Annotated in this window: 54 protein-coding genes and 1 riboswitch (1 of these 55 running past the window's edge); of the genes, 36 read left to right on the forward strand and 18 right to left on the reverse strand. The window is 73.5% G+C overall.

Annotation, left to right across the window (positions count from 1 at the left end; genetic code table 11):
- From ACFYT9_RS24060 to ACFYT9_RS24075, 4 genes are all read left to right on the forward strand, one after another.
- Nucleotides 1-9: the final stretch of a CaiB/BaiF CoA transferase family protein gene (locus ACFYT9_RS24060; protein WP_389167034.1), read on the forward strand. It extends 1260 nt beyond the left edge of the window; 9 of the gene's 1269 nt are visible here — the last part of the coding sequence; its start codon lies off the left edge, out of view; it ends in the stop codon at nt 7-9.
- Nucleotides 6-1157, forward strand: coding sequence for an acyl-CoA dehydrogenase family protein (locus ACFYT9_RS24065; protein WP_389167036.1), 1152 nt, complete (start codon nt 6-8; stop codon nt 1155-1157). The genes ACFYT9_RS24060 and ACFYT9_RS24065 overlap by 4 nt, the downstream gene beginning before the upstream one ends.
- 83 nt (nt 1158-1240) lie before the next feature.
- A complete protein-coding gene (locus ACFYT9_RS24070; RefSeq protein WP_376601016.1) occupies nt 1241-2455 on the forward strand; it encodes an acetyl-CoA C-acetyltransferase in 1215 nt (404 codons plus the stop codon).
- 39 nt (nt 2456-2494) lie between these two features.
- On the forward strand, nt 2495-4669 hold the full coding sequence (locus ACFYT9_RS24075) for a 3-hydroxyacyl-CoA dehydrogenase NAD-binding domain-containing protein (RefSeq protein WP_389167040.1): 2175 nt from the start codon (nt 2495-2497) through the stop codon (nt 4667-4669).
- On the opposite strand, the gene ACFYT9_RS24080 is transcribed toward ACFYT9_RS24075, so the two are convergent.
- The 3 genes from ACFYT9_RS24080 to ACFYT9_RS24090 are packed head-to-tail and all read right to left on the reverse strand — an operon-like array spanning nt 4656 to nt 6209.
- The gene (locus ACFYT9_RS24080; RefSeq protein ID WP_387277545.1) at nt 4656-5390 is read right to left on the reverse strand and encodes a MerR family transcriptional regulator; all 735 of its coding nucleotides are present in this window, start codon (nt 5388-5390) and stop codon (nt 4656-4658) included. The genes ACFYT9_RS24075 and ACFYT9_RS24080 overlap by 14 nt on opposite strands.
- A 55-nt stretch (nt 5391-5445) precedes the next feature.
- Nucleotides 5446-6000 (reverse strand): Clp protease N-terminal domain-containing protein, encoded by a 555-nt coding sequence (locus tag ACFYT9_RS24085; RefSeq protein WP_389167043.1) that lies wholly within the window; start codon nt 5998-6000, stop codon nt 5446-5448.
- Nucleotides 6000-6209 carry a helix-turn-helix domain-containing protein gene (locus ACFYT9_RS24090; protein WP_030315760.1) on the reverse strand — a complete coding sequence of 70 codons (210 nt, stop codon included), beginning with the start codon at nt 6207-6209 and terminating at the stop codon, nt 6000-6002. The genes ACFYT9_RS24085 and ACFYT9_RS24090 overlap by 1 nt, the downstream gene beginning before the upstream one ends.
- Before the next feature lie 84 nt (nt 6210-6293).
- On the opposite strand from ACFYT9_RS24090, the gene ACFYT9_RS24095 reads away from it, so the two are divergent.
- Nucleotides 6294-6776 carry a macro domain-containing protein gene (locus tag ACFYT9_RS24095; protein ID WP_376601009.1) on the forward strand — a complete coding sequence of 161 codons (483 nt, stop codon included), beginning with the start codon at nt 6294-6296 and terminating at the stop codon, nt 6774-6776.
- 93 nt (nt 6777-6869) lie between these two features.
- Nucleotides 6870-7373, forward strand: a complete 504-nt coding sequence (locus ACFYT9_RS24100; protein ID WP_389167047.1) for a hypothetical protein — start codon at nt 6870-6872, stop codon at nt 7371-7373.
- Between the two features lie 22 nt (nt 7374-7395).
- On the opposite strand, the gene sph is transcribed toward ACFYT9_RS24100, so the two are convergent.
- Entirely contained in the window at nt 7396-8388 is a 993-nt protein-coding gene (gene sph / locus ACFYT9_RS24105; protein ID WP_389167050.1) for a sphingomyelin phosphodiesterase, read from the reverse strand.
- Nucleotides 8389-8560: 172 nt separating this feature from the next.
- Between sph and ACFYT9_RS24110 the strand changes: the two genes are divergently transcribed.
- Entirely contained in the window at nt 8561-9052 is a 492-nt protein-coding gene (locus ACFYT9_RS24110) for a hypothetical protein (protein WP_387277555.1), read from the forward strand.
- A 147-nt stretch (nt 9053-9199) separates the two neighbouring features.
- Complete coding sequence (locus ACFYT9_RS24115; protein ID WP_389167053.1) at nt 9200-10102, forward strand: oxygenase MpaB family protein; 903 nt, start codon at nt 9200-9202, stop codon at nt 10100-10102.
- Nucleotides 10103-10128: 26 nt separating this feature from the next.
- Here ACFYT9_RS24115 and ACFYT9_RS24120 read toward each other — a convergent pair whose 3' ends face one another.
- Entirely contained in the window at nt 10129-11676 is a 1548-nt protein-coding gene (locus ACFYT9_RS24120) for a M1 family metallopeptidase (protein ID WP_389167055.1), read from the reverse strand.
- Between the two features lie 228 nt (nt 11677-11904).
- On the opposite strand from ACFYT9_RS24120, the gene ACFYT9_RS24125 reads away from it, so the two are divergent.
- Entirely contained in the window at nt 11905-13209 is a 1305-nt protein-coding gene (locus ACFYT9_RS24125) for a M14 family metallocarboxypeptidase (protein WP_389167203.1), read from the forward strand.
- 116 nt (nt 13210-13325) lie between these two features.
- Nucleotides 13326-13631, forward strand: coding sequence for a hypothetical protein (locus tag ACFYT9_RS24130; RefSeq protein WP_376604661.1), 306 nt, complete (start codon nt 13326-13328; stop codon nt 13629-13631).
- Nucleotides 13632-13699: 68 nt separating this feature from the next.
- Here ACFYT9_RS24130 and ACFYT9_RS24135 read toward each other — a convergent pair whose 3' ends face one another.
- Nucleotides 13700-14668, reverse strand: coding sequence for an NAD(P)/FAD-dependent oxidoreductase (locus tag ACFYT9_RS24135; protein ID WP_389167058.1), 969 nt, complete (start codon nt 14666-14668; stop codon nt 13700-13702).
- A gap of 53 nt (nt 14669-14721) precedes the next feature.
- On the opposite strand from ACFYT9_RS24135, the gene ACFYT9_RS24140 reads away from it, so the two are divergent.
- From ACFYT9_RS24140 to ACFYT9_RS24150, 3 genes are read left to right on the forward strand one after another with little or no spacing between them, the layout of a single operon-like run.
- Nucleotides 14722-16359, forward strand: a complete 1638-nt coding sequence (locus tag ACFYT9_RS24140; protein WP_389167061.1) for an ABC-F family ATP-binding cassette domain-containing protein — start codon at nt 14722-14724, stop codon at nt 16357-16359.
- Nucleotides 16359-16688 carry a hypothetical protein gene (locus tag ACFYT9_RS24145; protein ID WP_389167064.1) on the forward strand — a complete coding sequence of 110 codons (330 nt, stop codon included), beginning with the start codon at nt 16359-16361 and terminating at the stop codon, nt 16686-16688. Before ACFYT9_RS24140 ends, ACFYT9_RS24145 begins: the two co-directional genes overlap by 1 nt.
- On the forward strand, nt 16685-17089 hold the full coding sequence (locus ACFYT9_RS24150) for a hypothetical protein (RefSeq protein ID WP_387277567.1): 405 nt from the start codon (nt 16685-16687) through the stop codon (nt 17087-17089). The genes ACFYT9_RS24145 and ACFYT9_RS24150 overlap by 4 nt, the downstream gene beginning before the upstream one ends.
- Before the next feature lie 422 nt (nt 17090-17511).
- On the opposite strand, the gene ACFYT9_RS24155 is transcribed toward ACFYT9_RS24150, so the two are convergent.
- Both ACFYT9_RS24155 and ACFYT9_RS24160 read right to left on the reverse strand, forming a co-directional pair.
- Nucleotides 17512-19941, reverse strand: a complete 2430-nt coding sequence (locus ACFYT9_RS24155) for a Tex family protein (protein ID WP_389167067.1) — start codon at nt 19939-19941, stop codon at nt 17512-17514.
- A 117-nt stretch (nt 19942-20058) separates the two neighbouring features.
- Nucleotides 20059-20925, reverse strand: coding sequence for a hypothetical protein (locus ACFYT9_RS24160; protein WP_389167070.1), 867 nt, complete (start codon nt 20923-20925; stop codon nt 20059-20061).
- Between the two features lie 128 nt (nt 20926-21053).
- Between ACFYT9_RS24160 and ACFYT9_RS24165 the strand changes: the two genes are divergently transcribed.
- Nucleotides 21054-22064: a GlxA family transcriptional regulator gene (locus tag ACFYT9_RS24165; RefSeq protein ID WP_389167073.1), complete on the forward strand. Its 1011-nt coding sequence runs from the start codon at nt 21054-21056 to the stop codon at nt 22062-22064.
- 14 nt (nt 22065-22078) lie between these two features.
- Entirely contained in the window at nt 22079-22720 is a 642-nt protein-coding gene (locus ACFYT9_RS24170; RefSeq protein WP_387277575.1) for a DJ-1/PfpI family protein, read from the forward strand.
- Nucleotides 22721-22723: 3 nt separating this feature from the next.
- Here ACFYT9_RS24170 and ACFYT9_RS24175 read toward each other — a convergent pair whose 3' ends face one another.
- A complete protein-coding gene (locus ACFYT9_RS24175; protein ID WP_389167076.1) occupies nt 22724-23476 on the reverse strand; it encodes an enoyl-CoA hydratase/isomerase family protein in 753 nt (250 codons plus the stop codon).
- Nucleotides 23477-23548: 72 nt separating this feature from the next.
- Between ACFYT9_RS24175 and ACFYT9_RS24180 the strand changes: the two genes are divergently transcribed.
- Together ACFYT9_RS24180 and ACFYT9_RS24185 are read left to right on the forward strand one after the other, a co-directional pair.
- Nucleotides 23549-24256, forward strand: a complete 708-nt coding sequence (locus ACFYT9_RS24180) for an HdeD family acid-resistance protein (protein WP_387277579.1) — start codon at nt 23549-23551, stop codon at nt 24254-24256.
- 130 nt (nt 24257-24386) lie between these two features.
- Nucleotides 24387-24902: an ATP-binding protein gene (locus ACFYT9_RS24185; protein ID WP_387277581.1), complete on the forward strand. Its 516-nt coding sequence runs from the start codon at nt 24387-24389 to the stop codon at nt 24900-24902.
- On the opposite strand, the gene idi is transcribed toward ACFYT9_RS24185, so the two are convergent.
- The 3 genes from idi to ACFYT9_RS24200 form a co-directional block, all read right to left on the reverse strand.
- Entirely contained in the window at nt 24868-25500 is a 633-nt protein-coding gene (idi, locus tag ACFYT9_RS24190) for an isopentenyl-diphosphate Delta-isomerase (protein ID WP_376605592.1), read from the reverse strand. The genes ACFYT9_RS24185 and idi overlap by 35 nt on opposite strands.
- A gap of 150 nt (nt 25501-25650) precedes the next feature.
- Nucleotides 25651-26916, reverse strand: coding sequence for a GNAT family N-acetyltransferase (locus ACFYT9_RS24195; RefSeq protein ID WP_389167081.1), 1266 nt, complete (start codon nt 26914-26916; stop codon nt 25651-25653).
- 189 nt (nt 26917-27105) lie between these two features.
- Nucleotides 27106-28047 (reverse strand): cation diffusion facilitator family transporter, encoded by a 942-nt coding sequence (locus ACFYT9_RS24200; protein ID WP_376600480.1) that lies wholly within the window; start codon nt 28045-28047, stop codon nt 27106-27108.
- 411 nt (nt 28048-28458) lie between these two features.
- Between ACFYT9_RS24200 and ACFYT9_RS24205 the strand changes: the two genes are divergently transcribed.
- The 17 genes from ACFYT9_RS24205 to ACFYT9_RS24285 all read left to right on the forward strand — a co-directional run bounded on the left by ACFYT9_RS24205 (nt 28459) and on the right by ACFYT9_RS24285 (nt 46141).
- Nucleotides 28459-30282, forward strand: coding sequence for a DUF5941 domain-containing protein (locus tag ACFYT9_RS24205; RefSeq protein WP_389167205.1), 1824 nt, complete (start codon nt 28459-28461; stop codon nt 30280-30282).
- Complete coding sequence (locus tag ACFYT9_RS24210; protein ID WP_389167084.1) at nt 30279-31016, forward strand: sugar phosphate nucleotidyltransferase; 738 nt, start codon at nt 30279-30281, stop codon at nt 31014-31016. The genes ACFYT9_RS24205 and ACFYT9_RS24210 overlap by 4 nt, the downstream gene beginning before the upstream one ends.
- Nucleotides 31004-32065 (forward strand): iron-containing alcohol dehydrogenase family protein, encoded by a 1062-nt coding sequence (locus ACFYT9_RS24215; protein WP_387277936.1) that lies wholly within the window; start codon nt 31004-31006, stop codon nt 32063-32065. Before ACFYT9_RS24210 ends, ACFYT9_RS24215 begins: the two co-directional genes overlap by 13 nt.
- Entirely contained in the window at nt 32043-32822 is a 780-nt protein-coding gene (locus tag ACFYT9_RS24220) for a CDP-alcohol phosphatidyltransferase family protein (protein ID WP_387277939.1), read from the forward strand. Before ACFYT9_RS24215 ends, ACFYT9_RS24220 begins: the two co-directional genes overlap by 23 nt.
- A gap of 163 nt (nt 32823-32985) precedes the next feature.
- Nucleotides 32986-33918, forward strand: coding sequence for an ABC transporter permease (locus ACFYT9_RS24225; RefSeq protein WP_387277940.1), 933 nt, complete (start codon nt 32986-32988; stop codon nt 33916-33918).
- Nucleotides 33911-34699: an ABC transporter ATP-binding protein gene (locus ACFYT9_RS24230; protein ID WP_387277942.1), complete on the forward strand. Its 789-nt coding sequence runs from the start codon at nt 33911-33913 to the stop codon at nt 34697-34699. The genes ACFYT9_RS24225 and ACFYT9_RS24230 overlap by 8 nt, the downstream gene beginning before the upstream one ends.
- Nucleotides 34700-34820: 121 nt before the next feature.
- The gene (locus tag ACFYT9_RS24235; protein WP_376600473.1) at nt 34821-35456 is read left to right on the forward strand and encodes a TetR/AcrR family transcriptional regulator; all 636 of its coding nucleotides are present in this window, start codon (nt 34821-34823) and stop codon (nt 35454-35456) included.
- A gap of 231 nt (nt 35457-35687) precedes the next feature.
- The gene (gene hpnC, locus ACFYT9_RS24240) at nt 35688-36605 is read left to right on the forward strand and encodes a squalene synthase HpnC (RefSeq protein WP_376600471.1); all 918 of its coding nucleotides are present in this window, start codon (nt 35688-35690) and stop codon (nt 36603-36605) included.
- Nucleotides 36602-37546, forward strand: a complete 945-nt coding sequence (gene hpnD / locus ACFYT9_RS24245) for a presqualene diphosphate synthase HpnD (protein WP_389167089.1) — start codon at nt 36602-36604, stop codon at nt 37544-37546. Before hpnC ends, hpnD begins: the two co-directional genes overlap by 4 nt.
- Complete coding sequence (gene hpnE / locus ACFYT9_RS24250; protein ID WP_389167092.1) at nt 37546-38946, forward strand: hydroxysqualene dehydroxylase HpnE; 1401 nt, start codon at nt 37546-37548, stop codon at nt 38944-38946. Before hpnD ends, hpnE begins: the two co-directional genes overlap by 1 nt.
- A complete protein-coding gene (locus tag ACFYT9_RS24255; RefSeq protein ID WP_376600465.1) occupies nt 38943-40043 on the forward strand; it encodes a polyprenyl synthetase family protein in 1101 nt (366 codons plus the stop codon). The genes hpnE and ACFYT9_RS24255 overlap by 4 nt, the downstream gene beginning before the upstream one ends.
- A gap of 108 nt (nt 40044-40151) precedes the next feature.
- On the forward strand, nt 40152-42173 hold the full coding sequence (gene shc / locus ACFYT9_RS24260) for a squalene--hopene cyclase (protein ID WP_387277949.1): 2022 nt from the start codon (nt 40152-40154) through the stop codon (nt 42171-42173).
- A complete protein-coding gene (locus ACFYT9_RS24265; protein ID WP_389167096.1) occupies nt 42173-42832 on the forward strand; it encodes a 1-hydroxy-2-methyl-2-butenyl 4-diphosphate reductase in 660 nt (219 codons plus the stop codon). Before shc ends, ACFYT9_RS24265 begins: the two co-directional genes overlap by 1 nt.
- A 7-nt stretch (nt 42833-42839) precedes the next feature.
- Nucleotides 42840-43856 (forward strand): adenosyl-hopene transferase HpnH, encoded by a 1017-nt coding sequence (gene hpnH, locus ACFYT9_RS24270; protein ID WP_376604204.1) that lies wholly within the window; start codon nt 42840-42842, stop codon nt 43854-43856.
- 10 nt (nt 43857-43866) lie between these two features.
- A complete protein-coding gene (locus tag ACFYT9_RS24275) occupies nt 43867-45252 on the forward strand; it encodes an aspartate aminotransferase family protein (RefSeq protein WP_387277953.1) in 1386 nt (461 codons plus the stop codon).
- 74 nt (nt 45253-45326) lie between these two features.
- Complete coding sequence (locus ACFYT9_RS24280) at nt 45327-45956, forward strand: helix-turn-helix domain-containing protein (protein ID WP_387277955.1); 630 nt, start codon at nt 45327-45329, stop codon at nt 45954-45956.
- Nucleotides 45957-45976: 20 nt separating this feature from the next.
- Nucleotides 45977-46141 (forward strand): DUF6126 family protein, encoded by a 165-nt coding sequence (locus ACFYT9_RS24285; protein ID WP_376605731.1) that lies wholly within the window; start codon nt 45977-45979, stop codon nt 46139-46141.
- A gap of 24 nt (nt 46142-46165) precedes the next feature.
- On the opposite strand, the gene ACFYT9_RS24290 is transcribed toward ACFYT9_RS24285, so the two are convergent.
- A complete protein-coding gene (locus ACFYT9_RS24290) occupies nt 46166-46987 on the reverse strand; it encodes a tyrosine-protein phosphatase (RefSeq protein WP_376605729.1) in 822 nt (273 codons plus the stop codon).
- A 389-nt stretch (nt 46988-47376) separates the two neighbouring features.
- Nucleotides 47377-47540, forward strand: a riboswitch (cyclic di-AMP (ydaO/yuaA leader).
- Nucleotides 47541-47544: 4 nt separating this feature from the next.
- Between ACFYT9_RS24290 and ACFYT9_RS24295 the strand changes: the two genes are divergently transcribed.
- Entirely contained in the window at nt 47545-48504 is a 960-nt protein-coding gene (locus tag ACFYT9_RS24295) for a peptidoglycan DD-metalloendopeptidase family protein (protein ID WP_389167101.1), read from the forward strand.
- Between the two features lie 161 nt (nt 48505-48665).
- Nucleotides 48666-49469 (forward strand): SGNH/GDSL hydrolase family protein, encoded by an 804-nt coding sequence (locus tag ACFYT9_RS24300; RefSeq protein WP_376595902.1) that lies wholly within the window; start codon nt 48666-48668, stop codon nt 49467-49469.
- On the opposite strand, the gene ACFYT9_RS24305 is transcribed toward ACFYT9_RS24300, so the two are convergent.
- The 5 genes from ACFYT9_RS24305 to ACFYT9_RS24325 form a co-directional block, all read right to left on the reverse strand.
- Nucleotides 49456-50319, reverse strand: a complete 864-nt coding sequence (locus ACFYT9_RS24305; RefSeq protein ID WP_389167104.1) for an STM4011 family radical SAM protein — start codon at nt 50317-50319, stop codon at nt 49456-49458. The genes ACFYT9_RS24300 and ACFYT9_RS24305 overlap by 14 nt on opposite strands.
- Nucleotides 50320-50328: 9 nt before the next feature.
- On the reverse strand, nt 50329-51666 hold the full coding sequence (locus ACFYT9_RS24310) for an STM4012 family radical SAM protein (RefSeq protein WP_389167106.1): 1338 nt from the start codon (nt 51664-51666) through the stop codon (nt 50329-50331).
- Nucleotides 51663-52484 carry an STM4013/SEN3800 family hydrolase gene (locus ACFYT9_RS24315; RefSeq protein ID WP_389167109.1) on the reverse strand — a complete coding sequence of 274 codons (822 nt, stop codon included), beginning with the start codon at nt 52482-52484 and terminating at the stop codon, nt 51663-51665. The genes ACFYT9_RS24310 and ACFYT9_RS24315 overlap by 4 nt, the downstream gene beginning before the upstream one ends.
- Nucleotides 52485-52633: 149 nt before the next feature.
- The gene (locus ACFYT9_RS24320; RefSeq protein WP_389167111.1) at nt 52634-53794 is read right to left on the reverse strand and encodes an STM4014 family protein; all 1161 of its coding nucleotides are present in this window, start codon (nt 53792-53794) and stop codon (nt 52634-52636) included.
- Nucleotides 53791-54750, reverse strand: coding sequence for an STM4015 family protein (locus ACFYT9_RS24325; RefSeq protein ID WP_389167114.1), 960 nt, complete (start codon nt 54748-54750; stop codon nt 53791-53793). The genes ACFYT9_RS24320 and ACFYT9_RS24325 overlap by 4 nt, the downstream gene beginning before the upstream one ends.
- Nucleotides 54751-54885 lie beyond the last annotated feature (135 nt).

Below are 54885 nucleotides of genomic sequence, written 5' to 3' on the forward strand. Positions count from 1 at the left end.
ACCGCATGAAGCGCACCCTCTACACCGAGGACCACGAGGCCTTCCGGGCCACCGTCCGCACCTTCCTGGAGAAGGAGGTGCTGCCCCACTACGAGCAGTGGGAGAAGGACGGCATCGTCTCCCGCGAGGCATGGCTCGCCGCCGGCCGGCAGGGCCTGCTCGGCCTCGCCGTCGAGGAGGAGCACGGCGGCGGAGGCAATCCCGACTTCCGGTACGCCTCCGTCCTCGCCGAGGAGTTCACCAAGGCCGCCGCCCCCGGCCTCGCCCTCGGCCTCCACAACGACATCATCGGACCGTACCTCACCAAGCTCGCCACCGACGAGCAGCGGCGGCGCTGGCTGCCCGGCTTCTGCTCCGGCGAGATCGTCACCGCCATCGCGATGACCGAGCCCGGCGCCGGCTCCGACCTCCAGGGCATCAGCACCACCGCGGAGGACCACGGCGACCACTGGGTCCTCAACGGCTCCAAGACCTTCATCTCCAACGGCATCCTCGCCGATCTGGTGATCGTCGTCGCCCGCACCACCCCCGAGGGCGGCGCCCACGGCCTCTCCCTGCTCGTGGTCGAGCGGGGCATGGAGGGCTTCGAGCGCGGCCGCAACCTCGACAAGATCGGCCAGAAGTCCCAGGACACCGCCGAGCTCTTCTTCAAGGACGTCCGCGTCCCCAAGGAGAACCTGCTGGGCGAGCTCAACGGCGCCTTCGTCCACCTGATGACCAACCTCGCCCAGGAGCGCCTCGCCATCGCGGTCGCCGGGATCGCCGGCGCCGAGCACCTCCTGGAGCTCACCACCCGGTACGTCAAGGAGCGCGAGGCGTTCGGCCGGCCGCTCGCCAAGCTCCAGCACGTGCGGTTCGAGATCGCGGAGATGGCCACCGAGTGCGCCGTGACCCGCGCCTTCGTGGACCGCTGCATCGCCGAGCACGCCGACCCGACCGGGCTCGGTCTCGATCCCGTCAACGCCTCCATGGCGAAGTGGTGGGCGACCGAGCTCCAGAAGAGGGTCGCCGACCGCTGCCTGCAACTGCACGGCGGATACGGCTACATGAGCGAATTCCCGGTCGCCCGCGCCTTCACCGACGGCCGCATCCAGACCATCTACGGCGGCACGACGGAGATCATGAAGGAGATCATCGGCCGCTCCCTCCTCGGCTGATCCCCGACACCCTCGGCCGATCCCCCGACGCCCCGCCCCGACCCCTCCCGCTCGTCGAAAACCCTCACCGTGAAAGGCTTCCCGTGAGCACCGAAGCGTACGTGTACGACGCGATCCGCACCCCGCGCGGACGCGGCAAGGCCAACGGCTCCCTGCACGGAACCAAGCCCATCGACCTGGTCACCGGCCTGATCCGCGAGATCCAGACCCGCAACCCCGGCCTCGACCCGGCCGCCGTCGACGACATCGTCCTCGGCGTCGTCGGCCCGGTCGGCGACCAGGGCTCCGACATCGCCCGGATCGCCGCCATCGCCGCCGGTCTCCCCGACACCGTCGCCGGCGTCCAGGAGAACCGCTTCTGCGCCTCGGGCCTCGAAGCGGTGAACATGGCCGCCATGAAGGTCCGCTCCGGCTGGGAGGACCTCGTCCTCGCCGGCGGCGTCGAGTCCATGTCCCGGGTGCCGATGGCCTCGGACGGCGGCGCCTGGTTCGCCGACCCGATGACCAACCTGGAGACCAACTTCGTCCCGCAGGGCATCGGCGCCGACCTCATCGCCACCATCGAGGGCTTCAGCCGCCGCGACGTGGACGAGTACGCCGCCCTCTCCCAGGAGCGCGCCGCGACCGCCTGGAAGGAGGGACGCTTCGCCCGCTCCGTCGTCCCCGTCGTCGACCGGGCCGGCCTGACCGTCCTCGACCACGACGAGTTCATGCGCCCCGGCACCACCGCCGACTCCCTCGCCCGGCTCAAGCCGTCCTTCGCGGACATCGGCGAGCTCGGCGGCTTCGACGCGGTCGCGCTCCAGAAGTACCACTGGATCGAGGAGATCGACCACGTCCACCACGCCGGCAACTCCTCCGGCATCGTCGACGGCGCCTCCCTCGTCGCCGTCGGCTCGAAGGAGATCGGGGAGCGGTACGGGCTGACGCCCCGCGCCCGGATCGTCGCCGCCGCCGTCTCCGGCTCCGAACCCACCATCATGCTCACCGGTCCCGCCCCGGCCGCCCGCAAGGCGCTCGCCAAGGCCGGTCTCACCATCGACGACATCGACCTGATCGAGATCAACGAGGCCTTCGCCGCGGTCGTCCTCCGCTTCGTCAAGGACATGGGCGTCTCCCTGGACAAGGTCAACGTCAACGGCGGCGCCATCGCGCTCGGCCACCCGCTCGGCGCCACCGGCGCGATCATCCTCGGCACCCTCGTCGACGAGCTGGAGCGCCAGGACAAGCGCTACGGCCTCGCCACCCTCTGCGTCGGCGGCGGCATGGGCATCGCCACCATCGTCGAGCGCGTCTGACCTCCCCGTCCGCACCCCTCTACCGGAGAAGCATCAGTCATGAGCGAGAGCACCACCATCCGCTGGGAGCAGGACGACACGGGGATCGTCACCCTCGTCCTCGACGACCCGAACCAGTCCGCCAACACCATGAACCAGGCGTTCCGCGCGTCGATCACGGCCGTCGCCGACCGCCTGGAGGCCGAGAAGGACTCCATCCGCGGCGTCATCTACACCTCCGCGAAGAAGACCTTCTTCGCCGGCGGCGACCTCAAGGACATGATCCAGGCGGGCCCCGAGCACGCCCCGGCCATCTTCGACGCCGCCATGGACATGAAGCGCGCGCTGCGCCGCATCGAGACCCTCGGCAAGCCCGTCGTCGCCGCCCTCAACGGCGCGGCTCTCGGAGGCGGTTACGAGATCGCGCTCGCCTCCCACCACCGGATCGCCCTCGACGCGTCCGGCTCCAAGATCGGCCTGCCCGAGGTCACCCTCGGCCTGCTGCCCGGCGGTGGCGGCGTCACCCGCACCGTACGCCTCATGGGCATCACCGACGCCCTCCTCAAGGTCCTCCTCCAGGGCACCCAGTACACCCCGAAGCGTGCCCTCGACAGCGGCCTGGTCCACGAACTGGCCTCCACCCCCGAGGAGATGATGGCCAAGGCCATCGCCTTCATCGACACCCACCCGGAGTCCGCGCAGCCCTGGGACGTGCCCGGGTACCGCATCCCCGGCGGCACCCCGTCGAACCCGAAGTTCGCCGCCAACCTGCCCGCCTTCCCGGCCAACCTGCGCAAGACGCTGGCCGGCGCCCCCTACCCGGCCCCGCGCAACATCATGGCCGCGGCCGTCGAGGGCTCCCAGGTCGACTTCGAGTCCGCCCAGGTCATCGAGTCCCGCTACTTCACCGAGCTGGTCACCGGCCAGACCGCGAAGAACATGATCCAGGCGTTCTTCTTCGACCTCCAGGCCGTCAACTCCGGCGCCAGCCGCCCCAAGGGCGTCGAGAAGCGCCAGGTCCGCAGGGTCGCCGTGCTCGGCGCCGGCATGATGGGCGCCGGCATCGCCTACTCCTGCGCCCGCGCCGGCATCGAGGTGGTCCTCAAGGACGTCACCGACGAGGCCGCCGCCAAGGGCAAGGCGTACTCCGAGAAGCTCTGCGCCAAGGCCGTCTCCCGGGGCCGTACGACCCAGGAGAAGGCCGACGCCCTGCTCGCCCGCATCACCCCCACCGCCGACCCGCGGGCGCTGGCCGGCTGCGACGCGGTGATCGAGGCCGTCTTCGAGGACACCGCGCTCAAGCACAAGGTCTTCCAGGAGATCCAGCACGTCGTCGACGCCGACGCGCTGCTCTGCTCCAACACCTCCACCCTGCCGATCACCGTCCTCGCCGAGGGCGTCGAGCGCCAGGACGACTTCATCGGCCTGCACTTCTTCTCGCCGGTCGACAAGATGCCGCTGGTCGAGATCATCAAGGGCGAGCGCACCGGGGACGAGGCCCTGGCCCGTGCCTTCGACCTGGTCCGCCAGATCAACAAGACGCCGATCGTCGTCAACGACTCGCGCGGCTTCTTCACCTCCCGCGTCATCGGCCACTTCCTCAACGAGGGCGTGGCGATGGTCGGCGAGGGCATCGAGCCCGCCTCGATCGAGCAGGCCGCGGCGCAGGCCGGCTACCCGGCCAAGATCCTCTCCCTGATGGACGAGCTGACCCTCACGCTGCCGCGCAAGATCCGCAACGAGACGAAGAAGGCCGTCGAGGAGTCCGGCGGCGTCTGGGCCACCCACCCCGGCGAGGCCGTCATCGACCGCATGGTCGACGAGTTCGGCCGCCCGGGCCGCAGCGGCGGCGCGGGCTTCTACGACTACGGCGAGGCGGGCAAGCGCGGCAAGCTGTGGCCGGGCCTGCGCGAGCACTTCACGAAGCCGGGGTACGAGATCCCCTTCCGCGACATGCAGGAGCGGATGCTCTTCGCGGAGGCCCTGGACACCGTCCGCCTCCTGGAGGAGGGCGTCCTGACCTCGGTCGCCGACGCCAACATCGGCTCCATCATGGGCATCGGCTTCCCGGCCTGGACCGGCGGCATCCTCCAGTACGTCAACGGCTACGAGGGCGGTGTCGCCGGCTTCACGGCGCGCGCCCGCGAGCTGGCGGAGACGTACGGCGAGCGCTTCGCCCCGCCGGCCCTGCTGGTGGCGAAGGCGGAGCGGGGCGAGACCTTCACGGACTCCTGAACGCCGACCGCAACTCCTCGCTCAGGGAGCGCTGGAACGCGGTGACGAGGGCCTGGACCACCATCGGCTGCATGTGCGCCGAGAGCGACTTCATCGCCGTGAGGTGGTCCGGGTCCTCCCCGCTCTCCCGGTACGGGTTCCACACCTCCTCCTGGAACAGCCGCGCCAGCTCCTGGGCGGCGGACCGGGCGTGGGCGAGGAGCACCGTCCGGGAGGCGAGGATGGTCTCGTGCTCGATGGGCACGTCGAGGAGTTCGACGCCGAGCCGCAGCAGGGACCCGTCGAGCCGGAACACCCCGTCCTCGGCGGTCGGCGCCAACACCCCCATGGCGGCGAGCCGTTCGAGGTCCCGGTCGGCCAACTCCCGTCCGGCGCGCCGCTCCAGCTCCCGCCGGGTGATCGTCTCGGCGGACTCCGGCGCCCACGACGCCACCAGCGCCCGGTGCACGGCGAGGTCCTGCGCGCTGAGCTCGGGCGGCAGCTGCTCCAGGTACCGCTCGATCGCGGCGAGCGTCATGCCCTGCCGCTGGAGCTCCTCGATGAGCGCGAGCCGGGCCAGGTGCCCGGGGCCGTACCGCCCGACCCGGCGGGGGCCGATCACCGGCGGCGGCAGCAGCCCCCGCGTCCCGTAGAACCGCACGGTCCGCACCGTGACCCCGGCCCGCGCGGCCAGCTCGTCGACGGTGTATCCGGGCAGTCCCTCGTCGCTCGCGTCCTCCATGGTGGAACAGTATTGCTGTCTCACCAGTGCTGTGAAAGACCCCGGGTCCTCCGGGTCACAGCTGCGCGGGCGCGGCGAGGGCCGCGTCGACGGCCGTGTACGTCACGCCGTGGTCGGCCAGGGCCTCGGCGACCACCCCGCCGGTCGTGGTGAGGGCGAGGAGCAGGTGCTCGTCGCCGATCTCCCGGTCCTTGCGGGCGAGCGCCACGCGCAGCGACTTCTCCAGCACGGTCTTCGCCTCGCGGGAGAAGGTCCGGCGCCCGGACCACCACCCCGCGTCCTTGCGGTCGCCCGCGAGCGCCCCGGTCCCGTGGGTCTCCTCGACGCGGGCGACGACCGCGCCGACGTCGATGCCGAGGTCCGCCAGGGCCTCCGCGTCCGCCCGGGACAGCCCGGCCCGGCGCCGGGCGTCGGCGAGGGCGGCGAGCAGGGACGGGCGGCGGTCCCGCGGGCAGAGCCGACCGAGCGCCGCCGCCGCGCGGGTGTCCTCCCGGTCGAGCAGGGCCAGCAGCAGGTGCTCCGGGGTGACGGTCGCCGCGCCGCCGCGTTCGGCGTGCTCGGCGGCGCCCCTCACCACGGCGCGCGCGGCCTTCGTGAACCGTTCGAACATCACTGCCTCCCGTACTTCTTGTGGACGGCCTGCCGGCTGACACCCAGCTCGGTCGCGATCTCCTGCCAGGACCAGCCCTGGTTGCGCGCGCTGCGCACCTGGACGGCCTCCAGCTGTTCCAGTAGTCGCCGCAGCGCGGACACGGCCCGCAGCCCGACCCGGGGGTCGCGGTCGCCGGCCCGTGCGGCGAGATCGGTCGCATCGGTCATGCTGTCAATGTAGGTTGACACTCGACCTCATGTCAACCTCGGTTGACGGGTCTCGTTGTCGGACCCTCCCCCTACGGTCGACCCATGACCGAGATCGAATACGTGTGCGGCGACGCCACCGCGCCGCGGGGGAGCGGCGTCCGGATCGTCGCCCACGTCTGCAACGACCTGGGCGGCTGGGGCAGGGGCTTCGTGCTCGCCGTCTCCCGGCGCTGGCCGGAGCCCGAGGCCGCCTACCGCCGCTGGTACCGGGAGCGGGCGACGAGCGGCTTCGGGCTCGGCGCGGCCCAGTTCGTCCAGGTCGCGCCGGACCTCTGGGTGGCGAACCTGGTGGGCCAGCGGGGCATCCGCACCGGCCGGAGCGGCGCTGTGCCCGTGCGGTACGAGGCGATCGACGCGGCCCTCGGGCTGCTCGCGGACAAGGCCGCCGAGCTGGGGGCCTCGGTCCACATGCCCCGGATCGGCTGCGGCCTCGCCGGCGGGACCTGGGACCGGGTGGAGCCGCTGGTCCGGGAGCGGCTGTCGGCGCGGGGGACGGCGGTCACCGTGTACGACGTCGGCGGGTGAGGGACGGTGTGCGGGGGCGGCGCCCGGTGGGGGTCCGGTGGGGGTTAGAGTCGGCGGCCGGTCCGCGTCGGCGGGCGGGAACAGGGGAGTGGGATGTACGCGCAACTGAGGGAGACCGCTTCGGAATTGGCCGGAGTCCTCTGGCGGGAGCACACCGTGTACCGGGAGCGGGGCGGTGGCGTGGTGATCCGGGGGGAGCACGTGGAGCGGTGGATCAGCCTGGCGCCGACCGGCGGCAAGGACCGGGCGCTGCTGCGGGCCGGACGACTGCTCGACGGCGGGACGACGGCCCCGGCTCGTACCGAGGTCGTGGTGGACCTCACGGCGCCGGTCTCCGAGCTGGCCGCCGTCTGCCGGCGGATGCTCGCCGAGGTCGCCGCGGCGGCGGAGCCGCCGGCCGCCGGGCCCTCGCGGGCCGGGCGGCCGGGGAAGGTACGGAAGGGGAAGGGCGGGGGCTCCGGGCCCTCGCGGGCCGGGCGGCCGGAGAAGGCGCGGAAGAGCCGGCACACGGGTGCCGGCTCCTGGGTGGTGCTGGTGCTGGTCGGCATAGCCGTGGCCGCCTGGGCGTACACCGTCTTCGGCGGCCCCGGCTACTGACCCGCGGGCCCGGGGGGCCGGCTCAGAAGGCGGTCACCGGGTAGTGGTCCGACAGATTGGTGTACGTGTACTTGGTGCCCCAGCTGGAGACCGTCCACGGCGCGGCCGACTCCAGGATCACGTGGTTGGTCCAGTTCGCCGGGCGGGCGTTCCCCGCCCGGTGGAGGACGTAGTCCAGGTCCTCGCGCGGGTCGTCCGGATAGCGCTCGGCCGCGATCGAGTTCAGCTCGGTGTCGAAGGAGTACGGGTGGCCGGTGCGGGCGTCCGCGCCGGCCAGGCCCGCGTCGGCCAGCATCGACGCGTACTCGGGCGAGTGGGAGTCGACGTTCATGTCACCCGCGACGATCACCTGCTCGCCGGCCGGGATGTTCTTGGCGTCGAGGAAGGCGTCCATCGCCTTGAACTGGCGGCTGCGCATCTGCGCCGCCTCGCCCGCCGCGCAGCCCGGGTCGGTGGACTGGGCGTGGGTGCCGACGACGTGGACGCGGCTGCCGTTCACGTCGAGGACCGCGTAGGCGAAGCCCTTGTTCGAGAACCAGTCGGCGCCGCAGGCGTCCTTGTAGACGTACTGCTCCTTGCGGACGATCGGCCACTTGCTGAGGATCGTCACCCCGCCGTCCTCGGGCGTCGCCGCCGCATAGGACCCGCCGGTCGCGTCCCAGCCGCTCTTGGAGCGGCCCACGACGGGCGTCTGGTGCGGGTACGCGGCTGCGGCGTTCGCCTTGAGCGCGTCGGAGGAGGAGTTGTCGAACGCCTCCTGGATCACCACGACGTCCTGGCCCTGGAAGAACGGCGCCGCGGGTATCGCCTTGGCCCGGTGGTCCTGCCCCCAGTTCGGGTAGAGGGTCTTGCTGAAGAGGAAGGCGTTGTAGGTGAGCACCTTCAGGCGGGGCACCCCGTCCGCGGGGGACGCGGGGGCGGCTGAGGCGGCGGGGGCGGTCGCCGCCAGGGTGGCGGCGGCGAGCGCCAGCGACACGGCGGCACCGGGGATGCGGCGGAACGTGCTGAGGGACACGTGAACTCCCGACGAGTGGTGGGGGGTTGTACTCGGCGCGCGCCATACAACCAGTCGTAGTTACCTTCCGGTAGCCTCTGGGTGCCGGGAATCTTGCGTGCGTCGTACGAGCGCGCCAACGATCGCCGGGGTGTACGATTCGCCGCCTGCGGGACCAGGTAGAATGCGCGCCATGACGACCCTCGCCTCCAACTCCACGATCTTCAACATGGACCTCGGTCCGCTCAACCCGGTGTGGGCTGAGCTCATCCTCGGCTTCGCCGTCTTCTTCCTCACCTTCTTCTTCCTGGCCAAGGTGATCCTTCCGAAGATCAAGCGCACGATCGAGGAGCGCGAGGACGCCACCGAGGGCGCCACCGGCCGCGCCGACGACCTGCGCGCCGAGGCCGCCGAGATCCGCGCCCAGTACGAGGCCGAGCTCGCCGAGGCCCGCCACGACGCCGCCCGGATCCGCTCCAAGGCCGTCGAGGAGGGCTCCACCGCCATCGCCGCCGCCCGCGCCGAGGGCCAGGCCGAGCGCGACGCCATCCTCGTCGCCGGCACCGCGAAGATCACCGCCGAGCGCGAGGCCGCCGAGCGCGAGCTCAACGCCGACGTCGACGCCTGGGCCCGCGCCCTCGCCGGCCGCATCGTCGGCGAGCCGGTCGGCGCCGACCGCGCCTGACCGCGAACGGACCGCGACCACCACGCCGGGGCCGTTCCCGGGGCCGAGAGCCCACGGGAACGGCCCCGTCGTCGTACGCCCCCACGACGCTCCGGAGGCGCACCCTGGAGGGGCGGCCACCGAGGCGAGAGGCAGGAGGACCCCCGTATGAGCACCAGGTCCGGAACGGGGCCCCGGGCGCAGGCCCCCGGCGACCGGCGGCACCCCGACCCCGCCCCGCCGCCCGTCGGCGGCGTGCTGTGGAGCGTCGCCGGGGACGTCCGGGCCCTGCTCATGCTGCCCGCCGCGCTCACCATGCAGGTCGCGCACCCCGCGATCGGCGCCGGCGTCGACGAGCACTCCGTCTTCCGCACCGACCCCTGGGGGCGCGGCGAGCGCTCGCTCCGCTCCGTCCAGCTCTGGGTGTACGGAGGCGAAGAGGCGGCGGCCGAGGGGCGCCGGCTGCGCGCGCTGCACCGCGACATCCAGGGCACCGACGCGCACGGGCGCCGCTACCACGCCCTCACCCCCGCCTACTACGCCTGGGTCCACGCCACCGGCTACCCCGTCTACCGGCACGGCCTCGCCCTGCTCCACCGCCCCCTCACCGAGGCCCAGGACCGCGCGCTGTACGCCGAGTGGCTCCAGGTCGGCCGGATCCTCGGCATCCACGACCGGGACATGCCACAGACCGTCGAGGAGTTCTGGCCCTCCTACCGCAAGGTCCTCGCGGAGGAGCTGGAGGCCACCGCCGTCGTCCGCGAGCTCATCGACCCGGACGCCCCCGTCCCCGCCCCCGACCGGGGCCCGTTCCTCCTCCGGCTCGCGCTCCGCCCCCTCTGGCCGCTGCTCCGCCGCCCCTTCCAGCGGATCCGCGCCTTCCTCACCGTCGGCATGATGCCGCCGGACGCCCGCGCGGCCATCGGCCTGGAGTGGACGCCCGGGCAGGAGCGCCGGCTGCGCCGCCTCGCCCGGATCGTCCGTCTCGTCGTACCGCTCCTGCCCGAACGGCTGCGCTATCTGCCGCTCGCCCGGCGAGCCCGCGAGGCCGCCCGCCGCGCCGAGCGCTGACGGACGGCCCCCAGGACCTGGTGGACCTAGTGGTCCTCGTGGTCCTGGTGCTCCTCGTGGTCGTGGATCGTGTTCGTCGCCGCGATCTTCTTCCACGACCTCGGCTGCGCGGGCTTCGCCCGGAGGGACTCCGGCGCGGCAGACCGCGCCGCGGGGGCCGCGGGTGCGGCGGCCGGAGACGGTCCCGCTGCCGGCTTGGAGGGCTCGTACAGCCAGGTGTCGAAGAGCGCCGCCAGCGGCTTGCCGGAGACCTGCTCCGCGTACCGGACGAAGTCCGCGACCCGCGCGTTGCCGTGCGCGAACCGCTGCGGCCACCCCTTCAGGATCGCGAAGAAGTCCTCGTCGCCGATCTCGTTCCGCAGCGCCTGGAGCGCCAGCGCGCCCCGGTCGTACACCGCGATGTGGAACAGGGCCTCCGCCCCCGGGTCGCCCGGCTTCACCGTCCAGAACGGGTCGTCGGCCGTCCGCAGGGCGTAGACGTAGTCCGCCAGCTCCTGGGCCGTGCCCTCGCCCTCCTTCTCCGACCACAGCCACTGGCTGTAGCGGGCGAAGCCCTCGTTGATCCAGATGTCCTTCCAGTCGCGCACCGAGACGCTGTCGCCGTACCACTGGTGGGCCAGCTCGTGCACGACCACCGAGGTGTTCGCGCCGTTCGCGAACTGGCGCGGGCTGTAGAACGGCCGGGTCTGGGTCTCCAGGGCGTAGCCGCTGGTCACGTTCGGCACATAGCCGCCGAGCGCGTTGAAGGGGTACGGGCCGAAGACCCCCTCCAGCCACTCCGCGACCTCGGCGGTCCGCTCGACCGAGGCGCGGGCCGCGCCGGCGTTGTCGCCGAGGTCCTTGCTGTACGCGTTGAGGACGGGCAGACCGTTCGCGGTCCGGTCCGTCGTGATGTCGAACCTGCCGACCGCGAGGGTGGCCAGATACGTCGCCTGCGGCTTCGTGGAGCGCCAGTTGAAGCGGGTCCAGCCGAGCCGGGAGGACTGCGACTGGAGCACGCCGTTGCTGATCGCCTGGGTGCCGTCCGGCACCGACACCGACACGTCGAAGGTGGCCTTGTCGCGCGGGTGGTCGTTGGACGGGAACCACCATGCGGCCGAGTCCGGCTCCTGCGCGGCGACCCCGCCGTCCGGGGTGCGGTGCCAGGCGGACCAGCCGTCGACCTTGTACTCGGAGGGCTTGCCCGCGTAGCGGACCACCACCGTGACCTGCTTGTTCCTCGGCAGCGGCGCCGCGGGGACGATCTCCAGCTCGTGCTCGCCGGTCGCGGTGAACTTCGCGAGCCGCCCGTCGACCCGGACCTCCGTGGCCTTCAGCCCCAGGTCCAGGTTGAAGCGCGAGAGGTTCTGGGTGGTCGTCGCCAGGATCGTCGCCGTGCCCTCCAGGAGGTCGGTCGACGGCTGGTACTTCAGGCGCAGGTCGTAGTGGGAGACGTCGTACCCGCCGTTGCCGGCGGCGGGGTAGTAGGAGTCGCCGATGCCCGGGGCGCCCGGGACGTAGTCGGCCGCCGATGCCGGGATCGCCAGCAGCAGCGAGGCCGCGAGGGCGCTCGGAACGATGATTCTGCGGTGCACGGATGTTCTCCAAGTCGTGAGCGACAGAGCGACGTAAGACGCGTGGGTGGGCGTCGGTCCTTAGTTCGTACGCTTTCGGACTCTAGGAACCACGCGACGCAGGGTCACGTAAAGACCGCGTCCCGTCACACGATCGCCATTCGGCCGACACGAATCCCCGGTTCACCCGTTTCCCGTACGCGGTCTTCCGTCCCGGCCCGGGCGCCGAGTACGTTCCCGCCCATGCCGATGCGATTCCGCGCCGCCCGCCGCGTCCTGGCCCTCGTCGCCGGGACCGCCGTGCTCGGACTGCCCCTCGTCACGGTCCCCGCGAAGGCGGCGGGCCACGCCGAGCGGCCGGCCCCGCCCCGGACCGGCTTCGAGACGAGCGGCGGCGCCCGCTGGACGACCGGCGCGGAGGAGCGGGACTTCCTCGCCGCCGTCGACCGGGGCAGCGACCGGGTCTCCGTCACCACGCTCGGCACCACCGAGCAGGGCCGGCCGCTCCGGCTCGCCGCGCTCGGCCCCGCGCACGGCGCCACCACCGTCCTGCTCGTCTGCGGCCAGCACGGCGACGAACCCGCCGGCCGGGAGGCCTGCCTCAGCACCGTCCGGGACCTCGCCCACGCCTCCGACCCCGCCACCCGGCGCCTCCTCGCCCGCACCACCGTCCTCGTCCTGCCCAACGTCAACCCCGACGGGCGCGAGGCGGACACCCGCGGCAACGCCGCCGGAATCGACGTCAACCGCGACCACCTCGCCCTGCGCACCGCGGAGGCCCGCGCCCTCGCCGCCCTCGTCCGCGACCGGCGCCCGGACCTCGTCCACGACCTCCACGAGTACCACTCCACCCCCGGCTTCTACGACAAGGACCTGCTCGCCCTCTGGCCGCGCAGCCTCGACACCCACGCCCGCGTCCACGCCGAGTCCCGCACCCTCTCCGAGGAGTACGTCCGCCCCGGCGCGGCCCGCGCCGGGTACACCCACGGCGTCTACGGCCTCTGGACCGACCCGCTCACCGGGCGCCCGGTGAAGCAGGTCGCCGGCGACGGCCAGGAGCGGATCCTGCGCAACACGGCCGGGATCAAGCACATGACCGCCCTCCTCGCCGAGACCCGCGAGGAACCGCTCGGCGCGGCCGAGGAGCGCGACCCCGCGCTCAACCAGCGGCGCAGGGTCGCCACCCACCTCACGGCGCTGGAGGACGTCTTCGCGTACGTCTCCGAGCGCCGCGGCCCGCTCGCCGCCGCCTCCGCCGCCTCCCGTCTCTCCGGCCTGGCCGACCGGGGTCCCGTCCACCTCGGCGGCGCCGACAACGACCCGCCCGAGCCGGACGAGATCCTCGCCGACCCGCCCTGCGGCTACCGCCTCGACGCCGTCCAGTACGCCGAGGCGGGCGACGAACTCGCCCTGCACGGCGTGACGGTGAGCCGCCGGACCGACGGCGGGGCCTTCGTGCCGATGCGCCAGCCGCAGCGGATGCTCGTCCCGCTGCTGCTCGACGGCCGCGCCGCCTATCACCTCGTCAGTGGGCTTCCTGTGGAGGAGTGTTGACGATCGGGTGGATACGGGGGGTCGTGTCCGATCGGCCCCTTCGCTCCAGGTAAAGTTACCGATCGGTACTGACCATGCCTCATCCGGGCCGCCACGGCCCCGACTTGGAGAAACACATGCACCACGCGACGCGCGCGCGCCGCATCCTGCCCGCCCTGTTCACCACGACGCTGCTGGCCGGGGGCCTGCTGCTCGGACAGGCCGTCACCGCCCCGACGGCCGAGGCGGCGCCGCACCGCACCTGCAACGTCAAGGAGCTGAGGAACCAGGCGCAGGACGAGCGCAACCGGGGCGCCCAGCTCAAGCGCCTCGGCGCCCACGAGGAGTCCCGCCGCGCCTACGCCCGCGCCGCGGCCCTGGACACCCGCGCCAGGCAGTGCGAGCGCGCCGACGAGATCGTCGCGCCGCCCATCTGGAAGTGACCGGCGGCGGGACCTCCCGCCCCGCACCGAAGGCCCCCGCCCCCTCCAGGGCGGGGGCCTTCGGCCGTTCAGCCCGTCACGAGGTCCGCCGCGCGCCGCGCGCAGCCCCACGCCACCGTGACCCCCGCGCCCCCGTGCCCGTAGTGGTGCACGAGCAGCCCGCCCCCCGGCAGCCGCTCCGCCTCGACGCGCACCCCGCCGGAACGGGCCGGGCGCAGTCCCACCCGGTGGCCCAGCACCCGGGCGCCGGCGATCTCCGGCCGGATCCGCGCGCACCGCGCCACGATCCCCGCGGCCGTCACCGGATCGGCCTCCGTCCCCTCCGCCCCCTCCTGCGCCGTCCCGCCGAGGACCAGCCGCCCCGGCTGCGGGAAGAAGTACGTCGTCTCCGCCGCCCCGGCGTCCGCCGCCGTGAACCACTCCTCGATCCCCGGGTTCTCCACCAGCACCAGCTGCCCCCGCACCGGCCGCACTCCGCCGTCCGGAACCAGCTCCCGCGCGGCGAGCCCCGTGCAGTTCACCACCACCGGCGCCGCCGCGGCCGCCTCCTCCCAGCCCGTCACCGCCCGCCGCTCGACCACCCCGCCCGCCGCCTCCAGGCGGGCCCGCAGCCACGCCAGGTGGACCGGCATGTCGATCAGCGGCAGCCGCGCCGCGAGCCCGGTGGCGTACGGCCCCGGCACCTCGGCCGCCGGCAGCTGCCGCAGCCCCTCCACCCGCGCCGCCCACGCGCCGAGACCGTCCAGGACCGTGTCGGCGTGGACCCCCGGCACCCACCGCACCCCGGTCTCCTCCGGCGCGCCGGCCAGCTCCCCGTAGACCCGCAGCGACTCCAGCGCCCACTCCCCGGCCCGCGCCGCCGGCTCTATCCGGTACGGCCACCACAGGGCGCCCGCCACCGCCGAGGTCGTCGCCTCCGCCGGGTCCCGGGACCAGACCCGTACCCGCGCTCCCCGCTCCGCCAGCGTCACCGCCGTCGTCAGCCCGACGACCCCGCCGCCCACCACGATCACTTCGCCGATCACGCCGCTCTCCATGCCCGGGACCGTACCCGGACGACGTCCGGCACCCACGTAGGATGCGTGGTCTGATGACTGCCACTCTCGTCGCCAAGGACCTCGCCGCCGGCCACGGCGAACGCACCCTCTTCGCCGGGCTCGACCTCGTCGTCGCCCCCGGCGACGTCATCGGCCTCGTCGGCGTCAACGGCGCCGGCAAGTCCAGCCTGCTGCGGCTGCTCGCCGGGCTCGACGCCCCCGAGGAGGGCGAGGTCAGGCTCTCGCCGCCCACCGCGACCGTCGGCCACCTGCCGCAGGAGCCCGAGCGCCGCGAGGGCGAGACCGTCCGCGCGTTCCTGGCCCGCCGCACCGGCGTCGCCGCCGCCCAGGCCGCGATGGACGAGGCCACCCAGGGCCTCGTCGACGGCACCCCCGGCGCCGACGACGCGTACGCCACCACCCTGGAGCGCTGGCTGGACCTCGGCGGCGCCGACCTCGACGAGCGCGCCGAGGAGGTCACCGCCTCCCTCGGCCTCACCGTCGGCCTCGACCAGCCGATGACCGGCCTCTCCGGCGGCCAGGCCGCCCGCGCCGGCCTCGCCTCCCTCCTCCTCTCCCGCTACGACGTCTTCCTCCTCGACGAGCCGACCAACGACCTCGACCTGGACGGCCTGGAGCGCCTGGAGTCCTTCGTGAAGGGCCTGCGGGCCGGCACCGTCGTCGTCAGCCACGACCGCGAGTTCCTCACCCGCACCGTCACCAAGGTCCTCGAACTCGACCTCGCCCAGCAGCAGATCACCCTCTACGGCGGCGGCTACGACGCCTACCTGGAGGAGCGGGCCACCGCCCGCCGGCACGCCCGCGAGGAGTACGAGGAGTACGCCGACAAGAAGTCCGCCCTGGAGAGCCGCGCGCTCATGCAGCGCAACTGGATGGACAAGGGCGTCCGCAACGCCCGCCGCAAGGCGGGCGACAACGACAAGATCGGGCGCAAGCTGCGCGGCGAGTCCAGCGAGAAGCAGGCCGCCAAGGCCCGCCAGACCCAGCGCATGATCGAGCGCCTGGACGTCGTCGACGAGCCCCGCAAGGAGTGGGAGCTGCGCATGGAGATCGCCTCCGCGCCCCGCTCCGGAGCCGTCGTCGCCACCCTCCGCGACGCCGGGGTCCGTCGCGGCGACTTCTCCTTCGGACCGGTCTCCCTCCAGATCGACTGGGCCGACCGGGTCGCCGTCACCGGAGCCAACGGCGCCGGGAAGTCCACCCTGCTCGCCGCCCTCCTCGGCCGCCTCCCGCTCGACTCCGGCCACGCCGTCCTCGGCTCCGGCGTCGTCGTCGGCGAGGTCGACCAGGCCCGCAAGCTCTTCCACGGCACCGAGACCCTCCTCGACGCCTTCTGCGCCGCCGTCCCGGAGACCGAACCGGCCGAGGTCCGCACCCTGCTCGCCAAGTTCGGCCTCAAGGCCGACCACGTGCTGCGCCCCGCCACCACGCTCTCCCCGGGCGAGCGGACCCGCGCCGCGCTCGCCCTCCTCCAGGGCAGGGGCGTCAACCTCCTCGTCCTCGACGAGCCCACGAACCACCTGGACCTGCCCGCCATCGAGCAGCTGGAGTCCGCCCTCGACTCCTACGACGGCACCCTGCTCCTGGTGACCCACGACCGCCGGATGCTCGACGCGGTGCGCGTGAACCGGCGCGTCGAGGTCGCCGCGGGCAAGGTCACCGAGCTCTGATGGACCTGCCCTCCGGCCGGGGTGCCCTCGCGGTGCGCCCCCTCGCCGTGATCACCTCCGGCGAGCGGTGGCCGGACGGCCCGCTCCGCCCCGCCCCGGAGGACGACCTCGGGGCCGGAGCGGTCCCCGACGCCCCGCGCGCCCCGGCGCCGGGGCTCTCCCCGACTCCGGCGGCGACCGACGACCCGGCCGCCGCCTTGCACGGCTGCGGCACGGGCCGTGAACTGTACGAGTACGGCTGTCCCGAGGACGTCGCCGTGGCCGCCGGGATCGACGGCTCCACGACCGTGCCGGTCCTCGCGGGCGGCGCATTTACGGAGGCACCATGACCGACGACAGCGTGACCCGGCTCCTCGCGATGCTGGACGACCTCGACGCGGACGTCGACGCCACGATCGACCTCGCCGACGAGATCGCGGCCGCCGGCGACCGGGCGCTGCTGCCGCGCCTGGAGTCCGAGCTGGACCGGGCCGTCGCCGAGCGCAACGGCTACGCCCGCGAACTCCTCGGCGGCGTCCTCGCCGCCCTCGGCGGCCCGACCACCCTCCCGGTCCTCGTCCGGGCCTCGGCCGCCGACCTCGGCGACGACCAGGACGGCCTGGCCACCGAGATCGTCGACCTGGTCCAGGCCGACCCGAAGACCGCCGAGCGCGTCCTGCGCCCCCTGGCCGAGGACGACGACCTCACGGTCGCCAACCGCGCCGACTGGGCACTCCGCTTCCTGCCGTAGCCGCCGGACCGCCGGGGCGTTGGGCTGCCGGGCGTTGGGCTGCCGGGCTGCCGTGCTGCCGTGCTGCCGGGCGAGCAGCCGGTTGGCCGCCGAGCAGGCGAGCCGCCGTGCTGCCGGGCCGCCGTGCTGCCGGGCCGCCGTGCTGCCGGGCTGCCGGGCCGCCGAGCCGCTGGACCGCCGGTTCGCCGGGCCGCCGGGCGAGCGAGCCGGTCGGCCGCCGAGCAGGCGGGCTGCCGGGCGCCAGGGCGCCGGACCGCCGGTTCGCAAGGCTCCCCGGCTCCCGGGCTCCCCGGGCCGTCGTCCCGAGCGCATCGGGTCGGCTGCCGTGGGCGCCCGGTGCTGCCGCTCCCCGTCCCTGGGCCCTACGCGCGACGCCCCCGGTCCCGCCGCGAAGGCGGGGCCGGGGGCGTCCGGGCGAGACGTCAGCGGCGCTTGCCGCCGCCCTCTCCGAGCAGGCCCGCCTTGCGGAGGGCGTCGGCCATCGCGCTGTTCGCGGGCGCGGCGGCCTGGCCGCGGCCCTGGTTCTGGCCCTGACCCTGGGCCCGACCCTGACCCTGCCCCTGGGCCCGACCCTGGCCCCTGTCCCGGTCCCGGCCCTGGCCGCCCTGGCGCTGCTGGGGCGGGCGGCCGCCCCGGTCGCGGCGCTGCCCGGCCGGGGCGGGGGACGCCCCGTCGTCCGCCGTCGCCTCGTCGTCGAGGCGCAGCGTCAGCGAGATGCGCTTGCGCGGGATGTCGACGTCGAGGACCTTCACCTTCACCACGTCACCCGGCTTCACCACGTCACGGGGGTCCTTGACGAAGGTCTTCGACATGGCGGAGACGTGCACCAGGCCGTCCTGGTGCACACCGACGTCCACGAACGCGCCGAACGCGGCCACGTTCGTCACCACGCCCTCCAGGACCATCCCCGACAGCAGGTCGCCGATCTTCTCGACGCCGTCCTTGAAGGTCGCCGTCTTGAAGGCGGGTCGCGGGTCGCGGCCCGGCTTCTCCAGCTCGCGCAGGATGTCGGTGACGGTCGGCAGGCCGAAGGAGTCGTCGACGAAGTCGGCCGGCCGCAGCGACCGCAGCGTACCGGTGTCGCCGATCAGCGCGGCGACCTCGCCGCCGGTGGTCTTCGCCATCCGCCGCACCACCGGGTACGCCTCCGGGTGCACCGAGGAGGCGTCCAGCGGGTCGTCCCCGCCCCGGATGCGCAGGAAGCCCGCGCACTGCTCGTACGCCTTCGGGCCGAGCCTGGCCACGTCCTTGAGCGCCTTGCGGGAGCGGAAGGGGCCGTTGGCGTCGCGGTGCGCCACGATGTTCTCCGCGAGGCCGCCGCTGATGCCGGAGACCCGTGAGAGCAGCGGCGCGGAGGCGGTGTTGACGTCCACGCCGACACCGTTCACACAGTCCTCGACGACCGCGTCGAGCGAGCGCGAGAGCTTCGTCTCGGCGAGGTCGTGCTGGTACTGGCCGACGCCGATCGACTTCGGGTCGATCTTCACCAGCTCGGCCAGCGGGTCCTGGAGGCGCCGGGCGATCGACACCGCGCCGCGCAACGACACGTCCAGTTCAGGAAGCTCCTGGGAGGCGAAGGCGGAAGCCGAGTAGACGGAGGCGCCGGCCTCCGAGACCATCACCTTGGTCAGCTGCAACTCGGGGTGCTTCGCGAGGAGTTCACCGGCGAGCTTGTCGGTCTCGCGGGAGGCGGTGCCGTTGCCGATGGCGACCAGCTCGACCGCGTGCTCCTTCGCGAGCCGCGCCAGCTTCGCCAGCGACTCGTCCCACCTGTTGGCCGGGACGTGCGGGTAGATCGTGTCGGTGGCCACGACCTTGCCGGTCGCGTCGACCACCGCCACCTTCACGCCGGTACGGAAGCCGGGGTCGAGGCCCAGCGTCGCCCGGGTGCCGGCCGGCGCGGCCAGCAGCAGATCGCGCAGGTTCGCCGCGAAGACCCGGACGGCCTCGTCCTCGGCGGCCGTCCGCAGCCGCAGCCGCAGGTCGATCCCGAGGTGCACCAGGATCCGGGTGCGCCAGGCCCAGCGGACCGTGTCCTGGAGCCACTTGTCGCCCGGACGCCCCCGGTCGGCGATGCCGAAGCGGCCCGCCACGATCGGCTCGTACGACGAAGGCCCGTCCGTGGCCTCCTCCGGCTCCAGGTCCAGGCTGAGCACGTCCTCCTTCTCGCCGCGCAGCATCGCCAGCACCCGGTGGGAGGGCAGCGCCGTGAACGGCTCGGCGAAGTCGAAGTAGTCGGCGAACTTCGCGCCGTCCTGCTCCTTGCCCTCGCGGACCTTCGCCGCGAGCCGGCCCCGGCCCCACATCCGCTCGCGCAGCTCGCCGATGAGGTCGGCGTCCTCCGAGAACTTCTCGGTGAGGATCGCCCGCGCGCCCTCCAGGGCCGCCGCGGGATCCGCCACGCCCTTGTCCGCGTCCACGAAGGCGGCCGCGGCGGCGGCCGGCTCGACCGACGGGTCGGCCAGCAGCCCCTCCGCGAGCGGCGCGAGACCGGCCTCCCGGGCGATCTGCGCCTTGGTCCGCCGCTTCGGCTTGAACGGCAGGTAGATGTCCTCCAGGCGCGCCTTGGTGTCGGCGGCCAGGATCCTGGCCTCCAGCTCCTCGGTGAGCTTGCCCTGCTCGCGCACGGAGTCGAGCACGGCGGTCCGCCGGTCCTCCAGCTCCCGCAGGTAGCGCAGCCGCTCCTCCAGGGTGCGCAGCTGCGCGTCGTCGAGCATCTCGGTCGCTTCCTTGCGGTAGCGCGCGATGAACGGCACGGTGGAGCCGCCGTCGAGCAGCTCGACGGCCGCCCTCACCTGTCGCTCGCGTACGCCGAGCTCCTCGGCGATCCTTGCTTCGATGGACGTCGTCACGGTGTCCCGACTCGCCTTCTCGTGCCTACTGCTTGCACCAGGCATTCTGCCGGGTCGGTCACCCGAACGCGGCAACCGACCCGCTTCCCCCGCGCGCCGGGGGCCGCCGGCTCCGGCTCAGCCCTTGCCGACGAGGTCGCCGGGGAAGGCACCCGCGCCGGCCGCGGCGATCAGGAAGCCGCGCCCCAGCTCGGTGAGCCGCTCCACGCCCGCCGCGCCGAGGTGCTGGTAGGGGGCGGCGTCCAGGCGGTCCGTCGTCTCCTCCAGCTCCTCGCGCAGCCGGCCGCCGGCCTCCGTCAGCTCGCCGTCGGCGTCGAGGAGCCCGCGCTCGCGCAGCCGGTCCCGGGCGGCCTCCCAGTCGGCGCGGCGCCAGCCCCGGGTGCCGAGGACCCAGCGCGGTGCCATGCCCTTGCCGGTGGCGGTGTGGGAGGCCAGCGCCTCGACCGGGTCGAGGCCGGCCGAGAGCAGGGCGGCCAGGTGGCCGTCGCCCCGGTGCTCGCGGAGCAGGGTCGCCGCGTGCCAGTAGGCGAGGTGCGGCTCCTCGGGCACCGGCAGGTCGGCGTTGGCGGAGTACAGCGGGCGGGCGTGCCGGGTGCACGCCTCGGCGGCCCGCAGGGCGAGTCCGGCCGCCTCGGCCATCTCGGGGGAGGCGACGGCCTCCTCGCCGAGCAGCCGGCGCAGGGTGGCGTCGGCGGTCCGCAGCCTCGCGTCGAGGACGGCGGCGGGGGAGGCGGTCTCCCAGACACCGGGCAGGTGCTGGGCGAGCAGCTCCGCCTTGTAGTTGTAGAAGGTCGCGGCGACCGTGCCGGCGCCGACGGCGCCGAGCGGGGCGCTGCGGGCGGCGAGCCGCATGGCGGCGGGGTCGGTGAGGCCGAGCGCGCCGAACTCCCGGTCCAGGTCGGGGGAGAAGTACAGCGTCGAGTGGAGCGGGTTCAGGGCGTTGTGGCAGCGGCGCCCGGCCCGCGGCGGCAGCGAAGTCGTCATGACACCAGAACCTAACCGACTGCTTGGTACGGAGGGAACGCCCCCCTGCCCCCGCACCGCGCGGGATGGCAGGAAAGGTGGGGTGAGCGTCCTTGCGGCCACACCCCGAGGGCCCGAAGGATGGAGCCATGACCCAGCGCCCCGTCCTCGTCGTCCTCTTCGACGACGTGCAGAGCCTCGACGTCACCGGCCCGGTGGAGGTCTTCCACGCCGCCGGCTGGGCCGCGGGCGCCGAGGAGGACCCGTACCCGATCCGGACCGCCTCCCTCGACGGCGGACCGGTGCGCACCAGCAGCGGCCTGCGGATCCTTCCCGACAGCAGCCTCGCGGAGGCCGTCGCCGACGGGCCCCCGCACACCCTCGTCGTCCCCGGCGGCGAGGGCACCCGGGGCACCGCCCCGGCTCTCGTCGACTGGCTCCGCGTCCACGGCCCCCGCGCCGGGCGGCTGGTCTCGGTCTGCACCGGGGCGCTCCGGCTCGCCGAGGCGGGGCTCCTCGACGGGCACCGGGCCACCACCCACTGGATGGCCTGCGAGCACCTGGCCCGCCGCCACCCGGAGGTCGACGTCGACCCTGAGCCGATCTTCGTCCGGGACGGCCGGATCGCCACCTCCGCCGGGGTCACCGCCGGCATCGACCTGGCCCTCGCCCTCGTCGAGGAGGACCTGGGCCGGGAGGCGGCGCTCACCATCGCCAGGCTCCTCGTGGTCTTCCTCCGCCGGCCCGGCAACCAGGCCCAGTTCAGCGCCCAGCTCGCCGCGCAGACCGCGCGCCGCGAACCGCTGCGCGACGTCCAGGCGTGGATCGCCGAGCACCCGGACGGGGACCTCTCGGTCGACCGGCTCGCCGCCCGCGCCCGGCTCTCGCCCCGCCACTTCGCCCGCGCCTTCCACGCCGAGACCGGGGTCACCCCGGGCCGCTACGTCGACCGGATCCGCCTCGAACACGCCCGCAGGCTCCTGGAGGAGACCACCGGCGGGGTCGAGGAGGTCTCCCGCGCCGCCGGCTACGGCACCCCCGAGGCGATGCGCCGCGCCTTCGTGAAGGCGCTCGGCACCTCCCCGGCCGACTACCGCCGCCGTTTCCACGCACCTCTCGTCGCACCCGGCACCACACCCGCCACCGGACCCGTCAGCTGAAAGGGATCACACCCATGCAGATCGCCGTCCTGCTCTTCGAGGGCTTCACCTCGCTCGACGCCGTCGGACCGTACGAGATCCTCGCCCACCTGCCCGGGGCGGAGACCGTCTTCGTCGCCAAGGAGACCGGCCCGGTCCGCAACGACCAGGGCAGCCTCGCCCTCTCCGCCGACAAGACCCTCGCCGACGTCCCGCACCCGGACATCGTCCTCGTCCCCGGCGGCCCGGAGACCCGGCAGGCCGCTCACGACCCGGAGATCCAGCGGTGGCTCCGCACGGCCGACGCCACCAGCACCTGGACCACCTCGGTCTGCACCGGTTCGCTGCTCCTCGCCGCCGCCGGACTCCTGGACGGCCGCCGGGCCACCACCCACTGGCTGGCCTACGAGGAGCTGCGCGCGCTGGGCGTCGAGCCCACCGGCGAGCGGGTCGTCTTCGACGGCAAGTACGTGACCGCCGCCGGCGTCTCCTCCGGCATCGACATGGCCCTGCACCTGTTCGGCCGGATCGCCGGCGACGAGGCGGCCATGACGGTCCAGCTGCTCACCGAGTACGACCCGCAGCCCCCGTACGACGCCGGCTCCCCGCTCAAGGCCCCCGCCGAGCTGGTGGCGCGCTGGCGCGGCGTGGCGACCGAGGAACTGCCCCAGGGCTGAGCCTCAGAGCCCGTAGGTGAAGCGGGGCGCACGGCGCTCCAGGAAGGCGGCGACACCCTCCGCGGTGTCGCCGCTGCCGTGCGCCTGCGCGGTCCAGTGGGCGTCCCGGTCGAGGCGCCCGTCGGCGAACTCCTTCGCCGCCGCCTGGGTCAGCAGCGAACGGGAGACGAGGATCCGGCAGAACTCCTCGACCCGCTTCGCCAGCCCCTCCGCCGGGTGCGCCTCGTCGACGAAACCGGTCCGCAGCGCCCGCTCGGTGTCGATCAGCTCGCCGGAGAACAACAGGTACTTGGCGGTGGCCGGGCCCACCAGGGCGGTGAGCCGGCGGGTGGAGGAGGACGGGTAGACGATGCCCAGCTTGGCCGGGGTGATCCCGAAGAGCGCACCATCCGCCGCGAACCGCAGGTCGCAGGCGCCGGCCAGCTGACTGCCGCCGCCGACGCAGTAGCCGCGGACGGCGGCCAGGGTCGGCTTGGGGAAGGCGGCGAGCGCCTCCTCGGCGCGGACCGCGAGCGCCTGCTGCTCGTCGCCCGGCTCGCGGAGCGTCGAGATGTCGGCGCCGGCGCAGAAGGTGTCGCCCGCGCCGGTCAGCACCAGCACCCGGACGGCGGGGTCGGCGGCGAGCCGGTCGAGGATGCCGGGCAGCGAGCGCCACATCGCGGCCGTCATCGCGTTGCGCTTGGCCGGGTTGGTGATGACGAGGGTCGCGACCCCGTCCGTGACGGTGTCGACGAGCCGGGGCTCCACGGTCTCCATGGGCCGGATGCTATCCACCGGTGCCGAACGTACGATCAGGAAGGGGTCGTCAGACAGCCGCGAGGAGTCACGATGGCCAGGAAGACCCGGGACGACGACCGCGATCCCGTGCGGGAGATGGCCCGTGAGGGGAAGCGGCTCGGGCGGAGCTTCGGCTGGCTCGCCGCGCTCGGCGTGATCCTCGTGATCTGCGGCGTCGTCGGTCTGGTCTACACCGGGTTCGCCACCCTGACGTCCATGTGGCTCTTCGGGTGGCTGCTGCTCGTCGGCGGCCTGGTGGGGCTCCTCCAGGCGTACCAGTCGAGGGGCACCAGCTCCTTCTGGCTGGTGGTGGTCGTGGCGGCGGTGAACCTCGCGGCCGGCTGCGTGGTGCTCCGTCACCCGGAGGGCACGGCCGAGGCGCTGACCATGTTCGCGGCCCTGCTCTTCCTCACCGGCGGTGTTTTCCGGCTGGTGGGCAGTCTCGTGGTGCGCGGTCCGCAGTTCGGCTGGACGCTGTTCCAGGGCGCCTTCGGGCTGCTGCTCGGTCTGCTGGTGCTCTTCGACTGGCCGGACAGCAGCCGGTACGTGATCGGTCTCTTCTTCTCGCTGGCGCTGCTCTTCGACGGCCTCGGGCTGGTCGCGATCGGGGTGGGCGGGCGGCGGATCGTCGGGTTGGTCACCCCGCAGCCCGAGCCGGAGCGGGAGCCGGAGCCCGGCCCCGGGGCGAAGCCGGAACCGGCCACGGAGCGGCCCCCGGTGCCCCCCACGGAAAACGCGCAGGATCAGTCGAACAACTGACGTCGGCATACGCCACCGATCAGAAGGTGGCCGATAGGTGTCGACTTCTGGTCAGTAGGTCGGGATACCCCTCGGAATTGCCAAGACTCCCAGTGTGGCGAGAATCGAGCACGAGGGTGGGAACCGGACCATGGATGCCCGCGGAGGTGTCCCCGCCCGGCCCCCGTCCTACGAAGGAGTCTGGCGCTTCACCGCTCCCGCGGTCGACGTCTCCGTCCCCCAGGCCCGGCACGCGGTACGCGACCTGCTGGCCCGCCAGGGAGTCCCGGTCCACGAGGACATCCGGCACGGGCTGCTGCTGATCGTCTCCGAGCTGGTGACCAACGCCGTGCGGCACGCGGCGCTGCTCTCCCCGGAGATAGCGGTCGAGGTTGCCATCGGGCCGGAGTGGGTGCGGGTGTCCGTCGAGGACAACCACCCCTACCGGCCCAAGGCCCTGGAGGCGGACTACGGCCAGACCGGCGGCCGGGGGCTGCTCCTGGTGAAGGAGATCGCCCTGGAGTCCGGCGGCGCCTGCGACGTCGAGCACACCGCGGGCGGCGGCAAGATCATCTGGGCGGCGCTGCCCCTGGCCCCGATGGCACCGGGGCCGGGGACGACCGACGGCCGGGTCACCAGCCCCCGGCAGGACCCGTCAGCTCCCTGATCGCCGGACGGGCCGCGTCGAGCACCGTCATGAACCAGGCGGAGAACGGCGCGGCCGCGTGCCGCTCGGCCAGCTCGGCCGGGGTGACGAAGGCGTACTCGCCGATCTCCTCCGGGTCCGGCTCCGGCGTGGCCTGCACCAGACCGACGAAGAGGTGGTTGTACTCCTGCTCCACCAGGCCCGAGGCCGGGTCCGGGTGGTTGTAGCGGACGGTGCCGGCCTCGCCCATCAGGGTGGGGGAGACGCCCAGCTCCTCGAAGGTGCGCCGGGCGGCCGCCGCGAAGGGGGCCTCGCCCGGGTAGGGGTGGCCGCAGCAGGTGTTCGACCAGACGCCGGGGGAGTGGTACTTGCCGAGGGCCCGGCGCTGGAGCAGCAGCCTGCCCTCCTCGTCGAAGAGGAAGACCGAGAAGGCGCGGTGCAGCTGCCCGGGGGCCTGGTGGGCGGCGAGCTTCTCCGCCGTACCGATGGTGTTCCCGGCCTCGTCGACCAGTTCCAGCATGATCGGCTCCGGGGTGGCGGACGGCTCCGTGCCGTTCGACGAGAGCTTCGACGCAAGCCCCGGCGCGATCGCGGCCGCGGTGCCCTGTGTGGTCGGCATACCCATCCTTCGCTTCGGTCCTCGGCCCGTAGGGGCCACCCCAGTCTGCCGCACAAAACCGGCTTGTCGGCACTTCGGCGGCCGGAGCCCGCCGCTCCCACCGCACCGGAGTACACCGGCGCGGGGGAGCGGCGGGCCCGTCGGACCAGGTCAGACCCCGAAAGCCGCCGGATAGGCGATCGTGCCCGACGGGACCGGAGCGGAACCGTCCAGGACGAGCGCCATCATCGCTTCGTCCGGAACCTCGAAACCTGGCTTGATTTCATACTCGGACGCCCGTACGAAACCGAACCGGGGGTAGTACTCCGGATGGCCCAGGACCAGCACCACCCGCTCGCCCGCGAGCCGCGCCGCGTCGAGCACCGCCCGGGTGACGGCCTGCCCGGCGCCGGTGCGCTGGTGCTCCGGCGCCACCGAGACCGGGGCGAGCGCCGCCGCCGGCGCCCCGCCCACCCGGCAGCGGGTGATCAGCGCGTGCGCGGCGACCGAACCGTCCGGGGCCTCGGCGACCACCGAGAGGCCCGGCAGCCAGGCGCCCGGGTCGGCGCGCAGGGCGTCGACCAGCTCCGCCTCGGCGGGCGACCCGAAGGCCGCCTCGGTCAGCTTCCGTACGGCCGCGTGGTCGGCCTCCCGCTCGGGGCGGGTGGGCCAGCGGGGATCGGCCGGACGGAGCACGAACCCCGCGTAGCCGTAGTCGCCGCCGTGCTCGCGGCGCATGGCGATCTCGGCGCGGGCGCCCGCCACCGCCCCGGCCATGCCGGGCACGGAGGTGTCGGCGGCGTCGGCGTGCGCCCCGAGCGGGACGTAGTACTCGTCCCAGTCGCCGTCGGGCTGGGTGAAGGCGGAGAGGACGTGGTAGCCGGCCCCGACCGCGACGGCGGCGAGCTCCGCCGTCGTGCGGAGCGGATAGTGCTCGTCCCAGAAGGCGCGGGCCTCCGGGGCGGGGGTGCCGGTCGTCCACACGCACTCGGTGAGGACCAGCGTCCCTCCCGGCGCGAGCAGCCGGCGCCACTCGGCGAGCGCCCGGTCGAAGCCGATCACGAAGACCGAGCTCTCGGCCCAGACGAGGTCGAAGGAGCCGTCGGGGAAGGGCAGCGCGCCCATGTCCCCCAGGACCGGCCGGACCGCGTCGGTGAGACCGCGCTCGGCGGCGGCCGCGCGCAGCTCGTCGAGGAACGGCTCGTGGGTGTCGACGGCGGTCACCTCGGCGCCGGCCTCGGCGGCCAGGAGCAGCGCGGAGGGGCCGGGGCCGCAGCCCAGGTCGAGGACGCGCGGACGCTCCGGCAGCCTCCCCGCGAGCGCGAGGAGACGACGGGTGGTGGCGTCGGAGCCCGGACCCTGCCGCGGAAGACCGTGGTGCAGGGCGAAGAAGGCGTCGCGGGACGCGGAAGTGTTCTGGATGTCGTTGTCGGACAACGTGGAAACCCTCGGTGTGAAAGGGTCCCGGCCGACGACGTGACGGACCGGTGGAAGAACCGGGATCAGGTCAGCCGGAGACCCGGGAGCTGAAGCTGGACCGGGTGCGGCCGCGGACAGCGGCCTCCATCGCGACGGTCATCAACCTCAGCTCCTCTCACGCACGTGTTCGTACGACGAGCCTAGCAGTCACAGGCAGAGCTTGGCCTCGTGCTCGGCGTGCCCGGCCGGCTCCAGCTGGAAGGTGCAGTGCTCCACGTCGAAGTGGTCGCCCAGGCAGCCCTGGAGCTGGTGGAGCATCTTCTCGTGGCCCCCCGCGTCCAGCACCGCCGCGTCCACCACCACGTGCGCGGAGAGGACGGGCATCCCGGAGGTGATGGTCCAGGCGTGCAGGTCGTGCACGTCCTCGACGCCCGGCAGGGCCAGGATGTGCGCCCGCACCTCCGCCATGTCGACGCCCTTGGGGGCGGCCTCCAGGAGTACGTCCAGCGTCTCCCGCAGCAGCTTCACCGTGCGCGGCACGATCATCAGGCCGATGACGAGGGAGGCGATCGGGTCGGCGTACTGCCAGCCGGTCGCCAGGATGATCGCGGCGGAGACGATCACCGTCACCGAGCCGAGCGCGTCGGCGAGCACCTCCAGATAGGCGCCCCGGACGTTCAGGCTCTCCTTCTGGCCCCGCATGAGCAGCGACAGCGAGATGACGTTGGCCACCAGACCGACCGTGGCGAAGGCGATGGCGAGCCCGCCCTTGGTCTCGGCCGGCTCCATGAACCGCTGGACCGCCTCGAAGAGCACGTACCCGCCGACGCCGAGCAGCAGCAGGCAGTTGGCGAGCGCGGCGAGGATCTCCGCCCGCGCGAAGCCGAAGGTGCGGTTCCCGGACGGCGGCCGGTTGGCGAAGTGGATCGCGAGCAGTGCCATCGCGAGACCGATCGCGTCGGTCGCCATGTGCGCCGCGTCGGCGATCAGCGCGAGCGAGTCGGCGACGAGGCCGCCGATGATCTCGACCACCATCACGGAGAGCGTGATCCCGAGCGCGATCCGCAACCGGTTGCGGTACGCGGCGCCCGCGGTGCCGGTCGGCGGCGTCCCCCCGTGGCTGTGTCCGTGGTCGTGTCCAGCCCCCATGACATGGCCTCCCAAGTCCTGTTCCGTCGGTGCCCCAAGTCGCCAGTGAACTACGGGTGGGGGGTATGTGCAACACGGTACTGAACACCGTTGTCATTGCTCTGACCTGCGACGATGTCATATCGGCCGCCATTCGTACGATCACCTGCCGGAATGCCGCGCGGGGCCCCTCCGGCAGCGGTTTGGAGGGCGGCCCGGTGATCCCCGATGATGATCACGCGGAGCCCGGCGCACCCCGGCGGCGAGGGGCGGACCGGGGGGAGTCCGGCGTGCGAAGCCTCGGTGAACTCACGCTCCGTCCATCCGATAGCCTCAGCCGACGTGCCGCCGCCCGGTGCAGGGGCGCACCGTCGTGCCCGGGGCCGTTCAGGACCCCGCCGGCCCACTGCCCGTTCCAAGGAGTGAGTTCGTCTGTCGACCGCCATCCTCACCGGCCCGCCGGCACCCGGATCCTCGCTCGACGGTGATCTGCGGTCGCTCGGCTTCGACGTCCGCAGGGCCACCGGTGCCGAGGAGGCCCGCACCCTCCTGGCCGCCGTCCCCGCGGGCGAGCGGGTCGCCCTCGTCGACTCCCGCTTCGTCGGGCACCCGCACGCCCTGCGCCTCGCGCTGACCGACCCCCGCTTTCCCGCCGCCGCCGTGCCCGGCGCGCTCTCCGCGCAGCCCGAGGCCCGCCCGGCGCTCGTCCGCGCGCTGACCGCGGCCCCCGCGCTCACCGCCCCGGCCGCCGCCGAGCCCGAGCGTGACCTCACCGAGACCGTCGCCGACGCCCTCGACGCCGGCGGCGTCGCCGTGCACCGGCCCGCGCTCGGCACCCTCGTCGCCACCGTCCCCGCCGACGCCGCGGCCCGCCACGAGGCCCGCGCCGCCGTCGACGCCGTCGACGACGAGGCCGTCCGCCTCCGCTCCGCCGTGAAGGCCCACGACGGCTTCTTCACCACCTTCTTCATCAGCCCCTACTCGCGGTACATCGCGCGCTGGTGCGCCCGCCGCGGCCTCACTCCCAACCAGGTCACCACCGCCTCGCTGCTCACCGCGCTGATCGCGGCCGGCTGCGCGGCCACCGGGGAGCGCGGCGGCTACATCGCCGCCGGCGTCCTGCTGCTGGTCTCCTTCGTCCTGGACTGCACCGACGGGCAGCTCGCCCGGTACGCGCTCAAGTACTCGACGATGGGCGCCTGGCTCGACGCCACCTTCGACCGGGCCAAGGAGTACGCCTTCTACGCAGGTCTCGCCCTCGGCGCGGCCCGCGGCGGCGACGACGTGTGGACGCTCGCGCTTGCCGCGATGATCCTCATGACCTGCCGGCACGTCGTGGACTTCGCGTTCAACGAGGCGAACACGCCCGACCAGGCGACCGCGGGCACGACGGCCAAGACCGGCCTCGCCCTCTCCAGCCGCCTCGACGGCGTGGGCTGGACCGTCTGGGCCCGCCGCATGATCATCCTGCCGATCGGCGAGCGCTGGGCGATGATCGCCGTCCTGACCGCCGTCACCTCCCCCCGGATCGTCTTCTGGGCGCTGATCATCGGCTGCGCCTTCGCCGCCTGCTACACCACCGCCGGCCGCGTCCTCCGCTCCCTCCGGAACCGGACCCCGCGCGGCGAGCGCGCCACCCACGCCCTCTACGAGCTCACCGACACCGGGCCGCTGGCCCGCGGCGTGGCCAGGATCCTCGGCGGCAGCGCCAAGGGCGCGGACCTCAGGGTCCCCCTCGGCGCCCTCGTCGTGGCCGGGCTGCTGTACGCGGCCTGGCGGTGGCCGTCCGACGACCGCCTGGTCGTGATCGCCGCCGTCGGCTACGTCGTCGTCTCCGGAGCGCTCGTCGCCGCCCCCCTCAAGGGCCGCTTCGACTGGCTCCTCCCGCCGCTCTTCCGCGCCGCCGAGTACGGCACGATCCTGCTGCTCGCCGCCCGGTCGGACGTCCCGCAGGCCGTGCCCGCCGCATTCGGCCTGGTCGCGGCGGTCGCCTACCATCACTACGACACGGTGTACCGCATTCGCGGTGGCACCGGCGCGCCGCCCGCCTGGCTGGTGCGGCTCACCGGCGGACACGAGGGGCGCACGCTCCTGGTGACCGTCCTCGCCGCACTCCTCGCGAGCCGCGGCGACGACTTCACCCTGGCGCTGACCGCCCTGGCGGGCGCGCTCGCCCTCGTGGTGCTCGTGGAGTCCATCCGCTTCTGGGTCTCCTCAGGAGCACCCGCCGTTCACGACGAAGGAGAAACAGCATGATCGGCCTCGTTCTGGCAGCCGGTGCCGGACGGCGACTGCGCCCCTACACCGACACCCTCCCGAAGGCCCTCGTGCCGGTCGACGGTGACACCACCATCCTCGACCTCACGCTGAAGAACTTCGCCGAGATCGGCCTCACCGAGGTCGCGATCGTCGTCGGCTACCGCAAGGAAGCGGTCTACGCGCGCAAGGAGGCCCTGGAGGCGCGGTACGGCCTCTCCCTCACCCTGATCGACAACGACAAGGCCGAGGAGTGGAACAACGCCTACTCCCTGTGGTGCGCGCGTGAGGTCATCAAGCGCGGTGTGATCCTCGCCAACGGCGACACCGTCCACCCGGTCTCCGTCGAGAAGACCCTGCTGGCCGCGCGCGGCAAGGGCCAGAAGATCATCCTCGCCCTCGACACGGTGAAGCGCCTCGCCGACGAGGAGATGAAGGTCGTCGCCGCCGAGGGCAAGGGCGTCCAGAAGATCACGAAGCTGATGGAGCCGGCCGACGCGACCGGCGAGTACATCGGCGTCACCCTCATCGAGGCCGAGGCCGCCGAGGAGCTGGCCGACGCCCTGAAGGCCACCTTCGAGCGCGACCCCGACCTCTACTACGAGGACGGCTACCAGGAGCTCGTCAACCGCGGCTTCACCGTCGACGTCGAGCCCATCGGCGAGGTCTCCTGGGTCGAGATCGACAACCACGACGACCTCGCGAAGGGCCGGGAGATCGCGTGCCGGTACTGACCCGACTGATCCCGTCGCCGGTCGTCGTCGACATCCGCAGGGGGGCGCTGGACGACCTGTCCGCGCTCCTCGCGGACCAGCGGATCTCCAGCAACGGCAAGATCGCCGTCGCCATCAGCGGCGGCTCCGGGCTCAAGCTCCGCGACCAGTTCGCGCCCGAGCTGCCCGGTGCCGACTGGTACACGGTCTCCGGCGGCACCATCGACGAGGCCGTGAAGCTCGCCGACGCCATGCGCGGCAAGCGGTACGACGCCGTGGTCGCCCTCGGCGGCGGCAAGATCATCGACGTGACGAAGTACGCGGCGGCCCGGGTCGGGCTGCCGCTGGTCGCCATAGCGACCAACCTCTCGCACGACGGCATCTGCTCGCCGATCTCCACCCTGGACAACGACAACGGGCGCGGCTCGTACGGCGTCCCGACCCCGATCGCGCTCGTCATCGACCTCGACGTGATCCGGGACGCCCCGATCCGCTTCATCCGCTCCGGCATCGGCGACGCCATCTCGAACATCTCCGCCCTCGCGGACTGGGAGCTGTCCCACCGCGAGACCGGCGAGAAGATCGACGGCCTGGCGGCCGCCATGGCCCGCAGCGCGGGCGAGGCGGTCCTGCGGCACCCCGGCGGCGTCGGCGACGACGACTTCCTGGTGACCCTCTCCGAGGGCCTGGTGATGTCCGGCATCGCCATGTCGATCAGTGGTGACAGCCGCCCCTCCTCGGGCGCCTGCCACGAGATCAGCCACGCCTTCGACCTGCTCTTCCCGACCCGCGCGGCCAGCCACGGCGAGCAGTGCGGCCTCGGCGCGGCCTTCGCGATGCACCTGCGCGGTGCCCGCGAGGAGTCCGGCGTCATCGTGGAGACCCTGCGCCGGCACGGCCTGCCCGTGCTGCCGGAGGAGATGGGCTTCACGGTCGACGAGTTCGTGCAGGCGGTGGAGTTCGCTCCGCAGACCCGGCCGGGCCGGTTCACCATCCTGGAACACCTCGACCTGTCCGCCGACGAGATCAGGGACGCGTACGCCGACTATGCCAAAGCCATCGGTAGCTGAGCTCCGCCCGGTCGTCCACCCCCCGGGTGTGAAGGACCGGCGGAGCGGTGAGCACTGGGGCGGCCGCCTGTACATGCGGGAGATCTCGCTGCGGATCACCCGGCAGCTGGCGAACACCCGGGTCACCCCGAACCAGCTGACGTACCTGATGACCCTGGCGGGCGTCCTCGCCGCCCCGGCCCTCCTGGTGCCGGGCGTGTGGGGCGCGGTGCTCGGCGTCGTCGCGGTGCAGCTGTACCTGCTGCTCGACTGCGTCGACGGCGAGCTGGCCCGCTGGAAGAAGCAGTACTCGCTGGCCGGCGTCTACCTGGACCGGGTCGGCGCCTACCTGTGCGACGCCGCGGTGCTGGTCGGCTTCGGCCTGCGCGCCGCCGACCTGTGGGGCGAGGGCCGGATCGACTGGCTGTGGGCCTTCCTCGGCACCCTGGCCGCGCTCGGCGCCATCCTGATCAAGGCCGAGACCGACCTGGTCGGCGTCGCCCGCCACCAGAACGGGATGCCCCCGGTCAAGGAGGCGGCCTCCGAGCCCCGCTCCTCCGGCATGGCACTGGCCCGCCGGGCCGCCGGCGCCCTCAAGTTCCACCGGCTGATCCTCGGGATCGAGGCGTCCTTCCTGATCCTGGTCCTGGCCGTCGCCGACCAGATGCGCGGAGACCTGTTCTTCTCCCGCCTCGGCGTCGCCGTGCTCGCCGGCATCGCCCTGCTCCAGACCGTCCTGCACCTCGTGTCGGTGCTGGCGTCCAGCAGACTGAAGTAGCGGCCCCCGGGCCCGCCGCCCGCCGGGAAGATCGCCCGGCGTCCCGGCGGGCCCCCGGATGGCGTACGGTGTGGCGGCGGACCCGGTGCCGGGGGCCGCCCACCGGTCAGCTGACATCGTGGCACCCCACGTGCCGCACACCGTGAACACGAAAGTTTCGACTGTGAGTGACATTCACCAGGGCGGGGCGGTCGCGACCAGCGCGCCTCCGGCCCCCGTCGACGCGGGCCTCACCCCGGGCGACCTCGCCGCGAAGTACGGCCTCGCGGTCAGCGGCGCCAGGCCCGGACTGTTCGAGTACGTCCGGCAGCTCTGGAGCCATCGCCACTTCATCATGGCCTTCTCCTCGGCCAAGCTCACCGCCCAGTACAGCCAGGCCAAGCTGGGCCAGGTCTGGCAGGTGGCGACGCCGCTGCTCAACGCCCTGATCTACTACCTGATCTTCGGGCTCATCCTGGGCGCCGGCAAGGGCATGGAGAAGGACGTCTACATCCCCTTCCTGGTCACGGGCATCTTCGTGTTCACCTTCACGCAGAGCTCCGTGATGGCCGGCGTACGGGCGATCTCCGGCAACCTCGGACTGGTGCGGGCCCTGCACTTCCCGCGCGCCAGCCTCCCCATCAGCTTCTCGATCCAGCAGCTCCAGCAGCTGCTCTTCTCGATGATCGTGCTCGTCGCGATCGTCATGGTCTCCGGCAGCTACCCGTCGGCGAGCTGGCTGCTCGTGATCCCGGCGCTCGTGCTCCAGTTCGTCTTCAACGTGGGCCTCGCCCTGATCATGGCCCGGGCCGGATCCAAGACGCCCGACCTCGCGCAGCTGATGCCCTTCGTCATGCGGACCTGGCTGTACGCCTCCGGCGTCATGTTCTCGATCCCGATCATGCTCGAGGGCAAGCCGCAGTGGATCGCGGACATCCTCATGTACAACCCGGCGGCGGTCTACATGGACCTGATCCGCTTCGCCCTCATCGACGGCTACGGCTCCGAGAACCTGCCCGACCACGTCTGGGCCACCGGCCTCGGCTGGGCGCTGCTCCTCGGGATCGGCGGCTTCGTCTACTTCTGGAAGGCCGAGGAGAGGTACGGCCGTGGCTGAGACCATCCCGGGCGCCAAGACGCCCACCGTCATCTGCGACGACGTCCACATCGTCTACCGCGTCCACACCGGCGGCGGAGGCAAGGGCAGCGCCACCGCGGCCCTCAGCCGCATCGTCGGCCGGGACAAGGCCGAGGTCACCCGGGGCGTCCGCAAGGTGCACGCCGTCCGCGGCGTCACCTTCACCGCCTACCGCGGCGAGGCCATCGGCCTCATCGGCACCAACGGCTCCGGCAAGTCGACCCTGCTGCGCGCCATCGCCGGCCTGCTGCCCACCGAGAGCGGCCGGGTCTACACCGACGGCCAGCCGTCGCTGCTCGGCGTCAACGCGGCCCTGATGAACGACCTGACCGGCGAGCGCAACGTCATCCTCGGCGGCCTCGCCATGGGCATGAGCCGCGAGGAGATCCACGCGCGGTATCAGGACATCGTCGACTTCTCCGGGATCAACGACAAGGGCGACTTCATCTCCCTGCCGATGCGGACCTACTCCTCCGGCATGGGCGCCCGGCTCCGCTTCGCCATCGCGGCCGCCAAGAACCACGACGTGCTCCTCATCGACGAGGCGCTCGCCACCGGCGACCGGAAGTTCCAGATCCGCTCCGAGGAGCGCATCCGCGAGCTGCGCAAGGAGGCCGGCACGGTCTTCCTGGTGAGCCACAGCAACAAGTCCATCCGGGACACCTGCGACCGGGTGCTCTGGCTGGAGAAGGGCCAGCTCCTGATGGACGGCCCGACCGACGAGGTGCTCAAGGCGTACGAGCGCGAGACCGCCCGCTGACGCCCGCGCCGCACCGCGCGCCGAACACCCCCCACCAGCCCCGGTGGGGGGTGTTCCGGTTTTCGCCGTAGGGACCCCGGAGCGGAATGTTCATGCGGTCAACATCGGGCAGGATGAGCCCATGGCAGGGATCTCGGGCGGAAAGAACTACCACCACGGCGACCTGCGCAACGCCCTGGTCTGCGCCGCCGTCGGCCTCGCCGCCGAGGGCGGCCCCGAGCGGGTCGTCCTGCGCGAGGCGGCCCGCCGCGTCGGCGTCTCGCCCACCGCCGCCTACCGCCACTTCGACGGACGCGGCGAGCTGCTCCGTACCGTCCGCGCCCATGCCCGGGCCCGCCTCGCCGAGGCCATGGAGCGGGCCGCCGCCCGCGAGCCCGGCGCCGACGACCCCGCCCTCGCCGCGGAGCGCCGGCTCGCCGCCCTCTGCCGCGGCTACGTCGGCTTCGCCGTCGAGCACCCCGGCCTCTACCGCGCGGCCTTCGGCACCGTCCGCCCCACCGCGGAGGAGCGCCCCGTGCTCCCGCCGGTCCCCCCGGAGCCCGAGGCCCGCGCCTTCACCCTGCTCCGCGAGGCCCTGGAAGCCCTCGACCGGACCGGCGGCCGCAGGTCCGCCGCCGGCGCCGCCGCCTGGTCGGCCGTGCACGGACTCTCGCTGCTGCTCCTCGAAGGCCCGCTGCGCCGGCTCTCCGCCCAGCGCCGCGCCGACGTGGTCGAGACCACCCTCGCCATGGTCGTCTCCGGAGCGCGCCCCCGCTGACCTGCCCCCCGAATGGCGACATCCCTCGTACAACGTAAGCTGTACCGGTCTGATCCACACCGCCCCACACGGCGCCCCCGGGACCTTCCGGAGGGCGCGTGCTCCGTGCGCGGCGGCGTGTCCGAAATGGGATGGATTGGATCGGCAGTGTAGAACGGGAGATATGACGGCCATGACGCAGAATCTCCAGCTTCACGTGGGTGTCGCCGTCCCCGTGCCGGGCGCCGCCCGGTGACGGCTTCCCGGTACGTGCGCGCCGACGACCCCTCGCGCACCACGCTCGGCAAGGCCGCGGACGAGAACTTCCCCGTGGCCCCCTTCTTCCTGCCCCGCGCCTGGCGCGAGGACCTCATGGCCGTCTACGGATACGCCCGCCTCGTCGACGACATCGGCGACGGCGACCTCGCCCCCGGCGGCGCCGACGCCCGCCTGCTGGGCCTCGGCCCCGAGGAGGCCGCCGACCGGCTCGTCCTCCTCGACGCCCTGGAGGAGGACCTGCGCCGGGTCTTCGACGGCACCCCCCGTCACCCCCTGCTGCGCGCCCTCCAGCCCACCGTCCGGCTCCGCGGCCTCACCCCGGGGCCCTTCCTCGGCCTGATCCGGGCCAACCGGCAGGACCAGCTCGTGCGCCGGTACGAGACGTACGACGACCTCCTCGCCTACTGCGAGCTCTCCGCCAACCCCGTCGGCCGGCTCGTCCTCGGCATCACCGGCACCGCAACCCCCGAGCGGATCCGCCGCTCCGACGAGATCTGCACCGCCCTCCAGATCGTCGAGCACCTCCAGGACGTCGCCGAGGACCTCGCCCGCGACCGGATCTACCTCCCCGCCGAGGACCTCAAGCGCTTCCACGTCACCGAGGACGACCTCGCCCGGCCCACCGCCGGCGCCGCCGTGCGCTCCCTCGTCGCCTTCCAGGCCGAACGCGCCCGCGCCCTGCTGCACGCCGGAACCCCGCTCGTCGGCAGCGTCCACGGCCGCCTCCGCCTGCTCCTGACCGGCTTCACCGCCGGCGGACTCGCCGCGCTCGACGCCATCGCCGCCGCGGGCTTCGACGTCCTCGCCGGACCGCCGAAGCCCACCAAGCCGAGCCTGACGCGCCAGGCGGGAGCGGTCCTGCTCCGGGCGCGCCGAGAGGGGGGATCGTGACCGTGGAGGAAACGGCCCGGCCGTCCGCGCCGGTGCAGGCCGCGTACAGCTACTGCGAGGCCGTCACCGGACAGCAGGCCCGCAACTTCGCCTACGGCATCCGGCTCCTGCCCGCCGACAAGCGGCAGGCCATGTCGGCGCTGTACGCCTTCTCCCGGCGCGTCGACGACATCGGCGACGGCACCCTCGCCCCCGAGGTCAAGCGGGAGCGCCTGGAGGCCACCAGGACCCTGCTCGACCGGGTCCGCAAGGACGACGTCGACGAGGACGACACCGACCCCGTCGCCGTCGCCCTCGCCGACTCCGCCCGCCGCTTCCCGATCCCCCTCGAAGGGCTCGACGAACTCATCGACGGCGTCCTCATGGACGTCCGCGGCGCCACCTACCGCACCTGGGACGACCTCGCGGTCTACTGCCGGTGCGTCGCCGGCGCCATCGGCCGGCTCTCCCTCGGCGTCTTCGGCACCCAGCCGGGCGCCGCCGAGGCCCACCGGGCCGCCGCGTACGCCGACACCCTCGGCCTCGCGCTCCAGCTCACCAACATCCTCCGGGACGTCCGCGAGGACGCCGGCAACGGCCGCACCTACCTGCCCGCCGACGACCTCGCCCGCTTCGGCTGCGAGGACGGCTTCGCCTCCCCCGTCCCGCCCTCCGGCGCCGACTTCGCGGGGCTCGTCCACTTCGAGGTCCGCCGCGCCCGCGCCCTCTTCGCCGAGGGGTACCGGCTGCTGCCGATGCTCGACCGGCGCAGCGGCGCCTGCGTCGCCGCCATGGCCGGCATCTACCGCCGGCTCCTCGACCGCATCGAGCGCGACCCCGCCGCCGTGCTCCGCGGCCGGGTCTCGCTGCCGGGGCCCGAGAAGGCGTACGTCGCCGTCCGCGGCCTCTCCGGTCTCGACGCCCGCCACATCGCCCGCTCCACCGTCAGGAGGCGCACCTGATGGCCGCCCCCCACGGCACGCCCGACACCCCGGTCCCGACGGCCGTCGTCGTCGGCGGCGGGCTCGCCGGCATCACCGCGGCGCTCCAGCTCGCCGACGCCGGCGTCGGCGTCACGCTCCTCGAAGGACGGCCCCGCCTCGGCGGCCTCGCCTTCTCCTTCCGCCGCGGCGACCTCACCGTCGACAACGGCCAGCACGTCTACCTGCGCTGCTGCACCGCCTACCGCTGGTTCCTCGACCGCGTCGACGGCGCCCGCCTCGCCCCGCTCCAGGACCGGCTCGACGTGCCCGTCCTCGACGTCGCCCACCCCCGCGGCCCCCGCCTCGGCCGGATCCGCCGCGACCCGCTGCCGGTCCCCTTCCACCTGGCCCGCAGCCTCGCCACGTACCCCCACCTCTCCCTCGCCGAGCGGGCCTCCGTCGGCCGCGCCGCCTTCGCGCTGAAGAAGCTCGACCCCGCGGACCCGGCCCTCGACGGCGTCGACTTCGCCACCTGGCTCGGCCGGCACGGCCAGTCCCCCCGGGCCATCGAGGCGCTGTGGGACCTGGTCGGCATCCCCACCCTCAATGCCCCCGCCCCGGACGCCTCCATGGGGCTCGCCGCGATGGTCTTCAAGACCGGGCTGCTCACCGACCCCGGCGCCGCCGACATCGGCTGGGCCCACGTGCCGCTCGGCCACCTCCACGACACCCTCGCCGGCAAGACCCTCGACGGGCTCGGCGTCCGGACGCTGCTGCGCACCAAGGCCGAGCGGATCTCCCGCACCGACGACGGACGGTGGTCCGTCGAGGTGCCCGGCGAGACCCTGCGCGCCGACGCCGTCGTCCTCTCCGTGCCGCAGACCGAGACCCACGCCCTGCTCCCCGAGGGCGCGCTCGACGACGCCGACCGGCTCCTCGACATCGGCACCGCGCCCATCCTGGACCTGCACGTGGTCTACGACCGCAAGGTGCTGAAGCGGCCCTTCTTCACCGCCCTCGGCTCCCCGGTCCAGTGGGTCTTCGACCGCACCGAGTCCTCCGGGCTCACCGGCCCGGGCCAGTACCTGGCCGTCTCGCAGTCCGCCGCGCAGGACGAGATCGACGCACCCGTCGCCGCCCTCCGCGAGCGCTATCTGCCGGAGCTGGAGCGGCTGCTGCCCGCCACCCGCGGCGCCGTCGTCCGCGACTTCTTCGTCACCCGGGAACGGACCGCCACCTTCGCCCCCACACCGGGCGTCGGGCGCCTCCGCCCCGCTGCCCGCACCCGTGCGCCCGGCCTCTACCTGGCCGGCGCCTGGACCGCCACCGGCTGGCCCGCGACCATGGAAGGTGCCGTCCGAAGCGGCTTCAGCGCCGCGGGCGCGGCGCTCTCCGCCTTCGGCCGCCGCCACGACCATCCGCTGCAGGAGGCGGCATGAGTGTGATCACAGGAACTAGAGGAGAGACCGTGCCGACCGTGCCCCCGGGGACCCCGGCCGTCGACACCGCGGACGTGACCGCCCTGCTGGAGAGGGGGAGGGCCCTGTCCACCCCCGTCATGCGTGCGGCCGTCGGCCGGCTCGCCCCGCCCATGGACACCGTGGCCGCCTACCACTTCGGCTGGATCGACGCCCAGGGCAATCCCACCGACGCCGACAGCGGAAAGGCCGTGCGCCCCGCGCTCGCCCTGCTCTCCGCCGAGGCAGCCGGAGCCGCGCCCGAGGTCGGCGTCCCCGGCGCCGTCGCCGTCGAGCTCGTGCACAACTTCTCGCTGCTCCACGACGACCTGATGGACGGCGACGAGCAGCGCCGCCACCGCGACACGGTATGGAAGGTGTTCGGGCCCGCCCAGGCCATCCTGGTCGGCGACGCGCTCTCCGCCCTCGCCAACGAGATCCTCCTGGAGCTCGGCACCGTGGAGGCCGGCCGCGCCACCCGCCGGCTGACCACGGCCAACCGCAAGCTGATCGACGGCCAGGCCCAGGACATCTCCTACGAGCACCGCGAGCGGGTCACCGTCGAGGAGTGCCTGGAGATGGAGGGCAACAAGACCGGCGCCCTCCTCGCCTGCGCCGTCTCCATCGGCGCGGTCCTCGGCGGCGCCGACGACCGCACCGCCGACAAGCTGGAGGAGTACGGCTACCACCTCGGCCTCGCCTTCCAGGCCGTCGACGACCTCCTCGGCATCTGGGGCGACCCGGAGTCCACCGGCAAGCAGACCTGGAGCGACCTGCGGCAGCGGAAGAAGTCCCTGCCCGTCGTCGCCGCCCTCGCCGCCGGCGGGGAGGCTTCCGAGCGGCTCGGCCGGCTGCTCGCCGAGGACGCCAAGTCCCCCGCCTTCGACTCCTTCACCGAGGAGGACTTCGCCTACCGCGCCGCCCTCATCGAGGAGGCCGGCGGCCGTGAGTGGACCGCCGGGGAAGCCCGCCGCCAGCACGCGATCGCGCTGCGCGCCCTGCACGAGGTGGACATGCCCGCCCGGGTGCGCGACCAGCTGATCGCCCTCGCCGAATTCGTCGTCGTACGGAAGAAATGATCATCCACAGCCAGATATGAGTGCGCAGTCGCCGGCCGGTGCCACCCGGCACCGGCCGACGGCAGACCCGCAGGAGCAGAGGTAACCGACTGCCACGAAGGGGAAGCCATGACAGCGACGACCGACGGAAACGCCGGGGCCCTCGGCCCCCTCGCGCCCGCGGCCAGCACCACTCCACAGCACCGCACGACCCCCGCGGACGGCCTCGCCGCCGCCCCCCGGCTCCTGGAGGAGGCCGCCGCCCTCGCCACCCGCAGGGCCACCGACCACCTCCTCGCCCACCAGGCCCCCGACGGCTGGTGGAAGGGCGACCTGGAGACCAACGTCACCATGGACGCCGAGGACCTCCTGCTGCGCCAGTTCCTCGGCATCCTCGACCCCGCCACCACCGAGGCCGCCGCCCGGCACATCCGGAGCCGGCAGTACGAGGACGGCACCTGGCCCACCTTCCACGGCGGCCCGGGCGACCTCTCCGCCACCGTCGAGGCGTACGTCGCCCTCCGGCTGGCCGGTGACCGGCCCGAGGCCCCGCACATGGCCCGCGCCGCCTCCTGCGTCCGGGCCCGCGGCGGGATCGCCTCCGCCCGCGTCTTCACCCGGATCTGGCTGGCGCTCTTCGGCTGGTGGCGCTGGGAGGACCTGCCCGAACTGCCGCCCGAGCTGGTCTTCCTGCCCTCGTGGTTCCCCCTGAACATCTACGACTTCGGCTGCTGGGCCCGGCAGACCATCGTGCCGCTCACCATCGTCTCCGCGAAGCGCCCGGTCCGCCCCGCGCCCTTCCCCCTCGACGAGCTGCACACCGACCCCGACCGCCCGGCGCCGCCGCGCCCGCTCGCCCCGCTCACCGGCTGGGACGGCATCTTCCAGCGCCTCGACAAGGCCCTGCACCTCTACCACCGCGTCGCCCTGCCGGGGCTGCGCAGGGCGGCGATGAACTCGGCCGCCCGGTGGATCGTCGAACGGCAGGAGAACGACGGCTGCTGGGGCGGCATCCAGCCGCCCGCCGTCTACTCGGTGATCGCCCTCCACCTGCTCGGCTACGACCTGGAGCACCCCGTCATGCGGGCGGGCCTGGAATCCCTGGACCGGTTCGCCGTCTGGCGCGAGGAGCCCGAGGGCCCGGTGCGGATGATCGAGGCGTGCCAGTCGCCCGTCTGGGACACCTGCCTCGCCACCATCGCCCTCGCCGACGCCGGTCTGCCCGCCGACCACCCGGCGCTCGTGAAGGCCGTGGACTGGATGCTCGGCGAGGAGATCACCAAGGCCGGCGACTGGGCGGTGCGCCGCCCCGGACTCCCGCCCGGCGGCTGGGCGTTCGAGTTCCACAACGACAACTACCCGGACATCGACGACACCGCCGAGGTGGTCCTCGCCCTGCGCCGGGTCCGCCACCCCGACCCCGCCCGGGTCGACGCCGCCGTCCGCCGCGCCACCCGCTGGACCGCGGGCATGCAGTCCGGCAACGGCGCCTGGGCCGCCTTCGACGCCGACAACACCAACGTCCTGCCGAACAAACTGCCCTTCTGCGACTTCGGCGAGGTCATCGACCCGCCCTCCGCCGACGTCACCGCCCACGTGGTGGAGATGCTGGCCCACGAGGGCCTGGCCGACGACCCCCGCACCCGCCGGGGCATCGACTGGCTGCTCGCCGAACAGGATCCCAACGGCGCCTGGTTCGGCCGCTGGGGCGTCAACTACGTGTACGGCACCGGCTCGGTGCTGCCCGCCCTCGCCGCCGCCGGGATCCCCGCCGGCCACCCGGCGGTCCGCCGGGCCGTCGCCTGGCTCGCCTCCGTGCAGAACCCGGACGGCGGCTGGGGCGAGGACCTGCGCTCGTACGACGACCGGTCCTGGATCGCCCGGGGCACCTCCACCGCCTCCCAGACCGCCTGGGCCCTGATCGCCCTCCTCGCCGCCGGGGAGCGCGACTCCGAGACCGTCCGCCGGGGCGTGGCGTTCCTGGCCGAGACCCAGCGGGAGGACGGCTCCTGGGACGAGCCCTACTTCACCGGTACCGGCTTCCCCTGGGACTTCTCCATCAACTACCACCTCTACCGGCAGGTCTTCCCGCTCACCGCGCTCGGCCGGTACCTGCACGGCGAGCCCACGCTCCACCGCGAGGAGACGTGATGGACCGCCGCCGCCCGGCGGGGGACGCCGGGGCCGCCCCGCCGCTGCTGATCGCCTGCGCCCTCGGCATCGAGCGCCTCGCCCTGCGGGGCGGCGACCGGGACGCGGCGCCGGGACCGGTCCGGGTGGTGCGCACCGGCATGGGACCCGCCCACGCGACCCGCGGGGTCTCCCGGGCGCTGGCCCGGGACGGCTGGGGCGGCGCCGCCGTCATCGCCTCCGGCTTCTGCGCCGGGCTCGCGCCCGGGATGCACCCCGGCGACCTGGTCGTCGCCGAGGAGACCCGCGGCCCCGGCGGCGCCACCGCCTGCGACGGCACCGACCTGCTCGTCAAGGCGCTGACCAGGGCGCTCCCCGGGCGGACCGTGCACACCGGACCGCTGACCGGCTCCGACCACGTGGTGCGGGGCCCCGAGCGGGCCGCGTTGGCCGCCGGCGGGGCGATCGCCGTCGACATGGAGTCCGCCGCCACCCTCCGTACCGCCCGGGCGGCCGGACCCCGGCCCGTTGCCGCCGTACGGGTGGTCGTGGACGCCCCCGAACACGAACTGGTCCGTATCGGCACGGTACGCGGGGGAATATCGGCCTTCCGCGTCCTTCGTGCCGTCCTTCCCGCTTTCTTCGAATGGCACCGTTCTCTGCTGCTCCCCAGGAGGTGAGCGAGTTATGGCCATGCCGCTCCGTCAGTCCGTCCGGGTCGGGACCTATCTCTTCGAACAGAAGCTCCGCAAGCGGGACAAGTTCCCCCTCATCGTCGAGCTGGAGCCGCTCTACGCCTGCAACCTCAAGTGCGAGGGCTGCGGCAAGATCCAGCACCCGGCCGGAGTCCTCAAGCAGCGCATGCCGGTCGCCCAGGCGGTCGGCGCCGTGCTGGAGTCCGGCGCCCCGATGGTCTCCATCGCCGGCGGCGAACCCCTGATGCACCCTCAGATCCACGAGATCGTGCGCCAGCTGGTCGCCCGCCGGAAGTACGTCTTCCTCTGCACCAACGCGATGCTGCTCCGCAAGAAGCTCGACGACTTCACGCCGTCCCCCTATTTCGCCTTCGCCGTCCACATCGACGGACTGCGCGAACGCCACGACGAATCGGTGGCGAAGGAGGGCGTGTTCGACGAGGCCGTGGCGGCGATCAAGGAGGCCAAGCGGCGCGGATTCCGGGTCACCACCAATTCGACCTTCTTCAACACGGACACCCCGCAGACGATCATCGAGGTGCTGAATTTCCTCAACGACGACCTCCAGGTCGACGAAATGATGATCTCGCCCGCCTATGCCTACGAGAAGGCGCCCGACCAGGAACACTTCCTCGGAGTCGAACAGACCAGGGAACTCTTCAAGAAGGCGTTCGCCGGCGGGAACCGGCGCCGCTGGCGCCTCAACCACTCGCCGCTCTTCCTCGATTTCCTCGAAGGAAAGGCGGACTTCCCCTGCACCGCCTGGGCGATCCCCAACTACTCCCTCTTCGGGTGGCAGCGCCCCTGCTATCTGATGAGCGACGGCTACGTCCCCACCTACCGCGAACTCGTCGAGGACACGGACTGGGACAAGTACGGCCGCGGCAAGGACCCGCGCTGCGCCAACTGCATGGCGCACTGCGGATACGAACCCACCGCCGTCCTCGCCACCATGGGCTCGCTCAAGGAGTCGCTGCGGGCGGTCCGCGAGACCGTCTCGGGGAGCTGAGGGGCCGGCCATGACCGAGGGCTTCGACCTGCGGGCGCTGCTCGCCGAGCGGGGCGGCGAGCGGTACGGGCTGCACGCCCGCCACCTCAACCCGCAGCTGCCGCGGATGCTGCACACCATCGGCTTCGACAAGGTCTACGAGCGGGCCGCCGGCGCCCATTTCTGGGACGCCGAGGGCAACGACCACCTCGACATGCTCGCCGGCTTCGGCGTCATGGGCCTCGGCCGGCACCACCCCGTCGTCCGCCGGGCCCTGCACGACGTCCTCGACGCGGACCTTCCCGACCTCACCCGCTTCGACTGCCCGCCGCTGCCCGGACTGCTCGCCGAGCGGCTGCTCGCCCACAGCCCCCACCTCGACCGGGTCTTCTTCGGCAACAGCGGCACCGAGGCCGTCGAGACCGCGCTGAAGTTCGCCCGGTACGCCACCGGCCGGCCGAGGGTGGTCTACTGCGACCACGCCTTCCACGGCCTGACCACCGGCGCCCTCTCCGTCAACGGCGAGGAGGGCTTCCGGGCCGGCTTCGACCCCCTGCTCCCGGACACCCCGATCGCCCTCGGCGACCTCGACGCGCTGGAGCGCGAACTCCGCAAGGGGGACGTGGCCGCCTTCGTGGTCGAGCCGATCCAGGGCAAGGGCGTCCAGGAGGCCCCGCCGGGCTTCCTCGCCGCCGCGCAGGAGCTGCTGCGCCGGCACGGGGCGCTGCTGATCGCCGACGAGGTGCAGACCGGCCTCGGCAGGACCGGCGACTTCTACGCGTACCAGCACGAGGAAGGCGTCGAGCCGGATCTGGTCTGCGTGGCGAAGGCGCTCTCCGGCGGGTACGTGCCGGTCGGCGCGACCCTCGGCAAGGAGTGGATCTTCAAGAAGGTCTACTCGTCCATGGACCGGGTGCTGGTCCACTCGGCCAGCTTCGGGGGCAACGCCCAGGCGATGGCGGCGGGGCTCGCCGTGCTCTCGGTGATGGAGTCCGAGGGGACGGTCGCACACGTGCGACGGGTCGGCGGGCTCCTGAAGGGGCGCCTGGAGGAGCTGGTGCCCCGGTACGAGCTGCTGCACGCGGTGCGCGGCCGGGGGCTGATGATCGGGATCGAGTTCGGCCGGCCGAGCTCGCTGGGGCTGCGCGGGCGGTGGGCGATGCTCCAGACGGCTCGCAAGGGGCTCTTCGCGCAGATGGTCGTGGTCCCGCTGCTCCAGCGGCACCGGATCCTCACCCAGGTCTCCGGGGACCATCTGGAGGTGATCAAGCTGATCCCGCCGCTGGTGATCGACGAGGCGGACGTGGACCGCTTCGTCACCGCGTTCACCGAGGTCATGGAGGACGCCCACGGCGGTGGCGGGCTGCTCTGGGACTTCGGGAAGACGCTGGTCAAGCAGGCGGTCGCCCAGCGCTGACGGTCGCGCCCGCGGGTTTTTGCCTCTGGGGCAAGAAATTTGCCTCAGAGGCACAAGCCTGGCGGAATGGACCCATGGACCACGTCCCCCGGGGCTCCGCCCCGGAAACCGCCGCCCCCGACATCCTGCCCGACGTCGCCCCGCAGCTGCGGGGTCTGCGCCGGCGCCGGGGGCTCACCCTGGAGGCGGCCGCCCAGCGGGCCGGGCTCTCCCCGGCGCACCTCTCGCGCCTGGAGACCGGGAACCGGCAGCCCTCGCTGCCGATGCTGCTGGCCCTCGCCCGTATCTACGGTACGACGGTCGCCGAGCTCCTCGGGGAGACCCCGCCCGAGCGCGACCCGGTGATCCGGGCCGGCCGCTCCGAGCCGGTCGAGGCCGACGGCTGGATCTACCGGCAGGCCGGTGGCGCCGGCCGGGCCATGCAGTGCCTGCGCGTCCACGTGCCCTACGCCACCCGGGCCGACATCGTGCGGGTCCACCCCGGTGAGGAGTGGCTGCACGTCCTCGAAGGGCAGGTGCGGCTCGCGCTCGGCGAGACCGTGCACCTGCTCGATCCGGGGGACAGCGCGCACTTCGACTCGCTCACCCCGCACCGGATCGGCGCGGCCGGCCGCGCCGGCGCGGAGGTCCTGTTCGTCCACACGCTCCTCCAGAGCCCCGCCGCCGAGCTGTGCCTGGGCGGCGGCGCCCCGCACCCCCGCTGAGCCCCGAAGGGTTGACCGACATGTCCGACAAGTCAGCGAATTCCGCCCCGGTCACCGGCGAAGAGCGCGGTGAGGGCAAGTTCCCCAAGGGGCTTGTGCTCCGCCTCTTCGCGTACCTGATCGCCGGTCACCTCTTCGCCGGCTTCCTCTACCTGCTCTTCATGCTCGGCGGGCAGAACCAGTAGCCGGATCCCGGGACGGCGGCTTCCTCACGCCTCCGTGAGGAACCGCTCCCGCAGCCGCTCGCGGGTCTCGGGCGCCAGCTTCAGGCCGTCCGCGAGGTAGGTGTCCACCGAGCCCCAGGTCGCGTCGATCGTCTCGAACGCGGCCCGCAGGTACTCCACCCGCGCGTCGAAGAGCGGGCTGAGCAGCTCCATCACCTCGGGCGCCATCGCGTCCCGGGCGGTGGAGCTGCGGCGCACCTTGTAGCGGCGGTGCGGGGCGTCCGACTTCACGTAGTCGGCCTCGATCGCCTCGCGCTCCACGCCCAGGGCGAGCAGGGTGATGGCGATCGAGAGCCCGGCGCGGTCCTTGCCGGCCGCGCAGTGCATCAGGGCCGGGACGGAGTCCTCGGCGAGGGAGTGCAGGACCCGGCTGTGCTCGGCGGTCCGCTCCACGATCATCCGGCGGTACGAGACCGTCATCCGCTCCGCGGCCTTGCCGTCGCCCAGCAGGCCCCGCAGCGTGTCGAGGTCGCCCTCGCGGACCATCCGCCAGAACTCCTTGCCGTCGGCCGGGTCGCTCAGGGGTATGTTCACGTTCCGTACGCCCGGGAGCTCGACGTCCGGCCCCTCCACCTTCGCGTCGGCCTCGTTGCGGAAGTCGAAGATCGTGTGCAGGCCGAGGCCGTCGAGGAAGGCCGCGTCGGACTCGGTGGCGTCGGCCAGGTGGCCGCTGCGGAAGAGGGCGCCGGGGCGGACGGCGCGCCCGTCCGTCGTCGGCAGGCCGCCCACGTCCCGGAAGTTGCGGACCTCCGCGAGCTCGGGCTCGCCGGGTTCGAGGGGCTGGACCTGCGGCAACTGCTGCGTCACGGATGCTCCTGGGGGTGAGGTGTTCACGGGACCGGACGAGATCGGTTCCCCCCGCAATCATCCAGGGGCGCGGGTCGCGGCGCACCCCCCTGGTCGGTAATGGGCGATCTGTCCGTATTGAAATGCCTTGGGGTAACGCGCCCTGGTTGAGGGGGAGATGGAATTCCGCGCGTGAGCAGCGTCATAAAGGTGACGGATCGTGGCCGACGGCCCGCGCCAATCACCCGCCCTGAAAAGGGAATCGAGGGACCGTCATCGACGGAGGGTGACCGGAATTCCGGGCCCGAAGATCGCCCCGGAATGCCCGTCGAATACGGCGGCTTGTTCGCGCCGACCCCGCTCGTCTAGCGTCGCCGTCAATCCGGTCGGACCGCCGAATCCTGCCACCGTCCGGAATTCGACCCCATCCCATCGCGTGGCAGGAGCGGGGGACCCAAGGAAGTACGCCGGTCCCGCGACGCAGGACGGCTCGGGGTGAAGCCGCGTGACACACGCGGCCGGACATCTCCAGTCCGAACCCGACAGCTCACCTCGCAGGCGCCGGAGAGGAATTCGCCATGCCCGCGAACGGTAAGCACCGCCGCCAGAAGTCCACCTTCCTCACCCGTGGCCTCGTGGCCGCCGGCACCGGCGGCGCCGTCGTCGCCCTGCCGCTGATCGGCGCCACCGGAGCCCACGCCGCCGAGCAGGCCGCCCCGGCCGCCGTCTCCGCCGGCGTCGTGAGCGCCGCCGCCCACGTCCAGGCCGCCCCTGCGGCCAAGGCTGCCGCCCCGAAGACGTACTCCGTCGTCGCCGGCGACTACCTGTCCAAGATCGCCGCCGAGCAGAACGTGGCCGGCGGCTGGCAGAAGCTCTACTCCGACAACCGCCAGGTCGTCGGCGAGAACCCCTCGCTCATCCTCCCGGGCATGAAGCTCACCCTCGGTGCCAAGAACACCGCCAAGGCCGCCGCCCCGAAGCCCGCCGCCGCCAAGGTCGCCCCGAAGGCCGCCGAGGCCGCCCCGAAGGCCGAGCGCAAGGCCGCCCCGAAGGCCGCCGCCGGCGAGCAGACCCGCGCCTCGCGCTCCGCCGAGCGCGCCGCCGCCCCGGCCGCCGCCGAGCCGGCCGCCTCCTCCGGCTGGGTCGCCCCGGTCTCCGGCGGCGTCTCCACCCCGTACCGCGCCTCCGGCTCCATGTGGTCCTCCGGCTACCACACCGGTGCCGACTTCATCGCCTCCTCCGGCACCACCGTCCGCGCCGTCGGCGCCGGCACGGTCGTCTCCGCCGGCTGGAGCGGCGCCTACGGCAACGAGGTCGTCATCCAGCACGCCGACGGCAACTACTCGCAGTACGCCCACCTCTCCTCCCTCTCCGTCTCCTCCGGCCAGTCGGTGAGCGGCGGCCAGCAGATCGGCCTCTCCGGCTCCACCGGCAACTCCACCGGCCCGCACCTGCACTTCGAGATCCGCACCTCGCCGAGCTACGGCGCGGACATCGACCCGCTGGCCTACCTGCGCCAGCACGGCGTGTCGATCTGACCCGTCCGGCTCCACGGCCACACGAAGGCCCGGCACCTCTCGGTGCCGGGCCTTCGCCCTATTCCGGCTTGGCAAATTCTTTATCGGTGGCATATATCACCCGCCGTCAACCCCTCCTTACGGTCGCGTAGGTCACATCCGAACCGGAAGGATGTGCTGCCGTGGCAGACGATTCGAGAGAAACAGACAAGAACGCGTTCGGGTCATTCGGGTCGTACGCGGCGATCGGTGACAGCTTCACGGAGGGCGTCGGCGACCCCGGACCCGACGGCGGCTACGTCGGCTGGGCCGACCGCTTCGCGGTGCTCCTCGCCGACCAGCTGCCGGACCACGAGGACTTCCGCTACGCCAACCTGGCCGTCCGCGGACGCCTCCTCGACCAGATCGTGGCCGAGCAGGTCCCCCGGGCGAAGGAGCTCGCCCCCGACCTGGTGACCTTCTGCGCGGGCGGCAACGACATCATCCGGCCCGGCACCGACCCCGACGACGTCGCGGAGCGCTTCGAGCGGGCCGTCCGGGACCTCACCTCCGCCGTCGGCACCGTGATGGTCACCACCGGCTTCGACACCCGTGACGTGCCCGTCCTCAAGCACCTGCGCGGCAAGATCGCCACGTACACGGCCCACGTCCGCGCCATCGCCGACCGCTACGACTGCCCGGTCCTCGACCTGTGGTCGCTCCGCTCCGTCCAGGACCGGCGCGCCTGGGACGACGACCGGCTGCACCTCTCGCCCGAGGGGCACACCAGGGTCGCGCTGCGCGCCGCCCAGGTCCTCGGCCTGCCGGTCCCGGCCGACCCCGACCAGGCGTGGCCCCCGCTGCCCGCCCGGGGCCCGCTGGAGGTCCGCCGGGACGACATCCACTGGGCGCGCGAGTACCTGGTGCCGTGGATCGGACGGCGGCTGCGCGGCGAGAGCTCCGGCGACCACGTCGAGGCCAAGCGCCCCGACCTCATGCCCCTGTAGCTCCCGGACGGCCGGCGGGGATCCGCTCCAGGACCCCGCCGGCGAACACGTCGTACAGCGGCAGCGTCTCCAGGTGGACGTAGCCGATGTGGCAGTCGCAGACGGCGAGGGGACAGGCGCGGGGCCGCAGCGCGGCACGGTACGAGCCGTCGTACAGGTTGCCCAGCTCGGCCCTGACGAAGTGGCAGCGCCGCACCGTCCCCGCGCCGTCCACCGACACCACCGACTCGCCGGTCCGGCAGGGCAGCCCCGCCGAGCGGTGCGGGTGCCGGCTGTAGCCGAAGAGCGGATCGATCTCCGTCCACGCCGCCGCCTCCGCGTCCGTGTACGTGTGCCCCTCCGCCGCGTTCACCCACAGGTAGACGTGCTCCGGCAGCGCCGCCCGCAGCCGCACCGCCTCCGCGCGGTGCTCGGGCAGGCCCACGACACCCACACTGAACCGGACGCCCCGGGCAGCCAGGTCGAGCGCCTTGCCGAGGAAGCGGTCGTACGGGGTCTGCCCCGGGTGGTACGTGCACCACAGGGCCAGCGAGCCGAGATCGGCCTCGTCGAGCCACGCGGTCCGGCAGCTCAGGTTGGTCTGGATCGCCACCCGCTCCACGTGCGGCAGCCGCGACAGCTCCACCAGCGCCCGCCGGTACCAGGAGCGGACCAGGCCCTCGCCCCACGGCGTGAACAGGATCCGCAGCCGGTCCCCGCTCTGCCCGGCGGCCCAGCCGGTGAAGCGCTCCAGCGCCGCCCGGTCCGCGCGCAGCGTCTCCGGGCTGTCCCGCCGCTTGGCGAACGGGCAGTACGGGCAGTCGTAGTCGCAGGAGGCCAGCGGCCCCCGGTACAGCAGCGTCAGGTCCACGTCCACCGCCTACTTCGGCTCGTACGCGGCCATCGCCGCCCGTACGCCGGGGGAGAAGAGCTCCGGGCCGAGCCCGTCCGAGTGCGCGAGCCCCTCCGCCGACAGCCGCAGCAGCCCGTCCGGCGCCGACCCGTCGAGCCAGCCGTACCCGGCGAACCGCTCCAGCTCCGGCCCGAAGTCCTCGTACGCCCCCGACCCGAACCGCTCCTCGTACCCGGCGAGCTCCATGCCCTCCGCCTGGAGCAGCGACTGGAGGAGGTGGCGGCGGCGCGCCTCCGCCCCGTCCACCCACCGGCCCACCTGGGCCCGCGAGAAGTCCCCGGTCTCCGTGTACGCGTCGATGATCGAGCGGATCTCCCGCATGTCCACCGCGTAGTCGAAGGAGTAGTGCAGCGCCGAGGTGTACGAGCGGGCGCCGCAGCCGAGGCCGATCATCCCGTCCGTCTGGCAGGCGTGGTCCTCCGGGCCCGACGGGCCCGCGTCCGCCCGCCGGAACATCCGCATCGACACCTGCTCGTAGCCCTGCCCGAGGAGGTGGTCGCGCCCCTGCCGGTAGAGCCGCAGCCGCCGCGCGTCCCACTCCTCGTCCGACTCCGCCGGGGCCGAGCGGCCGAGCCCGGTGAGCGGCCGCACGTACAGCGGGTACAGGTACAGCTCCTCGGGGCGCCAGGCGAGCGCCGCGTCCAGCGAGTACCGCCAGGACTCCGGGGTCTGCCCGTCGATGCCGTAGATGAGGTCGATGTTGAGCACCTGCACGCCGGCGTCCCGGATCCGGCCGAGCGCCGCCTCCACGTCGGCGCGCCGCTGCGGCCGGACCGCCGCCCGCGCCTCGGCGTCCACGAAGCTCTGCACCCCGATGCTGAGCCGGGTCGCGCCGCGCTCGGCGAGGACCGCGAGCCGGTCGGCGGTGGCGGTGGCCGGCGAGGTCTCCACCGAGAGTGGCACCGCACGCAGGTCCGCGCCCATGCGGTGCTCGGCGATGTCGCAGAGCCGCTCCAGCTCGGCGGCGGTCAGGAAGGTGGGGGTGCCGCCGCCGAACGCCGCCGTCGCGAACCGCACCTGCTCCGCGCCCTCCAGCGCCTCCCGCACGACCACGGCCTGCCGGTCGAGCGCGTCGAGGTAGCGGGTGGTCAGCTCGCCGGGCGCGCCGATCCGGGTGAAGAGGTTGCAGAAGCCGCAGCGGACCTCGCAGAAGGGGATGTGCGCGTAGAGCGAGAGCGCGTCCTTCGGCTCGCCCGCCCAGAGCGCGGCCAGCTCCGGCCGCTCGGGCAGCGGCCGGTACGCCGTCTTGTGCGGGTAGGCGTACACGTACGAGCGGTACGGGCGGGGGAGCGGGGTCCCGGTCACGCGGCGGCCCCCTCGTCCGGGCCGGCCAGCGTGAACTGCGCGTACGGCACCGTCCACACCACCTCGTGGCCGAGCCGGTGGCCCGTGAACCCGTCGTCGCCGTAGGCCGTGCCGTGGTCCGAGCAGACGATCGCGAAGCAGCGGCGGCGGCTGCTCATCGCCGCGAAGAGGCGCCCGATGTGCCGGTCGACGTACTCCAGCGCCGCCGCGTGGGTGGCCCGGGTGTCGCCGGCCTCGCGGCTCGCGCCCGGGGTGTGGAACCAGTTGGGCTGGTGCAGCGCGGACACGTTCACGAAGAGGAAGAGCCGGCGGTCCGCCGGGAGCGCCGCCACCACCTCCTCGGCCCGTGTCACCTGCGCCTCGAACGAGGTCGGTGAGGCCACCCCGAAGGACGGCTCCCAGTGGCTCTCCTGGAAGAACCCCGGCAGCACCGAGCCGAGCGGCGGCTGCCCGTTGAAGAAGCCGACCCCGCCCACGCACACCGTCCGGTAGCCGTCGGCGGCGAGCGCCGAGACCAGGTCGGGGGCGTCGTACACATAGGTGCCGTCCGCGGTGGTCTCGCTGCCCGCGAACCGGGCGGCGAAGAGCCTGGGGTGCGGTCCCGGCGCGGCCGGGGTCGGCAGGAACCCGGCGAAGATCGCCTGGTGGGAGGCGTAGGTGAAGCTGCCGGGGGCGTGCCGGGGCTCCCAGCGGCCGTCCGGGAGGTGGCGGGCCAGGTTCGGGATGCGGCCGGCGGCGGCCAGCTCGGCGGCCACGTCGTACCGGAGGGTGTCCAGAGTGACCAGGAGCAGGTCGTGGCTGCCGACGACCTGGTTCATGTCGGGATGGGCCACGGGCCGGGGCACGGGGTGGGGTCGGTTCGCGGCTGAGGGTCCGCAGGTGGGGTGGTGCTGGTTCGCGGCGGCGGGTTCGTTCGTGGGGTGGGGCTGGTCCACGGGCTCGGGTCGGCTCGTGGGGTGGGGCTGGTTCACGTGGTGCTCGTTCCTGTGGTGCCGGGTGTACGGGGCGCGGCGCCGCCCGGTGCGGAGAAGGCGCGCAGCAGGTCGGCGACCTGGGCGCCGTAGGTGTCCAGGCCCTCCGCCTCACCGCCCGGGAGGCCGGTGAGGCCGGGCAGCAGGTCCCCGAAGGCGTTCACCTCGCCGACCGCGAAGCGGCGCCAGCCGGCGCCGGGCAGCAGGTCCACGCCGACGCACCGGGTGCCGGGGAAGGCGGCCGCAGCCCGCTCGCACACCGCGAGGGCCTCCTCCCAGCGGCCGCCGGCGGCGGCGATCGCGGCCCGGGCCGCGGCCAGGTCGCCGCGCGCGCCACCGAGGTGCAGATTGGTCAGCGGGGAGCGGCTGGTGCGGACCACCGCGTGGGTGGCGCGCCCGCCGGTGACGACCACCCGCAGGTCGGCCGCCCGGCCGCCCTGCGTCGCCTTCGGCAGCCAGCGCTCCACGTGCAGCCCGTCCGGGGCGAGCGCGTCGACCAGCGCGCCGACCTCCCGCGCGCCCGTGTAGCGCCGCACCCGCAGCGAGTTGAACAGCCGTCCGGCCGCGTCCCGCTCGACCGAGGTCGCGGCCTGCACCCGGCCCCCGCCCGCCGTCTCCAGGGCGAGCACCCCGGAGGCGGAGGAGCCGTGGGCCGGCTTCACGAAGACCCGGCGCAGCCCGGAGCCTTCCATCAGCGCCACCAGATCGTCCCAGCCCCGCACCGGCGCCCCGCCGGGACCCGAGGTCGGCGAGGCGGGGACGGACACCCCGGCGGCGGAGAGCCGCCCGTGGGTGAGCCGCTTGTCGAAGAGGACCGCCGTCTCGGCGGGATCGTCCACCAGCACGGCACCGGCCCGCCCGGCCTCGGCGGCGAGCCCCGCGACGGCCGCGGTGAACCGCTCGTACCAGAGGCGTCCTCCCTCGACCCGGGCCGGGTCCTCGACGCCCCGCAGCAGCCGGTCCACCTCGGGCACCTCCCCGGGCGAGTCGACCCGGACGGTCTCGCCCGACGCGAGACGGGCCCCGCCGCGCAGCACGTCCAGCCAGCCGACGGCCCGCGCCCCGGGCAGCCCGGCGGCACGCAGCGCGTCCTGGAAGAACGCGACGCGCCGCCCCGCGGGGTCGCCGACGACGACGAGGCGCGGGCCGGCGGTCATTCGGCGACGGCGACGTAGCGCCAGACGTCCCCGTCGCCGTCGTCCTCCGGGGACTGCGCCTCGTCCAGGACGACCCGCACCCCGTGCGGGGCGAGCGCGGCGGTGATCCGCTCCCGCATGGCGTCCGAGAGGTAGTGGTACTCCAGGTCCAGCTCCCGCAGGTGCGTCAGCGGCTGCCCGTCCAGCAGGGCGGCCGCGCCCTCGTCGGTGAGCACTCCCATGCCGAGGCCGAGCCGGTCGAGGCGGGCCACGACCGGAGCGCTCGCCACGGCGGCCGCCACCCGGTCCTGGACGACGCTGTTGCACAGCCCGAGGCCGCGCAGCGCGGGGAACGCCTCGCCGGAGAGCAGCGGCGCCAGGTCATCGGGGGAGGAGTCGCCGCCGTACTCGTCCGTGCCGAGCCACAGTTCGAGGTTCTCCAGGGCGGGCAGGTCGCTGCCGGCGATGCCGCGCACCACCTCGGCGCCGAGCCCGCCGGTCTCCACGACCAGGGTCTCCAGGCCGGTGTGGCGCAGCGAGGGGAAGGCGAGGCCGGTGCCGCCGCGCACCCCAAGCTCCCGCAGCGCCGGATAGGCGGCGAGCAGCGGCGTGACGTCGGACTGGATGATCCAGGAGATCTCGCAGTCCTCGGAGTTCATGTCCCCGAGGAAGACCGCCTCCAGGGCGGTCAGCCGGTCGTTCGCCCCGAGGAGGGCGGTGACGGCGCCGGCCGAGGAGTTCTCGTACGCCTCCTCCCAGCCGCCGACCACGATCGCGCGCACCCGGCGGGTGTCCACGGTCTTCAGGAAGCGCTCGAAGCGGGCGCCCCACTTCTCGTCCCCGGGGTCGCAGTACGTCGGGGTCGACACCCGCCAGGCCACGGCCGCCGCGTCGGGCAGCTCCGTGCGCGCGTCGGCGTCCGGGAAGTCGAGGACGGGGAGGCCGTGGAACTCCTCCAGATGGGTCGCAAGGGACATGACGGTGCTCCAGACGCCGGACGGCTGTACGGACTGACGGCAAGAGTTCTACCAAGTCCCACCGACAGGGGAGGGTGCAGGGTGGCGGTTCCGACGCGTTGTCAGTGGCGGCCTCTAGCGTCGTTCTCGTGTTCG

The organism is Streptomyces sp. NPDC004435 (assembly GCF_042873895.1).
Classification (GTDB): Bacteria; Actinomycetota; Actinomycetes; order Streptomycetales; family Streptomycetaceae; genus Streptomyces.

What these genes read in the sequence shown, in the direction of transcription:
- ACFYT9_RS24065 (WP_389167036.1), top strand. Translation starts at nt 6, where the DNA reads ATGAAGCGCACCCTCTACACCGAGGACCACGAGGCCTTCCGGGCCACC.
- ACFYT9_RS24075 (WP_389167040.1), top strand. Translation starts at nt 2,495, where the DNA reads ATGAGCGAGAGCACCACCATCCGCTGGGAGCAGGACGACACGGGGATC.
- ACFYT9_RS24080 (WP_387277545.1), bottom strand. Translation starts at nt 5,390, where the DNA reads ATGGAGGACGCGAGCGACGAGGGACTGCCCGGATACACCGTCGACGAG.
- ACFYT9_RS24085 (WP_389167043.1), bottom strand. Translation starts at nt 6,000, where the DNA reads ATGTTCGAACGGTTCACGAAGGCCGCGCGCGCCGTGGTGAGGGGCGCC.
- ACFYT9_RS24090 (WP_030315760.1), bottom strand. Translation starts at nt 6,209, where the DNA reads ATGACCGATGCGACCGATCTCGCCGCACGGGCCGGCGACCGCGACCCC.
- ACFYT9_RS24095 (WP_376601009.1), top strand. Translation starts at nt 6,294, where the DNA reads ATGACCGAGATCGAATACGTGTGCGGCGACGCCACCGCGCCGCGGGGG.
- ACFYT9_RS24100 (WP_389167047.1), top strand. Translation starts at nt 6,870, where the DNA reads ATGTACGCGCAACTGAGGGAGACCGCTTCGGAATTGGCCGGAGTCCTC.
- ACFYT9_RS24110 (WP_387277555.1), top strand. Translation starts at nt 8,561, where the DNA reads ATGACGACCCTCGCCTCCAACTCCACGATCTTCAACATGGACCTCGGT.
- ACFYT9_RS24115 (WP_389167053.1), top strand. Translation starts at nt 9,200, where the DNA reads ATGAGCACCAGGTCCGGAACGGGGCCCCGGGCGCAGGCCCCCGGCGAC.
- ACFYT9_RS24125 (WP_389167203.1), top strand. Translation starts at nt 11,905, where the DNA reads ATGCGATTCCGCGCCGCCCGCCGCGTCCTGGCCCTCGTCGCCGGGACC.
- ACFYT9_RS24130 (WP_376604661.1), top strand. Translation starts at nt 13,326, where the DNA reads ATGCACCACGCGACGCGCGCGCGCCGCATCCTGCCCGCCCTGTTCACC.
- ACFYT9_RS24135 (WP_389167058.1), bottom strand. Translation starts at nt 14,668, where the DNA reads ATGGAGAGCGGCGTGATCGGCGAAGTGATCGTGGTGGGCGGCGGGGTC.
- ACFYT9_RS24140 (WP_389167061.1), top strand. Translation starts at nt 14,722, where the DNA reads ATGACTGCCACTCTCGTCGCCAAGGACCTCGCCGCCGGCCACGGCGAA.
- ACFYT9_RS24145 (WP_389167064.1), top strand. Translation starts at nt 16,359, where the DNA reads ATGGACCTGCCCTCCGGCCGGGGTGCCCTCGCGGTGCGCCCCCTCGCC.
- ACFYT9_RS24150 (WP_387277567.1), top strand. Translation starts at nt 16,685, where the DNA reads ATGACCGACGACAGCGTGACCCGGCTCCTCGCGATGCTGGACGACCTC.
- ACFYT9_RS24160 (WP_389167070.1), bottom strand. Translation starts at nt 20,925, where the DNA reads ATGACGACTTCGCTGCCGCCGCGGGCCGGGCGCCGCTGCCACAACGCC.
- ACFYT9_RS24165 (WP_389167073.1), top strand. Translation starts at nt 21,054, where the DNA reads ATGACCCAGCGCCCCGTCCTCGTCGTCCTCTTCGACGACGTGCAGAGC.
- ACFYT9_RS24170 (WP_387277575.1), top strand. Translation starts at nt 22,079, where the DNA reads ATGCAGATCGCCGTCCTGCTCTTCGAGGGCTTCACCTCGCTCGACGCC.
- ACFYT9_RS24175 (WP_389167076.1), bottom strand. Translation starts at nt 23,476, where the DNA reads ATGGAGACCGTGGAGCCCCGGCTCGTCGACACCGTCACGGACGGGGTC.
- ACFYT9_RS24180 (WP_387277579.1), top strand. Translation starts at nt 23,549, where the DNA reads ATGGCCAGGAAGACCCGGGACGACGACCGCGATCCCGTGCGGGAGATG.
- ACFYT9_RS24185 (WP_387277581.1), top strand. Translation starts at nt 24,387, where the DNA reads ATGGATGCCCGCGGAGGTGTCCCCGCCCGGCCCCCGTCCTACGAAGGA.
- idi (WP_376605592.1), bottom strand. Translation starts at nt 25,500, where the DNA reads ATGCCGACCACACAGGGCACCGCGGCCGCGATCGCGCCGGGGCTTGCG.
- ACFYT9_RS24200 (WP_376600480.1), bottom strand. Translation starts at nt 28,047, where the DNA reads ATGGGGGCTGGACACGACCACGGACACAGCCACGGGGGGACGCCGCCG.
- ACFYT9_RS24210 (WP_389167084.1), top strand. Translation starts at nt 30,279, where the DNA reads ATGATCGGCCTCGTTCTGGCAGCCGGTGCCGGACGGCGACTGCGCCCC.
- ACFYT9_RS24220 (WP_387277939.1), top strand. Translation starts at nt 32,043, where the DNA reads ATGCCAAAGCCATCGGTAGCTGAGCTCCGCCCGGTCGTCCACCCCCCG.
- ACFYT9_RS24235 (WP_376600473.1), top strand. Translation starts at nt 34,821, where the DNA reads ATGGCAGGGATCTCGGGCGGAAAGAACTACCACCACGGCGACCTGCGC.
- hpnE (WP_389167092.1), top strand. Translation starts at nt 37,546, where the DNA reads ATGGCCGCCCCCCACGGCACGCCCGACACCCCGGTCCCGACGGCCGTC.
- ACFYT9_RS24255 (WP_376600465.1), top strand. Translation starts at nt 38,943, where the DNA reads ATGAGTGTGATCACAGGAACTAGAGGAGAGACCGTGCCGACCGTGCCC.
- shc (WP_387277949.1), top strand. Translation starts at nt 40,152, where the DNA reads ATGACAGCGACGACCGACGGAAACGCCGGGGCCCTCGGCCCCCTCGCG.
- ACFYT9_RS24265 (WP_389167096.1), top strand. Translation starts at nt 42,173, where the DNA reads ATGGACCGCCGCCGCCCGGCGGGGGACGCCGGGGCCGCCCCGCCGCTG.
- hpnH (WP_376604204.1), top strand. Translation starts at nt 42,840, where the DNA reads ATGGCCATGCCGCTCCGTCAGTCCGTCCGGGTCGGGACCTATCTCTTC.
- ACFYT9_RS24275 (WP_387277953.1), top strand. Translation starts at nt 43,867, where the DNA reads ATGACCGAGGGCTTCGACCTGCGGGCGCTGCTCGCCGAGCGGGGCGGC.
- ACFYT9_RS24280 (WP_387277955.1), top strand. Translation starts at nt 45,327, where the DNA reads ATGGACCACGTCCCCCGGGGCTCCGCCCCGGAAACCGCCGCCCCCGAC.
- ACFYT9_RS24285 (WP_376605731.1), top strand. Translation starts at nt 45,977, where the DNA reads ATGTCCGACAAGTCAGCGAATTCCGCCCCGGTCACCGGCGAAGAGCGC.
- ACFYT9_RS24295 (WP_389167101.1), top strand. Translation starts at nt 47,545, where the DNA reads ATGCCCGCGAACGGTAAGCACCGCCGCCAGAAGTCCACCTTCCTCACC.
- ACFYT9_RS24315 (WP_389167109.1), bottom strand. Translation starts at nt 52,484, where the DNA reads ATGAACCAGGTCGTCGGCAGCCACGACCTGCTCCTGGTCACTCTGGAC.
- ACFYT9_RS24320 (WP_389167111.1), bottom strand. Translation starts at nt 53,794, where the DNA reads ATGACCGCCGGCCCGCGCCTCGTCGTCGTCGGCGACCCCGCGGGGCGG.
- ACFYT9_RS24325 (WP_389167114.1), bottom strand. Translation starts at nt 54,750, where the DNA reads ATGTCCCTTGCGACCCATCTGGAGGAGTTCCACGGCCTCCCCGTCCTC.